The organism is Streptomyces spinosisporus (genome assembly GCF_022698145.1).
Classification (GTDB): Bacteria; Actinomycetota; Actinomycetes; order Streptomycetales; family Streptomycetaceae; genus Streptomyces; species Streptomyces spinosisporus.
In genome coordinates this window covers 171,627-228,399 of record NZ_JALDAX010000005.1, presented here as the reverse complement: position 1 = coordinate 228,399, position 56,773 = coordinate 171,627, and the positions used below count along the sequence as shown (strand labels likewise).

Genomic DNA, 56,773 nt, shown 5'->3' with positions numbered 1-56,773 from the left:
CTGCCCGTCCACCTGGTGGAGGAGCTGGGCCGGATCCGCCGTGTGCAGCGCGAGTTCAACCGCGAGCACGGCCGCGACCCGGAGCCCGCGGAGATCGCGGCGGAGCTCGGTTCGAACGCGGACCGGGTGACGGACGTCCTGGACTGGGCCCGCGACCCGGTCTCGCTGAACATGTCGGTGGACGACGAGGGCGAGACCCAGTTCGGCGACCTGCTCGAGGACACCTCGGCGGTCTCGCCGGAGCAGTCCGTCCTGACACTGCTGCGCAGCGAGGAGCTCGACCACCTCATCGGCCGCCTCGACCCGCGCACGGCCTCCATCATCAAGATGCGCTACGGCATCGACGACGGCCGCGAGCGCACGCTGACGGAGGTCGGCAAGGAGCACGGCCTGACCCGCGAGCGCATCCGCCAGATCGAGAAGCACGCTCTGCTGGAGCTGAAGAAGCTGGCGCGCGACACCGGCTTCGAAGCGGCGGCGTAAGGCCGTGGAAGAGCGCGTGCGGCCTTGGGAGCGCCGGGCGGCGTGCACCGCCCGGCGCCGCGCACGCCGGGTGGCGGAAGACCGCGCAAACATGGCGCTGTAACGCCGCTTCAAGTGCAGGAACCAAGGGAAAAAGACTTCAGGGCACAGGAGTTCGGCCCTGTCCCACCCCTCGAACCACGTCCCGACGCACCACCCCCCCCGGCGCCGGGACCTTCCCAGAGTCGGGCTCCGGCGCCATCCCCCCGAGCGCCGGGGCCCGGCTCCTTTTGTGCGTACGGGCTCCGGGTCCGGCTCCTTTTGGTGCCCGCGGTTCCGGGCGGGCATGCTGGTGGGCGGGGCACCCCGGACCTGAACCCCGGGGTGGCCCGCCGGATGGCAGATTGTGCCACATGGGCATAGCCTGCCGAAGTGAGCAGCTCCACCCCCGCACCAAAACCCCGCCTCTCCTCGGCCGAGCAGCCCTCTCTCGTCGAGCGACGCAAGGCCGCGACCCGTATGGAGATCGCCCGGGCTGCCGCGGGACTGTTCGTCAGACAGGGACTTCGCGCCACGCGCGCCGAGGACATCGCGCAGGCCGCGGGGGTCGCCCCGCGCACCTTCTACCGCTACTTCGCGTCCAAGGAGGAGGCCGTCGCCCCGCTCTACGCGGCCGGCGCCGAGCGGTGGACGGAGGCGGTCGCCGCCGCCCCCGCCGATCTGCCCCTCCCGCAGGCCCTGGAACACGCGGTCCGCCACACCCTGACCCCGGGCGCCGGAGTCTCCGCGGCCTCCTGGGAACTGGTCCGCACCCTGATCCGCCTGACCGACACCAGCCCCGCCCTGGGCAAGGTGTGGGCGGAGGTGTGTCATGCCTCGGAGACGAGACTGGCAAAGGTGCTGGAGGGGCGGGCCGCCGGCGGATCGCGCGACGCCGACAACGTTGGCACGGAGGACGGCGCCGCTCCCGCGAACTCCTCCGCACTGCGGTTCGCCGCCGCCGTCGCCGGTGCCGCGGTACGCGTGGCCGTCGAAAGCTGGGCGACCGGCACGGCTCCGGCGAGCGGCCCCACGGGCCCGGCGGCCCTGGCCCTGCGGAACCTGGAGGCGCTGCGGGGGTTTCCCTGGGCGGAGCTGGTGGAGGGGCAGCCCGGGGTGCCGCGGCGGGCGCCCTAGGCGTGCGTCGCCGCTCGGGTCAGACGGCCGCCCAACTCCCGTACCCACTCCACCAGTTCGGTCGGCTCCTGCACCGTGAAGTCGAAGCCGAGCAGGGCGAGGCGGGCCGCCAGCCAGTCCGGCCCGTCGGCCGTGCGGCCGCGCAGGCGGCAGGAGCCGGTGTTCAGGGGTTCCGGTACGCCCAGCCAGGACGGGATGCGGGCCGCGACGGTCTGCGCGCTCGCGGCGAACGTGACCTCGAAGTCGTAGGACTCCTGGTGGCGTTGCATCGAGCGCCGCAGGTACTCCGCCGCGTCCCCCGTCGGCAGCTCCCGCGGGGCGAACCGCGCGCCGGTCGCGAAGGGCTCGCTCACCCGGTCCACGCGGAAGGTCCGCCAGTCGGCGCGATCGAGGTCGTAGGCGACGAGGTACCAGCGGCGTCCGGTGGAGACGAGCCGGTGGGGCTCCGTCACGCGTCGTGACTCGGTGCCGTCCCCTGCGCGGTAGGCGAACCGCAGCCGCTCCCGGCCGGCCACCGTGGACGCCATCACGGTCAGCGTCTCCGGCGCGATGCTCGCCCCGTCCCCGCTGGTCAGCGGGGTGGTGGCGGCCTGCAGGGTGGAGACGCGGTGACGCAGGCGCGAGGGCAGCACCTGCTCCAGCTTGGCGAGCGCCCGTACGGACGCCTCGTCCACGCCCTCCAGGGCGTGCCCGGCGCCGGCCCGCAGCCCGATCGCGATCGCCACCGCCTCCTCGTCGTCCAGTACGAGCGGCGGCATGGCCTTGCCCGCGACCAGCCGGTAGCCGCCGTCGGCGCCCATCGTCGCCTGCACCGGATAGCCCAGTTCGCGCAGCCGGTCGATGTCACGGCGCACGGTGCGCCGTGACACCCCGAGCCGGTCGGCGAGTTCGCCGCCGGGCCATTCGCGCGGGGTCTGGAGCAGGGAGAGGAGCTGAAGGAGCCGGGCCGGGGTGTCGGTCGTCATGGGAACTCCTCCGTCGTCGGGGCCGGCAGCCCCGGGGTTTCTGCCGTCTGTTCCGAGGCCTTTCCAGGATGCCTGCCAACTAGGACATGACCTGTCCTACTGGGGCCGTAGCTTCACAGCATGACCTCCACCGAAACCCTCGGGGAAACCCCCGCCGGCCCGGCCGACCGCCGCCGTTGGTTCGCTCTCGCCATCGTGATGACCGCGGCCTTCATGGACCTCGTCGACGTCACGATCGTCAACATCGCGATCCCGTCCATCCAGCGCGACGCCGGGGCGTCCGTAAGCCAGATCCAGTGGATCACCGCCGGTTACGCCCTCGCGTTCGCCGCCGGCCTGATCACCGGCGGACGGCTCGGCGACATCCACGGCCGCAAGCGGATGTTCCTCATGGGCATCGGCGGCTTCACACTCGCCTCGGCCCTGTGCGGCTTCGCCGCCAACCCGGAGATGCTGGTCGCCTCCCGCATCCTCCAAGGCGCGATGGCGGCGATGATGGTGCCGCAGGTCCTGTCGATCGTGCACGCCACCTTCCCGGCGCACGAGCGCGGCAAGGTGTTCGGCCTGTTCGGCGCGATCGTGGGCCTCGGAGCCGTCTCCGGACCGCTGCTCGGCGCGCTGCTGACGGAGTGGAACCTGTTCGGCTTGGAGTGGCGGCCGATCTTCCTCATCAACCTTCCGGTCGGCGTCGCCGCCCTGATCCTCGGCAGCCGCTTCATCACGGAGTCGAAGGCCCCGCGGGCGCTGAAGCTGGACCTGGTCGGCGTCGCCCTGGTCACCCTCGGCCTGACGATGCTGCTCTACCCGCTGACCCGGGGCCGTGAGCTCGGCTGGCCGCTGTGGGGGTATCTGTCGATGGCCGGCGCGCTCGTCGTCTTCGGCGCCCTGGTCGCGTACGAGAGGCGCAAGACCGTGCGGGACGGCTCACCGCTGGTCGAGCTCTCCCTGTTCCGGGTGAAGAGCTTCGCCGCCGGTATCGCCGTACAGACCGTCTTCGGTGTGGCGCTCGGGGTGTTCTTCCTGGTGTGGACGCTGTACATGCAGATCGGCCTGGGCTGGAGCCCGCTGCGGGCCGGGCTGACCGGGGTGCCGTTCTCGATCGCCGTCTCCACGGCCGCGGGCCTGTCCGTGCAGAAGCTGGTGCCGCGCCACGGCCGCCGGGTCCTGCAGGCGGGTGCGCTGCTGATGGCCGCGGGCGTCCTGCTCTACATCTGGGAGTCCGGCCGCTACGGCATGGCGATCGCCTCGTGGCAGATGGCACTGCCGCTGATCGTGATGGGCGTCGGCATGGGCCTGATCGTCGCCCCGCTGACGGACGCGGTGCTCTCGGAGGTGCCGCGCGAGCACGCCGGGTCGGCGTCCGGACTCATCAACACCGTGCAGCAGATGGGCAATGCGCTGGGGCTCGGGCTGGTGTCGGTGGTGTTCTTCGGCGAGATCGGCGACCGGCTGACGGCCGCGCAGGTGGGTCCGGCCTTCGTGAACGCCTTCCAGCACGCGCTGGGCTGGGTCGCCGCCGTCATGGCCGTGATCTTCCTGCTGATGTTCGCTCTGCCGCGGCGGTCGGCGCAGCATACGGAGGGCGGCGCAGCGTCGCAGGACGCGCTCGCCGCGGACGCGCCGGCACGGTCGGACGAGCCCGCACGGTCGGACGAGCCCGAGCTGGTCGGCTGATCCAACGGCCTCGGCCCGCCTCCCGCGGTATGGGGAGGCGGGCCTTCGCGTGTCCGCGCCGGGAGACCTGGTTGGATGCCCGTTTGTGTCTGCTCCATGTCCGAACCCGTTTACTTCTCGGAAATGCGGGCGTAGTCTCCGACTGAAACCACAGGTTCGGGCACAGGTCGGAGGCGAACGGACATGTACGCTCCGGAGCGGCAGCAGGAGATCCTCCGGCTCGCCCGTGACGGCGGGCGGGTGGATGTGATCTCGCTGGCCGAGGAGTTCCAGGTGACGGCGGAGACCATCCGCCGGGACCTGAAGGCCCTCGACCGCGCGGGACTCGTCCGCCGGGTGCACGGTGGTGCCATCCCGGTCGGACGCCTCGACTTCGAGCCGGACCTCGCCGAGCGCGAGGGCACCGCGGCGGACGAGAAGGACCACATCGCCAAGGCGGCCGTCGCGGAACTGCCCGGCGAGGGCACGCTGATCCTCGACGCCGGCACGACGGTGGCGCGCCTGGCGGCCGCCATCCCGCTGGAGTCCTCGCTCACCGTCGTCACCCACAGCCTGCCGATCGCGGCCCGTCTCGCCGACCACCCCGGCATCCAGCTCCACCTCGTCGGCGGCCGGGTACGGCACCGCACGCGCGCCGCCGTGGACGCCTGGGCGCTGCGGGCGTACGGCGAGATCCGGGCGGACGTGCTGTTCGTGGCGGCCAACGGCTACTCCGCCGAGCACGGCCTGACCACCCCCGACCTCGCCGAGGCCGCGGTCAAGCGCGCGGCGGTCGCCGCGGCCCGCCGCGTCGTGCTCCTCGCCGACTCCTCCAAGCACGGCCAGGAGCACTTCGCCCGCTTCGGCGACCTGAGCGATGTGGACCTGCTGATCACCGACAGCGGGCTGAGCCCGGAAGACGCCACCGCCATCGAGCGCGGCGGCACGGAAGTAGTGCGCGCATGATCCTCACCGTCACGCCCAATCCCTCCCTGGACCGCACCTACGAGGTCCCCTCGCTGGAGCGCGGCGAGGTCGTCCGCGCCACCGGCGAGCGGGTGGACCCGGGCGGCAAGGGCGTCAACGTCTCGCGTGCCGTCACCGCCGCGGGCCGGCGCACGGTCGCGGTGCTGCCGCTGGGCGGTGCGCCGGGAGCGCTCGTGGCGGATCTGCTCGACGCGCAGGGCATCGAGGTCGCGCCGGTGCCGATCGCCGGGCCCACCCGCTCCAACATCGCGCTCGCGGAGGCGGACGGAGTACTGACGAAGATCAACGCGCCGGGTCCTCAACTGTCCGCCGAGGAGCAGGAGTTGCTGCTGGAGACGGTGCGCGCGCAGTCGCCGTACGCCTCCTGGATCGCCTGCTGCGGCAGCCTGCCGCGCGGCCTTGCGCCCGCCTGGTACGCCGACCTCGTCGCGCGGGCGCACGCCGCGGGCGCCCGGATCGCGCTGGACACCTCCGGGCCCGCTCTCCTTCAGGCGCTGCGCGAGCGGCCCGACGTGGTGAAGCCGAACGCCGAGGAGCTCGCGGAGGCCGTCGGGCGCCCCCTGTCCACCGTCGGTGACGCGGTGAAGGCCGCCGAGGAACTGCGCGGGATGGGCGCGCGCGCCGTGCTCGCCAGCCTGGGGGCCGACGGGCAGCTGCTGGTGGACGAGGCGGGCGCCTGGTTCGGCAGCGCGCGGGTGGATGCCGTACGCAGCAACGTCGGCGCCGGCGACTCCTCGCTGGCCGGCTTCCTGATCGCGGGCGGCAGCGGCCCGGAGGCCCTGGGCCTCGCGGTCGCCCATGGCGCGGCGGCCGTCCGGCTGCCGGGCAGCGTGATGCCGACCCCGGCCGACCTGGACCCCGCAACGGTGACGGTCACGGCGGACGTGCCCACCGACCGCGTACTGAAGGAACCGGCGTCATGAACCTCCGTACCTTGCATGGCACTTGGGTCGGTCCTTTCGGCTTCTGCGGTGTCTCCGGTCCTTCCGGCGCTTCCGGTGTCTCCGGCCTTTCCGCCCCTTCCAGCCCTTCCGGCCGCTGCGCCCCTTCCAGCCCTTCCGGCCGCTGCGGCCCTTCCAGCCTTTCCGACCCTTCCGGCCGCTGCGACCCTTCCGGCCGCTGCGGCCCTTCCGGCCGATCCGGCCCTTCCGGCCCCTCCGGCCGTTCCAGCCGTTCCGGCCGTTCCGGCCGCTGCGGCCCTTCCAGCCCTTCCGACCCTTCCGCCCCTTTCGGCCCTTCCGGCCGCTGCGGCCCTTCCGGCCGCTCCGGCCGCTCCGGCCGCTCCGGCCCTTCCGGTCCCTCCGGCCCTTCCGGTCCCTCCGGCCCTTCCAGCCCCGATGCGACGACTCCCCGAATTCCCCGCAGCACCCCCGTCCCCGTCCCCGCCCACCCCACCCACCGGGCGATACGCGTGCTAAGGAGCCCGCGATGAGCGAGATGATCACCGCGGACCTGGTCGACCTCGACCTGTCCGCCGACACCAAGGAAGCGGCGGCGCGCGCCCTCGCCGAACGGATGGTCTCCGCCGGCCGGGTGACCGACCTGGAGGGCTTCCTCGCCGACGTGGCCGCGCGCGAGGCCCAGATGCCGACCGGCCTGGACGGCGGCATCGGCATCCCGCACTGCCGCAGCGAGCACGTCACCGAGCCGACGCTCGCCTTCGGGCGCAGCGCCGCCGGTGTCGACTTCGGTGCCGCGGACGGCCCCGCCGACCTGATCTTCCTGATCGCTGCGCCCGCGGGCGCCGACGACGCCCACCTGACGATTCTGTCGTCGCTGGCCCGGCAGTTGATGAACACCGAGTTCACCGACGCTCTGCGCGCGGCGGGCGACCCGGCCGCCGCGGCCGCGCTGATCCGCGGGGACCGGACGCCCGCCGCGGCCGGTTCCGAGAACTCCGCCGCGGCTTCGGAGGCGGCCTCCTCCGAAGCCGCGGCGGGCAGCACGGCCCCGGCGCCGGACACGAAAGCCGGGGACGTGAAAGCCGGGGGCGCGGGCGCTGGGGACGCGAGTGCCGAGGACGCGTCCGCTCCGGCGCCGGGCGCCCCGGACGCGCGCCCCTTCCGCGTCGTCGCCGTCACCTCCTGCCCGACCGGTATCGCCCACACGTACATGGCGGCCGAGTCGCTGGAGAACGCCGGCCGCGAGGCGGGTGTCGAGGTCACCGTCGAGACCCAGGGCTCGGCGGGCTTCACCCGGCTCGACCCGGCCGTCATCGCGGCGGCGGACGGCGTGATCTTCGCCCACGACGTCCCCGTACGCGAGAAGGACCGCTTCGCCGGCAAGCCGACCGTCGACGTCGGCGTGAAGGCCGGCATCAACCGCCCCGCCGAGCTGATCTCGGAGGTCCGCGAGAAGGCGGCACGCGGCGAGGTCACCTCCGGCTCCGCGCCGTCCACGCCGGTCGAGCGGGGTGGTGAGGCGAGCGAGGGCTACGGCACCAAGCTGCGCAAGTGGCTGATGTCCGGCGTGAGTTACATGGTCCCGTTCGTCGCGGCCGGCGGTCTGCTGATCGCCCTCGGCTTCGCGATCGGCGGCTACAAGATCAACAAGGCCCCGTCGGTCATGGACCACTTCATCTGGACGCAGGGCGACAGCTGGGCCGCGCTGCTCTTCCAGATCGGCGGCGTCGCCTTCGCCTTCCTGGTCCCGGTGCTGGCCGGCTACATCGCCTACGGCATGGCCGACCGCCCCGGCCTGGTCCCCGGCTTCGTCGGCGGCTCGATCGCCCTCACCATCAACGCCGGTTTCCTCGGCGGACTCGCCGCCGGACTGATCGCCGGTGGCGTGGTGATGGCCATCCAGAAGGTGCGGATCCCGGCGGCGGTGCGCGGCATCATGCCGGTGGTGGTGATCCCGCTGATCTCCTCGGCGATCGTCGGATTCCTGATGTTCGTCGTGATCGGCAAGCCCATCGCCTCCGCCCAGAAGAACATGACGGACTGGCTGAACGGCCTCTCCGGCGCCAACGCCGTGCTGCTCGGCGCCCTGCTCGGCCTGATGATGTGCTTCGACCTGGGCGGTCCCGTCAACAAGGTCGCCTACACCTTCGCCACCGCCGGTATCGCGGTCTCCGACCCGAGCGACTCCGCGATGAAGATCATGGCCGCGGTGATGGCCGCCGGTATGGTCCCGCCGCTCGCGATGGCGCTGGCCACCACGGTCCGCGGCAGGCTCTTCACACCGACCGAACGCGAGAACGGCAAGGCCGCCTGGGTGCTGGGCGCCTCCTTCATCTCCGAGGGCGCGATCCCCTTCGCCGCGGCCGACCCGCTGCGCGTCATCCCCTCCTCGATGGTGGGCGGCGCGATCACCGGCGCCCTGTCGATGGCCTTCGGCGCCACCCTGCGCGCCCCGCACGGCGGCATCTTCGTGGTCCCGCTGATCGGCAATCCCTTCCTCTATCTGATCGCCATCGCGGTCGGCACCTGTGCCACCACGGCGTTGGTGGTGGTCCTCAAGGGCCTGCGCAAGCCGGCACCGGGGGCCACGACCACCGGCCCGGCGGACGGTAAGGCCGCCACGACGGCCGAGGCGAAGCAGCCCGTGGCCGCGTAACCGGCGCGATCCCGCATGTCCCTTTGTGGCGCTGTGAGTTGATCACGGCGGCAAAAGGGCAACTGCGGCACCTGTACCACCTGCGAGATTCATCACGGTCCGGGGCCAAAGTCCCGGACCGTGGTGTCTACTGGACCGCATGCCTGATGAGCACGTCTCCGTCTTCCAGTCGCTGGGCGTGGTGATCCTCGCCCTCGCCGTCGCCGTCTGGATCTTCGGTCTGATCAGCCTCGCGCGCCGCGGCCACTTCGGTCCGGTGCCCCGGGCCCTCGGCGGCAGCCCGCGCGCCCTCGCGCATCAGCGCCGCTCGGCTCCGTACGTCGAGTACGTCGAGCTGACCCCGGCGGAGCAGGCCGCGTTCGCCCGTCTCGTACGACAGCTCAAACGCCGCTGACCAGAGCAGTACCGGCGTGCGCGGCGAGAGGGTTGCCCGCTCTCAGGAGACCTGCTCCGCCCGTCGCTCCATCGCGTCCCGGGCCGCGTCCTCGCTGACGTAGACCTCGCACATGTGCCGTCCGTCGGGCGTCACCGTGTGCTCGACCTCCCACAGGGAGACCTCCTCGCCGTCCTGCAGCAGGAAGGCGTGCTCGTAGAGCGAGAAGCACAGTCCCGTGCGTCCGGCGCGGCACGGGCGGCCGAACGCCTGGGTGATCTGGTGCGCGAACGCCGTGGCGAGCAGCTCGGCCGTCCGCGCGTCCGGCCGGTCCGTGTTCTCCGCGCGGCGCAGCAGCCGGCGGGCGTGATCCGCCGAGTCGTCCGGCGCATACGCGTGCCGGGGGGCCGGGATCGGCGACAGCTGCACCGTCACCGGCAGTTCGAAGTCCGGAGTCTCCTGCGGCAGGGGCAGCCGCACGGTCGCGGTGCGCAGCTCCTCCTCGCCGGCATACACCTCGTGCTGCGCGGCGTCGCCCGGCGTGGTGTTGTGCACCAGCTCCCACAGCGTGAGCGCCGAGCCGTCGGCGAGCAGCCAGGTGTGCCGGTAGGTCTCGCGGTGCAGACCCGCGCTGTGGTGCGCGGAGTACAGCGAACCGTCGTACGCCAGCGCGCGGTCGAGCCGTCGTATGGTCTCGTCCGGCAGTTCGAAGCTGTTCAGGGCACGGCCGAGGAGTCGCGCGAGATGCTCCTCCGGAGACTCGGGCGACTCGGGTGGCTCGTACGCTGCCGTCTCGTACGGAACGCTCAAGGCTTCTCCCGGCGTTGCTGCATGTCACCTTGTGGGTGCATACCGTAGCCCCTCGGTCGGACATCATGTCCGGGAACCGAAAAAACCTACGTACGCAAAACGCGCGGGCCGCGCGAGAAGTTCCCGCACGGCCCGGTGAGTTCAGAAGAAACCGCAGCTCAGGCGCTGCTGCCCGCGATCCACTCGCTCCACGGCAGGTTCCAGCCGTTGAGTCCGTTGTCGGGCGAGACGGTCTTGTCGGGGGAGTTCTTGACGATCACCACGTCCCCGATCAGCGAGTTGTCGTAGAACCACTTGGCGGGCGTGGCGCTCTGCGCGCCCTGCACGTCCGCGAGCCCGACGCAGCCGTGGCTGGTGCCCTCGCGGCCGAAGGGCGGATTGCCCTTGTTGTACCAGTAGTTTCCGTGGATGAACGTCCCCGACGTCGTCAGCCGCATCGCGTCCGGCACGTCCGCGATGTCGTACTCGCCGCCGAGACCCACGGTCCGGCTGTTCATCCGGGTCTGCCGGAACTTCTCGGAGATCACCATCTGCCCGTTGTACGTGGTGTGCTCCGGGCTGCCCGAGGAGATCGGCACCTTCCTGAGCACCTTGCCGTCCCGCACGACCGTCATCGTCTGGGTGTTCACGTCGACCGTGGAGACCTGCGAACGCCCGACGGTGAAGGTGACCGTCTTCTTCTGCACACCGAAGACGCCGTTCGCGCCCTCGACGCCGTCCAGGTCGATCCTCATCGTGACCTTGGAGCCGGCCTTCCAGTACTCCTCGGGCCGGAAGTCGAGCCGCTGCGTCCCGAACCAGTGCCCCACCACCTTCTGGCCGCTGCTGGAGGAGACCGCGATGTGCGACTGCACGGCCTTCCGGTCGGTGATCGCCTTGTCGAAGGTGAACGACACCGGCATGCCGACCCCGACCGTGGTGCCGTTGTCCGGCGTGTACGTCCCGATGAAGCTGTTCGCCGAACTGACGGTCGTGAAGATGGAGTTGGCGGCTGCGGTCCGGCCGTCGGCGTCCTTGGCGGTCGCCGAGATCCGGTACTTCGTCCCGCGCTCCAGCTGCTCCTTCGGCTTCCAGACGGCGCCGTTCGCCGAGAGCGTGCCCGGCACGGCCTGCCCGGACCCCGCCAGCGTCATCTTCACCTCGGTCAGCCTGCCGTCGCTGACCTTCACACCGGTGGTGTTGATCGAGGCGTCGGTCGCGCCGTCCTTGGCCGAGATGACGATCTTCGCCGTCGACGTCTTCGCCGAGTCCTTGCCCTTGCCGTCGCCCGACTCGGCGTTGGCGTTGCCGCCGCAGGCGGTGAGGGTGAGGGCGCCGACCATCAGGGCGGCACAGGCCCCCAGTGCGCGCCGCGCTGCTATGTCCGGCGTTTTCACGTTCTGCTCCAGGTTCGTGTGGTGTGCGTGTTCCGTTCCAGTGCGTGGAGAAAGAGGGAACGGGACGGCCCGGAGGTTCCCTTCGTGGGTCATGAACGCCATCACGTGACAGAACCAGGACAATCGCAGGCCGGCGCACACCGCCCCCGGCTCAACCGCTGCCGTACAACTCCTCGTACGACGGCCACACTCCGCCCGCCCCGTCCACCGAACCGGCGGCCCGCACGGCGCGGACGATCGCCCGGGTCACCACATCCGCGCCCGCCGCGAGAACCTCGTTCAGGGCCAGGGGATTCACGGCGTCGAGCGGCCGCGCGCCGGTCGCCAGCGTGAACACCGTGTCCCCGTCGTTGAGCAGATGCACCGGACGCACGGCGCGCGCGATGCCGTCATGGGCCGTGCCGGCCAGCTTCTGCGCCTGCGCCTTGGACAGATCCGCGTCGGTGGCGACGACGGCGAGCGTGGTGTTCATCGGAGGGCGGCCGTTCCGCACCGCGCTCTCGGCGAGGCGCTCGCGCGCGGCCTCGTGGACCTTCGCCTCCGGGTGGTCCACCCGGCCCTGGAACAACTCCCCGTACAACACCCCCGTTTCCGGATCCATCGCCGAACCGGCCGCGTTGGCCACCACCAGCGCGGCCACCGTGATCCCCGAGCCGAGCACGACGCTCGCACTCCCGACACCGCCCTTGAGCGGCCCCACCGCCGCGCCCGTGCCGGCGCCCACGCAGCCCTCCTGCACCGGCGCCCCGGCCGCGCTCGCCGCCGCCGCCTCGACCGCGGCCCGCCCGGTGGCCGCGTCGGGCCGGGCGGAGAAGGCGCCGCCGCGTCCCAGGTCGAAGACGCACGCCGCCGGCACCACCGGCACGACGTGCGCCGGGTCCGCCCCGACGCGCACGCCCCGCCGCTGCTCCTCCAGCCAGGCCATCACCCCGGACGCCGCGTCGAGCCCGTAGGCGCTGCCGCCGGTCAGCACGATCGCCTCGACCTTGCTGACAAGGTTGCGCGGGTCGAGGGCGTCGGTCTCCTTGGTGCCGGGTCCACCGCCCCGCACATCCACGGCGGCGACCGCCCCGCCCTCCGGGGCCAGTACGACCGTGGTGCCGGTGAGCCAACCGTCGCCGGTACGCGTCGCGTGCCCCACCCGCAGCCCGGCGACATCCGTCAGAGCGTCAACTGTCATGCACCCAGTCTCGCCCGGCCCCCTGACCCGCAGGGCGTCATCAAGCCGTCGTGGAGCCGATGTCGCGTCACCGTCTCGCCGGGGCCGGTACGACCGTGACGCCGGAGCCGGGGCGCCGCCCGGCCGTGACCGCGACACCGTGACGTCAGAGCCAGGCCGGTATCACCCCACGGGTGCCGTGGTGCGCTCGCCGCTCGAACCGCTCGCCCCGCGCTCCCGCGCGGCCATGCGTGCCGTCAGGGTCACCCCGGCCGCCACCGCCAGTGCGCACACCAGGCCCGTCGCGAGCACCGCCCAGGAGCCCAGGAAGGTGCAGACGATCACCAGCAGCGACGCGGTCGGCAGCACCAGCTGCTGGGCGATGCCCACCTTGTAGAAGCGGGAGTGCAGCGCCCAGACGGTGAGCAGGAACAGGGCCGTCGGCAGGGTCACCGATGCCGACGCGGACAGGGTCGAGATGTGCGCCTCGCCGACCGCCTGCTCCACCGCCACCTCCAGGCCCGCGCCGATCGCGGCCCCCGACGCGAAGATCAGGTAGTGGCCGTAACCCCACAGGAACGACTCCCGGTTGGAGCGCAGATGCCCGTGGATGGGCACCACGAAGTAGATCCACCAGGCGGCGAAGATGATCAGCAGCCCGCCGGCGGCGATCGGGAGCAGCTCGCCCAGGGCGTCGTTCTCGTCGAGGCTCGACTTCACGGCGACGGTGGCCGCCGCGATGGTCTCGCCGAGCACGATGATCGTGAACAGGCCGTACCGCTCGGCGATGTGGTGCGGGTGCCAGGACGTGGCGTGGGCCTTCTCCGCGTACAGCGGCACCAGCATCTCCAGCGGTGCGATCACCAGGAAGACCCACGGCCGGGCGTGCTCCGGCAGGACCAGCAGTCCCAGCCAGCCGATCTGGCACAGCAGCACGCCGACCGCGTACCGCAGCGCCATGGTCCGCTCGGCGCCCCCGCTCGCGCGGGCCACCCGCAGCCACTGCGCCGTCATGGCGAGGCGCATGATCGCGTAGCCCAGCCAGACGAGCAGGAATTCGTGCTCGTCGAACGCCCGCGAGACCCCTGCGGCCAGGACGAGGACTCCGGCGATCTGGATCAGCGTGACGACGCGGTAGAGCACGTCGTCGTTGTCGTACGCCGAGGCGAACCACGTGAAGTTCATCCACGCCCACCAGATGGCGAAGAAGATCATCGCGTAGTTGAGGATCCCTTCGCCGGCGTGCCCCTCGGCCAGGGCGTGCACCAGCTGGACCCCGGCCTGGGCGATGGCCACGACGAAGCACAGGTCGAAGAAGAGCTCGAGTGACGAGGCGACACGGTGTGCCTCGTCGCGGCCGCGTGCCGTGAGTCTGCGCAGCGGTCTGTGTTCGGCCGGCGGGCCGGAGGGCGCCGGCGGTGGGGTGGGGCTGCTCGTCATGCGTTCCAGCACACCAGATGGCCGGCGGAAAGTCCTGTGAAGGGATCACGAGCGTCTGGTGCCCGGATTGCACGGACGGTCCGGACTGGACGGACGGCCTGGGGAGCCCTGAGGGCTCGGGGGCCGGCCGGGGGCGGAGGGAGCGCCCCGCGGTGCCCGGCAGCGGTCGCTCCTGCGCGCCGTACCCTGGAGGCATGACCTCCGCCCCCGACCCCGAGCCGCGCGCCCCGAAGCCCGCGCTGATCTTCGACGACCCGCTGGACCAGCAGTCCTCGGACGACACGGACCACGGCTGGGGTGAGCGCCCCGCCTCGACCGGCGACGCCGCGGCCGACCTGAAGCGCTTCCTCGACGAGAAGCCGCCCCACCACCTCTGAACCGCGGAGGCGGCACGGGCCGCACACCTCAGCGGTCGTCGTGGCCGTGGCCGCGCTGGGCGACCAGGGTGTCGCGGATCTCCTTGAGGACCTCCAGCTCGGTCACCTCGATGACCTCCTGGGTGCTCTCCTTGGCCTTCCTGCGGGCCTCCTGGCGGGCCAGGTACTTCGACATCGGCAGCACCATCAGGAAGTAGACGACGGCCGCCGTGATCACGAACGTGAGCGTGGCTCCGAGCACCGAGCCCCACAGGATCCGGATGCCCTCGTCGCCCTGGCACGACCCGCTCAGGCACGAGCTGTAGTTGTCCAGGTTCTTGGTGCCGATCGCGCCCACCAGCGGGTTGATGATCCCCTTCACCACCGCGTTCACGATGTTGGTGAAGGCGGCCCCGATGACCACCGCGACCGCCAGGTCGACGACGTTGCCGCGCATCAGGAAGGCCTTGAAGCCCTGCAGAATGCTCGGTTCCTTCTTCTCGCTCACCGCGGGGCCTCTCATCGCTTGCGCAGGTTGGGGGACAAACAGTTCCGCAACTTACGTCAACGAACGGTCGCGCTGTCCAATTGGGTACCTGGAACGAGGGACTTGACAGGATCAACACACGATCACCGCCAAACGTGCCGTAGTGGACGCCGCGGCGAGATGCGCCGCGGTGGAGCGCGGCACCGAGAGCACGACCAGCGCCCCGCTGCCGGACGCGTCCTCCAGGGGCTCCGGCACCTTCGTCACCCGCGCCCCGCGCGCGACCACCCGGGCATCCCCTCCTGCCGCCGTCTCCTGCGCGGCGACGACGTCCACCCGGTCACCGGGCCGCAGCAGCCGTACCGTCTCCGCGTCGGAGATGCGCACGGGCGCGGCCACCATCCGCACGGCCCGGTGTCCTCGCACCGGGTCCGCCGCCGGATGGCCGCGCGCCGCCGGGCCGGCGTCCCGCGGCCCCGCCGCCACCAGCGCGGCCGCGGTCACGGCGAGCGCTGCGGCCACCGCCCGCCTCCGGTGCCGTACGAGCCGCTGCAGCCGGAACCGCCCGCCGCGCACCCGCACGGGAGCGAAGTGCGGGATCTCGCACGGGGCGGGGGCGTCGACGGCCGGCGGGTGCGGCACTGCGGGGGAGGAGGAGAGGAGCGGGGGAGGAAGGGACATGCGGGGTCACCACCTGCGTCGGGAGTCGGCTTGCAGACCCACGATGAGGTGTTTCTCCGATCTCTGCCGAGGCCGGTGGATCACCGACGGCTTGTGGACAACTCCCTCACCCGAACGGGAAGTTCCGGAGCCCCGCTCACTCCCCGACCTGCTCGCTCGCTCCCCGCCCCGCTCACTCCCGGGGCTCCCGCATCACGGCAGCTCGAACCCCGGATCCATCCCGCCCAGCGCCGTCGTGCACAGGCAGTCCCGTTCCTCGTTGGACGGCAGGGCGGCCACCGCGTCGAACAGCACGCCCCGCAGCCGGTCCACGTTGGCCGCGAACACGCGCAGCACCTCGTCGTGCGAGACGCCCTCGCCGGTCTCGGCGCCCGCGTCGAGGTCGGTGACCAGGGTCATCGACGTGTAGCAGAGCTCCAGTTCGCGGGCGAGCGCCGCCTCGGGGTGGCCGGTCATGCCCACCACCGACCAGCCCTGCGCCTGGTGCCACAGGGACTCCGCACGGGTCGAGAAGCGCGGCCCCTCGACCACGACCAGCGTGCCCCCGTCCACCGGCTCCCAGTCGCGCCCGCGGGCGGCCTTGAGGGCGGCGGCCCGGCCGACGGGGCAGTACGGGTCGGCCAGGGACACGTGCACCACGTTCGGCACCTTGCCGTCGGGCAGCGGGAACCCGTCGAAGTACGAGCCCGCCCGGGACTTCGTACGGTCGACCAGCTGGTCCGGCACGAGGAGCGTGCCCGGTCCGTACTCGGGGCGCAGACCGCCCACCGCGCACGGGCCGAGCACCTGGCGCACGCCGACCGACCGCAACGCCCACAGGTTGGCGCGGTAGTTGATGCGGTGCGGAGGCAGATGGTGGCCGCGGCCGTGGCGGGGCAGGAAGGCGACCCGCCGTCCGGCCACCTCGCCGAGGAAGAGGGAGTCGCTGGGCGGTCCGTAGGGGGTCTCGACCTGCACCTCGGTCACGTCGTCGAGGAAGGAGTAGAAGCCCGAGCCGCCGATTACACCGATGTCTGCGTTCGCCATGGCCAGCACAGTATCCGGCCCCCGACGGCGGGCGGAGAGGGGTGCCTGGTGCTGCAAGCCCAACCGCCGCAGACACCGAAGACCCCACCGTCCTACGACGGCAGGGTCCCGTGAGGCGAGTGCGGCAGGTCCTAGGCGGCGCTGCTGCCGGACGAGGCGCCGGTGCTCGACGGCTTGGAGTCCGAGGAGGACGAGGAGGAGCCCGACGAAGAGCTGGACGAGGACGCGGACGACGACTCGGTGGACGTCGACGGCTTGGACGACGCCGGCGAGCTGCTCGACGAGGAGCCGCGGCTGTCGTTGCGGTAGAAGCCGGAGCCCTTGAAGACGATGCCGACGGCCGAGAACACCTTCTTCAGGCGGCCACCGCAGTTGGGGCACTCGGTGAGGGCGTCGTCGGTGAACTTCTGCACCGCCTCGAGGCCCTCGCCGCACTCGGTGCACTGGTACTGGTAGGTCGGCACTGTCTTCCTCCTGGCACTCTCACTCAATGAGTGCTAACGACGGTCCATAGTGACGTATTCCTGAGGATCAGTCCACTGCCACCGGCGAGCGGTGACCGACGCCACGTGCCACGGTCAGGCTGCGCGGCCGGGTGGCCAGCCGGGACCGCAGGGCCAACAGGGTCACCAGGGCGAGCACCGTACCGCCCGCGGGCGCCAGGAATCCGGCGCCCGCCCAGAAGCGGTCCTCCAGCTGTCCTGCGACCGTGACGGCCACGGCCTGCCCGAGTGCCACCGCGCCGGTCAGCCAGGTGAAGGCCTCGGTGCGGGCGCCGGCCGGGACCAGGCCCTCGACCAGCGTGTAGCCGGTGATCAGGGCGGGCGCGATGCACATGCCGACGAGCAGGCCGAGGCCGGCCAGTACGACCACCGAGTGCGCGGCCCACAGGCCGCACGCCGTCAGCGCGAGGGCGCCGTAGCCCACGGCGAGGCGCCGCTGCGGGGCCATCCTCCAGGCGACGGCGCCGCAGACGATGCCGGAGAGCATGTTGCCCGCGGCGAAGACGCCGTACAGGACGCCGTTCAGACCGGGCTCGCCGATCGACTCGGTGAACGCGGCCAGCGAGACCTGCATGCCGCCGAAGACGGACCCGATCCCGAGGAAGGCGACGGCCAGAACGCGCACCCCGGGGACGCGCAGTGCGGACGTGTGCTCCACGCGCGCGTGCCCGGTGGCGGCGACTGCGGGCTGCGTGCCCTTCTGTGCCGCGAACAGCAGACCGCCGAGCAGGGTCAGGGACGCCTCCGTCACGAGGCCCGCGGCCGGGGCGACGGTGGTGCACAGGGCGGTGGCCAGCAGCGGTCCGACAACGAACGTCAGCTCGTCCGTGACCGATTCGAAGGCGGCCGCGGTGGTCATCAGCGGCGACCCCTGGAGCTTCACGCCCCAGCGGGCGCGCACCATGGGCCCCACCTGCGGCACCGAGGCGCCGGTCGGCACGGCGGCCGCGAACAGCGCCCACAGGGGCGCGTGGGCCAGGGCGAGCGCCGTCAGGGTGAGGCCGGACAGGGCGTGCAGCAGGACGCCGGGCACCAGCACGGCGCGCTGTCCGTAGCGGTCGGCGAGACGGCCGCCGTAGGGAGCGAAGAAGGCCATCGAGACACCGGTGACGGCGGCCGCGGCGCCCGCGGCCCCGTACGAGCCGGTGGTGTGCTGCACGAGCAGCACGATCGAGATCGTGAGCATCGCGAACGGCTGGCGCGCCGCGAAGCCGGGGACCAGGAACGTCCAGGCGCCGCGGGTGCGCAGCAGCTGTCCGTAGCCGGGTCGCTGGGTGACCGTGGATGCCACGGCCCGTGCCTTTCTGCCGCCTGGTGGCGCGCCCGTGCGGGGGCGCCGAGAGCTGTCCTCTGGTGCGGACTGCGGTAGATACCTGAGGCCGCCCGGAGTGCTGGGCGCCACGGCCGCCATACGGTCGCGTCAGCTCTGCGTCAGGCAGAGGTGGTTCGATCAGGGATATGCCTTCATCGTACAGGGATCAAGGCCCGGTACGCCTGTGAAAACGAGCACCACGCGCGCGTGCGCCTGCGATTCCCGTGGGCTCAAAGGGGAGAAAACGGGACACTCAGTGTTCCGCTCCCGCCCCGTCCGTCCCGAGCCACCCGGCCAGCTTGCCGCCGTGGCCCACCGCGCGCAGCCGCCGCTCGGCCGCGTCGCGCACCGGATCGGTGGCCACGACCAGCAGTTCGTCGCCGCGTCGCAGCACCGTCGTGGGCAGCGGGACAAACGATTTTCCCTCGCGTACGACGAGAGTGACGGCGGCCCCGGCCGGCATCCGCAGCTCGGCCACCTCGACGCCGTGCATCTTCGAGCCCTCCGGGATCGCGACGGACAGCAGATGCCCGCGCAGCCGCTCCAGCGGGGCGGACTCGATGCCGAGGTCGGCCGCCTCGCCGCTTCCGCCCAGGTGCAGCGTGCGGCCGAGCCACGGCAGTGTCGGCCCCTGGATCAGGGTGTAGACGACGACCAGGACGAAGACGATGTTGAAGATGCGGCGGCTGCCCTCGACGCCCTGCACCATCGGGATCGTCGCCAGGATGATGGGGACCGCGCCGCGCAGCCCGGCCCAGGACATCAGGATCTGCTCCGCCCGGGGCACCCGGAAGGGCGTCAGGCACACCAGCACGCTCAGCGGGCGCGCCACCATGGTCAGCACCAGGCCGATGACGAGCGCCGGCACGATGTCATCGCCGAGTTCGTGCGGGGTGACCAGCAGGCCGAGCAGGACGAACATGCCGATCTGCGCGATCCAGCCGAGCCCGTCGGCGAACCCGCGGGTGGCGGGCCAGTGCGGGAGTTTCGCGTTGCCCAGCACCATCGAGGCGAGGTAGACGCCGAGGAAGCCGCTGCCGTGCGCCAGCGCGCCCCCCGCGTACGCCGTGACGGCGATCGCCATGACGGCGATGGGGTAGAGGCCGGAGGCGGGCAGCGCCACGTGTCTGAGGCCCCAGGCGCCGAGCCAGCCCACCGCGAGCCCGATGGCTGCGCCGATGGCCAGCTCCAGCGCGATCTCCCCCACCAGCACGTACCAGTGCTCGACCGGGCCCGCCGTGGAGAAGGCCACGACCAGGATGACGACCGGGGCGTCGTTGAAGCCGGACTCCGCCTCCAAAATGCCCGTCACGCGCGCGGGGAGGGGAATTTTCCGCAGCACCGAGAAGACCGCCGCCGCGTCCGTGGAGGAGACGACCGCCCCGATGATGAGCGCCTGCCGCCATTCCAGCCCGACCAGATAGTGCGCGCCCGTCGCGGTCACCCCGACGCTCACCGCGACGCCCGCCAGCGCCAGCGTGGAGGCGGCCGGCAGGGCCGGCCTGATCTCCCGCCACTTCGTGCCCAGACCGCCCTCGGCGAGGATCACGACGAGGGCCGCGTAGCCGATGACCTGGGTGAGTTCGGCGTTGTCGAAGCGGATGTCGCCGATGCCGTCCTGGCCCATGGCGATGCCGATCCCCAGGTACACGAGCAGGCTGGGGAGCCCGCTGCGCGAGGAGATCCGGACCGCTGCCACGGCGACGAGCAGAACGAGAGAGCAGACGAGCAGGAGCTGGTTGAGATGGTGGACTGTCAGCGGCCGTTCCCTTCCCTGGCTCGTACGCATCGCGCGCGTGAGCTCACGTACAGATGACGCGGAGCCGGGAGGCCCCGCATCCAAGTACTTCGTTACCTTACCTAACTCTTGACGATTTCTTGACGTTCGGGCGGCGGGAACGCATGCGTGCCCGCGCTCGTTCCCCACTCCGCGTCAAGGGCTGTCAGGCCCTGCGCCTATGGTTGCTCCAGCGCTCATTCAAAAGGACAGCCCGCCTCGCCGCTCGCGTTAGGACAGCAAGGACAGCGATGCCCCCGAACACCACCGCCACAACGGGTGACAAGCCCGCCAAGTCCGGCAGGAAGAAGGGGCGCAAAGCCCGATTGGTCGTGCTGGTCCTGGTCCTGGCCATCATCGCAGGCGTCGCCTACGGGGCCTACTGGTCGATCAGCACCGTCCGTGCGTCGTTCCCGCAGACGAAGGGCTCGATCACGCTGCAGGGCCTGTCGGGACCCGTAGACGTCAAGCGCGACGGCAACGGCATCCCGCAGATCTACGCCTCCTCCGACGCGGACCTGTTCATGGCGCAGGGCTATGTCCAGGCGCAGGACCGGTTCTACGAGATGGACGTGCGCCGGCACATGACCTCGGGCCGGCTGTCGGAGATGTTCGGCAAGAGCCAGGTCGACAACGACGAGTTCCTGCGCACGCTGGGCTGGGACCGGGTGGCCAAGGAGGAGTACGACACCAAGCTGTCGGCGTCCACCAAGAAGTACCTCCAGGCCTATGCCAAGGGCGTCAACGCCTATCTGAAGGGCAAGGACGGCAAGGACATCTCCCTGGAGTACGCGGCGCTCGGCTTCGACAACAACTACAAGCCCGGGCCGTGGACTCCGGTCGACTCGGTCTCCTGGCTCAAGGCGATGGCCTGGGACCTGCGCGGCAACATGCAGGACGAGATCGACCGCGCTTTGATGACCAGCCGCCTCGACGCCAAGCAGATCGCGCAGCTGTACCCGGACTACCCGTACGACCGCCACAAGGCGATCGTGCAGGAGGGGCAGTACGACGAGGTCACCAAGACCTTCGAGCAGAGCGGCTCGTCGTCCGGCAGCGGCACGTCCACGGGCGGCACGACGGGCACAGGCACAGGCACAGGCACGGGCGTCGGTGCGGGCACCGGCACAGGCACGGGCACCGGTACCGGCACCTCGTCGGGCGGCACTGCCCTGGAGAGCCAGCTGGCGGGCCTCTACGACGTCCTGGACGACGTCCCCACCGCTGTCGGCGTGAACGGCCAGGGCATCGGCTCCAACTCCTGGGTGGTGGCCGGGAGTCACACCATCACCGGCCACCCGCTGCTCGCCAACGACCCGCATCTGTCGGCCTCGTTGCCGTCCGTCTGGTACCAGATGGGCCTGCACTGCCGCACCGTCTCCAGCAAGTGCCAGTACGACGTGACCGGTTACACCTTCGCGGGCATGCCCGGCGTGGTCATCGGCCACAACCAGGACATCGCCTGGGGCATGACCAACTCCGGCGTCGACGTCACCGACCTCTACCTGGAGAAGCTCAGCGGCGACGGCTATCTCTACGACGGCGACACGAAGGCCTTCAAGAGCCGCGAGGAGACCATCAAGGTCGCCGGCGGCAAGTCCAAGACGATCGTCGTGCGCCAGACCCGGGACGGCATGCCCCTGCTCTCCGACCGCGACGACGAGTTGGTGAAGGTCGGCAAGAAGGCCACCGTCGACACCGCGGCGCCCGACCGCGGCGACGGCTACGGAGTCGCGCTGCGCTGGACCGCGCTCGACCCGGGCACCACCATGGACGCCGTCTTCGCCATGGACAAGGCGTCGAACTGGAGCGAATTCCGTTCCGCCTCCGCCCTGTTCGACGTGCCCTCGCAGAACCTGATCTACGCCGACAAGAACAACATCGGCTACACGCTGCCCGGAAAGATCCCCACGCGCGCGGAGAAGGACGACGGCTCGATCCCCGCCCCGGGCTGGGACTCCAGCTACAAGTGGACCGGCTACATCCCCGAGGACGCGCTGCCGTACGAGTACAACCCGAAGCGCGGCTACATCGTCACCGCCAACCAGGCCGTGATCGACCCGGACAAGTACCCGTACACGCTGACCACGGACTGGGGCTACGGCACCCGCAGCCAGCGCATCACCGACCTGATCGAGTCGAAGATCAAGGGCGGCGGCAAGGTCTCCACCGACGACATGCGCCAGATGCAGCTGGACAACAGCAGCGAGATCGCCAAGCTGCTCGTGCCCGCCCTGCTGAAGATCGACGTCGGCGACAAGGAGGTCCGCAAGGCACAGGAGCTGCTGGAGGGCTGGGACTACACCCAGGACGCCGACTCGGCCGCGGCCGCGTACTTCAACGCGGTCTGGCGCAACATCCTCAAGCTCGCCTTCGGCAACAAGCTGCCCAAGGAGCTGCGGGTGGAGGGCCAGTGCCTGTGGGTCGACCCGGTCAACACCACCGGGCCCGCGGACAACACGCAGAAGGTGCGCGAGTGCGGCCAGCGCGCCGCCGACCAGGCGCAGCCTGACGGCGGCGACCGCTGGTTCGAGGTCGTGCGCAAGCTCATGAACGACCCGAAGAGCGCCTGGTGGACCACGCCCAAGGCGGGCACCCGGCCCCCCGCGACGCACAACCGCGACGACCTGTTCAAGCGCGCGATGATCGACGCCCGCTGGGAGCTGACCGCCAAGCTCGGCAAGGACATCGACACCTGGAGCTGGGGCCGGCTGCACCGGCTGTTCCTGAAGAACCAGACCCTCGGCACCGACGGCCCCGGCTTCCTGAAGTACATCCTCAACCGCGGCCCCTGGAAGCTCAGCGGCGGCGAGGCGACGGTCAACGCCAGCGGCTGGAACGCGGCCGGCGGCTACGGCGTCGTATGGGTCCCGTCGATGCGCATGGTGGTCAACCTCGGCGACCTCGACAAGTCGAAGTGGATCAACCTCACCGGCGCCTCGGGGCACGCCTACAGCGCCCACTACGTCGACCAGACCAGCAAGTGGGCCAAGGGCGAACTGCTCGACTGGAACTTCTCGGCCAAGGCCGTCGACAAGAACACCAGCGACACCCTGGTCCTGAAGCCGTGAGCAGTCCGAAGCCGTGAGCTTCTGAGCGAGAAGGCCCTCCACACGCGCGTGGAGGGCCTTCTCGCGTCAGCGGGCCGGTCAGTGGCCGGTCAACGGCCGCTGCCGAAGCGGCGCGCGCCCGACGGCGTCACCACCGCGTGCACCGGCCGGTCGTGCGCCTCCTCGGGCACCCGCGCGACGACCTCCGCGTCGTAGAGCAGCACCACCAGCGAGGGCTGCGCGCCCGTGCGCTCCAGACGCGCGAGGACGCGGTCGTACGACCCTCCGCCGCGCCCCAGCCGCATCCCGCGCGCGTCCACCGCCAGTCCGGGCAGCAGCACGACGTCCGCGCGCGTCACGGCGTCCGGGCCGAGGCGTTCGCCGGAGGGCTCGAAAAGCGCCATTTTTCCGCCGTGTTGGACCCGCGCGAGGGAGCCCCGGCCGGCGTACGCGCCCCAGTCGAGGTCGTTGTCCGCGAGCAGCACGGGCAGCAGAACCCGCGTCCCGCGCGCGTGGAGCGCGTCCAGCAGCGCGAGCGTTCCCGGCTCGGCGCCCACGGAGACGTAGGCGGCCACCGTGCGGGCCTCGGCCAGCTCCGGCAGCCGCAAGGCGCACTCGGCGAGCGCGTCCGCGGCCTCCTGCACGTCATCCGCCGTCAACCTGCTTCTCACCGCGAGGAGCTCTCGCCGCAACGTTCGCTTGTCAGGCTCGGTCGTACGTCCGAGGTGACTCATGGGTCGCACCTGTACCCTTCCCAATGCGCTCATATGAGAGCCAAATAACCGGAGCCACAGATTCCCATCCAAGGCAACGGATAGGGTGCCGCCATGACCCAGTCGCACCCACGGATCAGCAAGGCTGTCATTCCCGCAGCAGGCCTCGGCACCCGGTTCCTGCCGGCCACCAAAGCCACTCCCAAGGAGATGCTGCCGGTCGTCGACAAGCCGGCGATCCAATACGTGGTCGAAGAGGCCGTGTCCGCGGGCCTCGACGACGTCCTCATGATCACGGGCCGCAACAAGCGCCCCCTCGAGGACCACTTCGACCGCAACTACGAGCTCGAGTCCGCCCTCCAGAAGAAGGGCGACGCGGGCCGGCTCGCCAAGGTCCAGGAGTCCAGCGACCTCGCGACCATGCACTACGTGCGCCAGGGTGACCCCAGAGGACTCGGCCACGCGGTGCTGTGCGCGGCCCCGCACGTCGGCCACGAGCCGTTCGCCGTCCTCCTCGGCGACGACCTGATCGACCCGCGCGACCCGCTGCTCAAGCGGATGGTCGAGGTGCAGGAGCAGCGCGGCGGCAGCGTCATCGCGCTCATGGAGGTCGCGCCCGAGCAGATCCACCTCTACGGATGCGCGGCCGTCGACCCCACCGAGGACGGCGACGTCGTCAAGGTCCACGACCTGGTCGAGAAGCCGGCCGCCGCGGACGCCCCGTCCAACTACGCGATCATCGGCCGCTATGTCCTCGACCCGGCCGTCTTCGACATACTGCGCAAGACCGAGCCGGGCCGCGGCGGCGAGATTCAGCTCACCGACGCCCTCCAGCAGCTCTCCCAGGACGAGAAGGCCGGCGGACCGGTCCACGGCGTCGTGTTCAAGGGCCGCCGCTATGACACCGGCGACCGCGGTGACTACCTGCGTGCCATTGTCAGACTCGCATGCGAACGTGAAGACCTGGGCCCGGACTTCAGGGCCTGGCTTCGCAGTTACGTAGCCGAGGAGATGTAGCACGTTGAGCAGTTCGCCCCGCACCACCGGCCAGGACCGCCTCTGGTCGGTGGACGAACACCTGGAGGACATCCTCACGGCCGTCCGCCCCCTGGAACCCATCGAGCTGCAACTCCTCGACGCCCAGGGCTGCGTCCTGGTCGACGACGTCACGGTGCCGGTGTCGCTGCCGCCGTTCGACAACAGCTCCATGGACGGGTACGCGGTACGGGTCGCGGATGTCGCGGGCGCGAGCGAGGAGTTCCCCGCCGTCCTGGACGTCGTCGGGGACGTCGCGGCGGGCCAGGCCGACCTCGTCCAGGTGGGACCCGGCCAGGCCGCCCGCATCATGACCGGAGCCCCCCTGCCGCCGGGCGCGGAGACCGTCGTCCCCGTGGAGTGGACCGACGGAGGCCTCGGTGAGGGCCCGGTGACCGGGATGCGGGCCCGGGCCCAGGCACCCGAGGGCGCCGAAGGGCAGGTGCACGTCCACCGCCCGGCCGAGGCACGCGCGCATGTGCGCGCCAAGGGCAGCGACGTACGGGCGGGCGACCTCGCCCTCGAAGCCGGCACGGTCCTCGGGCCGCCGCAGATCGCCCTGCTCGCCGCGATCGGCCGCGGCACGGTCCGCGTGCGCCCGCGCCCGCGCGTGGTGGTCGTCTCCACCGGCAGCGAACTCGTCCAGCCCGACGAGCAGCTGGCCGACGGCCAGATCTACGACTCCAACAGCTTCGCCCTCACCGCGGCCGCCCGCGACGCCGGCGCCATCGCCTACCGCGTGGGCGCCGTCGCCGACGACGCGGACACCCTGCGCGCCACCATCGAGGACCAGTTGGTGCGCGCCGACATCCTGGTCACCACGGGCGGCGTGAGCGTCGGGGCGTACGACGTCGTCAAGGAGGCCCTGTCGCACGTCGGCGACGAGGACGAGGCGGGCAGCGGCATCGAGTTCCGCAAGCTCGCCATGCAGCCCGGCAAGCCGCAAGGCTTCGGCTCCATCGGCCCCGACCACACCCCGCTGCTCGCCCTGCCCGGCAACCCCGTCTCGTCGTACGTCTCCTTCGAGCTGTTCGTCCGCCCGGCGATCCGCACCCTCATGGGCCTGGCGGACGTCCACCGGCCGCGGACGACCGCCACACTGATCTCCGGCAAGGCGCTGACCTCGCCGAAGGGCCGCAGACAGTTCCTCAGGGGCACGTACGCCGACGGCTCGGTCAGCCCGGTCGGCGGCGCCGGATCCCATCTGGTCGCGGCCCTCGCGCACGCCGACGCGCTCATCGTCGTCCCCGAGGGCACGGAGTCCGTCGAGCCCGGCACCGAGGTCGAGGTGGTCCTGCTCGGCTGAGCGCACCAGGTTGGCGGTACCGTGTCGCGCACAACAGGTCCGTGCGCCGTACCGCGCCGGGCCCGGACCGGGAGCGCCCACAGCATGACTGAGCCTTCCCGGGGGGAGACCCCCGGACCCCCTGCGCAGGACCGACTGACGCACATCGACGAGGCGGGCGCCGCCCGCATGGTCGACGTGTCCGGGAAGGACGTGACCGCGCGCACCGCCCGTGCCGCCGGCCGGGTCCTGGTCTCGCCCCGCGTGATCGAGCTGCTGCGCGGCGAGGGCGTCCCCAAGGGCGACGCCCTCGCCACCGCGCGCATCGCGGGCATCATGGGCGCCAAGCGCACCCCGGACCTCATCCCGCTGTGCCACCCCTTGGCGCTGTCCGGTGTGAAACTGGATCTGTCGGTCGCGGACGACGCCGTGGAGATCCGGGCCACGGTGAGGACCACGGACCGTACGGGCGTCGAGATGGAGGCGCTCACCGCGGTCTCCGTCGCCGCGCTCACCGTGATCGACATGGTCAAGGCGGTCGACAAGGGAGCGGTCATCACGGACGTACGGGTGGAGGAGAAGACGGGCGGCAAGTCGGGCGACTGGAGCCGGGCATGACTGTCGACCCATCGACCGGCGGTGCTCTCCGCGCGCCGTACAGCGCTCTGGTGATCACCGCCTCCAACAGGGCTGCCGCAGGCGTCTACGAGGACAAGGGCGGCCCCGCGATCGCCGCCGGCCTGGAAAGCTTCGGCTTCGTCGTCGACGGCCCGCGGGTCGTCCCGGACGGCGACCCCGTGGAGGCCGCGCTGCGGGCCGGAGCCGAGGCGGGCTACGACGTCATCGTGACCACCGGCGGCACCGGCATCTCGCCCACCGACCGCACACCCGAGGCGACCCGCAGGGTGATCGACTACGAGGTGCCGGGCATCGCGGAGGCCATCCGGGCGTTCGGACGACAGAAGGTACCGACCGCCGCGCTCTCGCGGGGCCTGGCGGGAGTGGCGAAGGGGACACTGATCGTCAATCTGCCGGGCTCCACCGGCGGGGTCAAGGACGGACTGGCCGTCCTGGAACCCCTGCTGACGCATGCCGTCGACCAGATCCGCGGCGGCGACCACCCCAGACCCGGGGCCGTCAGTGGGGGTGCGAGCTGAACAGCCCATCCTGGCCCGCCGTGCTGGCGGACGGCGACATCGTCCTCCGGCCGATAAAGCTGCGCGACCAGCGCGCCTGGCGCGACGTCAACCGGCGCAACCGGGACTGGCTGCGCCCCTGGGAGGCGACGATTCCGCCGCCCACGCCGAGCGGGCCGATAGCGCACCGGCCGACCTACCGTCAGATGGTCCGGCACCTGCGCTCCGAGGCGAACTCCGGCCGGATGCTTCCGTTCGTCATCGAGTACCAGGGCCGTCTGGTCGGGCAGTTGACGGTTGCCGGAATCACTTGGGGCTCCATGTGTTCGGGGCATATCGGCTACTGGGTGGACGAGGCGGTGGCCGGACGGGGTGTGATGCCGACCTCCGTGGCACTGGTCGTGGACCACTGTTTCCGCACCGTCGGTCTGCACCGCATCGAGGTCTGCATTCGCCCCGAGAACGGGCCCAGTCGCCGGGTGGTGGAGAAACTCGGATTCCGCGAGGAGGGTCTGAGGCCGCGTTATCTCCACATCGACGGCGCCTGGCGCGACCACCTCGTCTTCGCGCTCACCGCGGAAGAGGTGCCCGACGGGTTGCTCAACCGCTGGCGCCGGGCACGTACTCAGGGGAATCCCGCATAGGCCGGTAAATTGAATAGATGTTCGAAATTGATCGAGCGGCGACCACCTCAAGGCATTAAATTCACAGCCTCAGTGGGGTGCTGATCGCATCGGTCACAAAAAAAGTTCGAAATATCAGCCAGATCGTGCGACACACCGGCGCAATTGGCAGATGGCCTCACGCAAACCCCTCTACCGTGTGAGGCGTGAGCAGCAGCGGCCTCATCTACGCAGTCATTGTCGGGGCCTGGGCCGCCTACTTGGTGCCTATGTGGCTCCGTAGGCAGGACGAGCTGAACGAAGCCCGTCCGACGGAACGCTTCAGCACCGCCATCCGGCTGCTGTCCGGACGGGCGGGAATGGAGCGCCGGTACGCCAAGGACCTGCGGGGGCGCTCCACCGAAGCGGGGGAGCCCAGCGCCGACGACCCGGGCACGGTCACCGGTTCGGTGGACGTCCGGGCCTTCGCCATGCCCCCGAACCGTCCGAAGACCCGCGCCGAGGCGCCGGACCCCGCGCCGGCGCAGGCGTCCCCGTCGCCCTCCGCGCAGTCCCCGGTCCCTGCCCCGGCCCGCAAGCGCGTGCCCGCGCCCCGCCGCACGCCCGCGCAGGAAGCGGCCGCGGCGCGCGCCCGGCGCTCGAAGGTGCTCGCGCGCAGACGCCGCACCACCGTGACGCTCTTCGTCGCGTTCACACTCGGCGCCGTCGTCGCCGCCGTCGGCGGACTCGCCTTCCTCTGGGCGCCCGGCGTGCCCGCCGTGCTGCTGAGCGGATACATCGCGTATCTGCGCACCCAGGAACGGCGGCGCTTCGCCTACCAGATGGACCGCCGCCGCGCCGAGGCCGCGGCCCAGCGGCTCCACGAGCGCGCACGCCAGCCGCGCCGGCGTACCGCCACCGCCGAGGCGGACGCCGACGAACCCGACGAGGGACCCGCCCAGGGCACCGACCCCGGGCTGTCCGCACTCGCCGCCGACCGGCGGGCCCTGGTCGAGCAGACCGACCACGCCGAATGGGTGGACCAGCAGCGCGAGCGGCAGCGGCGGCCCGGGCACGGGGACAGCTGGGACCCGGTGCCGGTGCCCCTGCCGACGTACGTGACCGCGCCGGTCGCCCCGCGGGCCACCTCCGACGTGGACCTCGGGGCGCCGGACACCTGGAGCTCGGCCCGCTCGGGCCCGGTCGCTCGCGACCAGGAGACGCCGGCCGAGCAGAGCGCCGAGCACGACGCCGCGGCACCGGACGCGGCCGAGGAGGCGAAGGCGGACGACGACGGGCGCTGTGACGCCCGCCGCGCGGCTTCCGCACGGCGGGCGCGCGAGCGGGGCCGTACCCCGTTGTTCGACCAGTACGAGGACGGCGACCGGCCGAGGGCCGCCAACGAGTAGACCGGCCGCCCGACCTGTGGCGCCGCCCCCGGGCGGGCCGGATACGGATTTCCGGGCACCCGGATCGGGGTGCTAGAGTTTCACTCGTTGCAAGGGCCTGTGGCGCAGTCCGGTAGCGCACCTCGTTCGCATCGAGGGGGCCAGGGGTTCAAATCCCCTCAGGTCCACGCAGCTCAAAGCCCCTGCTGGGGATCACCAGCAGGGGCTTTGGCATGCCGTACTGCAGTGACGTACAGCAACTACGTTGTAGCGGACCGGTCCACCAACTCCCCTTCCTTCAGTTGGAGTTGCACCGCGGCGAGGCAGATTTGCGGCGGCGGAAGCGTGACCGAGGTCACCGCGTCGACCTCGCGCCGAGCCGACCATAGACTCCGGCCATGGTCATCCTCGGTGACAGGTTCAAGCGTGCCTTCTGGCGTGTGGATCGGGCGCTCGGTGGTCTGCGGCCGCCAACTCGATCCCAGCGCTTCTCCGCTCGCCATCCGCTCGCCATCGGCGTTTGCACCGGTGTGCCGTTGGCGGTGCTTGGCGCCGCAGTTGAGCTTGCACGTCACCAATCGTTGGGCGACGTGTTGATCACGGCAGGCGTGGGCGCGTATCTGGGGACGGTCTGCGGATTGACGGCCCTGGCGGAGCGATACAGGCAGCGCCGTTTCCGACGTCTGGGTCTTTGGAGCGCTTCCTCCAGCGATCGTCCAGGCGGCGCCTAGAAGACCCGGGTTGAGTGCGGCGTGAGCAACGGCCCCCGCCCTCAGGAGCCCAGCCGCTTCGCGAAGCAGCGGCTGTCCTCGTGGAAGCGGTAGTAGCCGAACTTCTCGCAGGGCTCGTAGCCGCTGGAGGTGTACAGGGCGATGGCCTCCGGCTGCTTGGTGCCCGTCTCCAGGACCATGCGGATGCGGCCCGCCCTGCGGGCGTCCTCCTCCAGGGCGGCCAGGATGCGCCGGGCGAGGCCGCGGCCGCGGGCCGTCTGCGTCACGTACATCCGCTTGAGCTCGGCGTCGCCGTCGGTGTTGCCCTCGCCGTTGGTGTCCTGGGCGCGCCAGCCGCCCGTGGCGACGGGGCTGTCGTGCTCGTCGTAGACGATGAAGTACACGCCGTTGGGCGGCTCGAAGTCCGCCGGGTCCAGGGGGGTGGCGTCGCCTCCGTCGCCGTAACGGACGTGGTACTCGGCCTGGACCTCGTCGTTCAGCTTCACAGCGTCGGGGTGGTCGAAGGAGACCCGGCGTATGTTCATTCTGTTAACCGTACACCTATGCAAGATCGCGATTATCGAATTCTGGACCACGTCCAGTGTGCCGGTATCGTGCCCGCGTGTTCACTGTGACCTCCGTCAACGTCAACGGCCTGCGCGCTGCCACGAAGAAGGGCTTCGTGGAGTGGCTCGCCGGCACCTCCGCCGATGTGCTCTGTCTGCAGGAGGTCCGCGCCGAGCCGCACCAGCTGCCCGAGCACGTGCGCACGCCCGACGGCTGGCACGTGGTGCACGCGCCCGCCGCCGCCAAGGGGCGGGCCGGTGTCTCCCTCTACACCCGCCGGGAACCCGACCGCATCCAAGTCGGCTTCGGCTCCGCGGAGTTCGACACCAGCGGCCGCTACGTCGAGGTCGATCTGCCGGGCGTCACGGTCGCCTCCCTCTACCTGCCCTCCGGCGAGGTCGGTACCGAGCGCCAGGACGAGAAGGTCCGCTTCATGACCGAGTTCCTCGCCCACCTCAAGGCGCTGCGGCAGCGGGCCGCCGCCGACGGCCGCGAGGTCGTCGTCTGCGGCGACTGGAACATCGCCCACCAGCAGGCCGACCTCAAGAACTGGCGCGGCAACACCAAGAACTCCGGCTTCCTCCCGGAGGAACGCGAGTGGCTGAGCCTGGTCCTCGACCCACAGCACGGCGGCTACGTCGACGTCGTCCGCGCCCTGCATCCGGGGGTCGAGGGGCCGTACACGTGGTGGTCGTACCGGGGGAGGGCTTTCGACCGAGACACAGGATGGCGCATCGATTACCACGTCTGTACGCCCGGACTGGCCGCCAAGGCCGTCAAGGCTCTGGTCGAGCGGGCGGCCACGCATGACGAGCGGTGGTCCGACCACGCGCCGGTCACCGTGGTGTACGACCTCTAGAGCCGGTCCTCGGCGCCGCTCTTCTCCCGCTTCTGCAGCTGGCGGTCCATCGCCAGCGACATCTCCGCCTCCACCACGCTCCGCGCCAGGGGGCGTAGGCGTTGGAGGTCTTTTTCCTCGGCGTGGCGGAGGACCAACTCGGCGAACATTTCTGCCAGTTGGTCTACGTGTTCGCGGACGCGGGCGCCGGCTGCGAGGACTTCTGCGAGGGGGATGCCCTCGCGGACCAGGGCCGAGGAGACGTCGAGGAGGCGGCGGCTGATGTGGACGATCTCGTCGCCGTCGGTGCCCAGGTAGCCGAGGTCCAGGGCGGCTGCGAGGTTCTCGGGGGTGACCTCGCCCTCGAAGCGGGCGGCGAGTTCCTCGGGGGTGAGGCGGACCGGCTCCTCCTCGGTGGGGTTGATGCCCAGCAGGTCGGCGACGTCGCGGCCGTGGTCCAGGGCTTCCGCCAGTTCCGCGATGCCGGTCAGGGTGTGGCCGCGCTCCAGGAGCGCCGCGATGGTGCGCAGGCGGGCCAGGTGGTGGTCGTCGTACCAGGCGATACGGCCCTCGCGGCGGGGCGGCGGTATCAGCTTGCGCTCCCGGTAGAAGCGCAGGGTGCGCACTGTGATGCCGGCTTCCCTGGCCAGTTCCTCCATGCGGTACTCACGCTTCTCGGTCACGTCCGCACCCTATGGCGTACCGCCGGTAACTTTCCTGGGCGCACCCCCTACCCATGAGTACGTCGCTGCTCTACTCTCCCATTGCGCCAGTATTCACTGGCGGAGTCGCGTGGGAAAGGGCATCGGCATGACCGAACACGAACATGTGCGGGTGGCGGTGATCGGGTCCGGGTTCGGCGGGCTGGGAGCCGCGGTGCGGCTGCGGCGCGAGGGGATCACCGACTTCGTCGTGCTGGAGCGGGCCGGCAGCGTCGGCGGCACCTGGCGCGACAACAGCTACCCCGGGTGCGCCTGCGACGTGCCCTCCCACCTCTACTCCTTCTCCTTCGCACCCAACCCCGACTGGCCGCGCACCTTCTCCGGACAGGAGCACATCCGTGCCTACCTGGAGCACGTCACGGACACCTTCCGGCTGCGCCCGCACATCCGCTTCGACTGCGAAGTGAAGATGATGACCTGGGACGCCGAGCAGCTGCACTGGGACATCGAGACCAGCAGCGGGCGGCTGACCGCGGACGTCGTCGTCTCCGCCGCGGGTCCCCTGTCCGACCCGAAGATCCCCGAGATCCCGGGCCTCGACTCCTTCCCCGGCAAGGTCTTCCACTCCGCCCGCTGGGACCACGACTACGATCTGCGCGGCAAGCGCGTGGCGATGGTGGGCACCGGCGCGTCGGCGATCCAGATCGTGCCCGCGATCCAGCCGCAGGTCGGCAGCCTCACCCTCTTCCAGCGCACCCCGCCCTGGGTCATGCCCCGCGTCGACCGTGCCATCACCGGCGCCGAGCGGGCCCTGCACCGCACGCTGCCCTTCACCGCGCAGGCCCGCCGCGGACTGCTGTGGGGGATCCGGGAGCTGCAGGTCCAGGCGTTCACCAAGCACCCCAACGAACTCGGCTTCGTCGAGCAGCTGGCCAAGCGGAACATGGCGCGGGCCATCAAGGACCCGGCCCTGCGCGCCAAGCTCACCCCCGACTACCGCATCGGCTGCAAGCGGATCCTGCTGAGCAGCACCTACTACCCGGCGCTCGCCCAGCCCAATGTCGACGTCGTGGCCAGTGGTCTGAGCGAGATCCGCGGTTCGACCGTCGTCGCCGCCGACGGCAGCGAGGCCGAGGTCGACGTGATCATCTTCGGTACGGGCTTCCATGTCACCGACATGCCGATCGCCGAGCGGATCGTGGGCGCCGAGGGCAGGACGCTCGCCGAGTCCTGGAAGGACGGGATGGCGGCCCTGCGCGGCGCCACCGCGGCCGGGTTCCCCAACTGGATGACCATCATCGGCCCCAACACCGGCCTCGGGAACTCCTCGATGATCCTGATGATCGAGTCCCACCTCAACTACATGGCGGACTTCGTCAAGCAGCTGGGCGTCCTCGGCGGCCGTGCGGCCCTCAACCCCCGGCCGAGCGCGGTCGCCGGCTGGAACCAGCGGGTGCAGGAGCGCATGAAGCGCACCGTGTGGAACACCGGCGGCTGCACCAGCTGGTACCTCGACGCGAACGGCCGCAACACCACCATCTGGCCCGGTACGACCACCGAGTTCAGGCGGGCCACGCGCCAGGTGAACCTCGCGGAGTACGAGGTGCTGCGCGCGCCCGCCCGGCCCGCCGAGGACGCACCCGTGAACGGGAAGAAGACGGCGGAGGTGGAGGCGTGAGCCGGCTGATGCACGTCACGACCGGGCCGTACGCCCCGCCCGCCGCCTCCCGCGAGCTCGTCGCCGTCTCCGCCGACGGGTCCCGCATCCATGTCGAGGTGCACGGCCCCGAGGGCGCGCCCGCCGTCGTCCTCGCCCACGGCTGGACCTGCTCGACCGCCTTCTGGGCGGCGCAGATCAGGGACCTCGCCGTCGACCACCGGGTCATCGCCTACGACCAGCGCGGCCACGGACGCAGCCCGGCGAGCCGGGTGTGCAGCACGGAGGCCCTCGCGGACGACCTCGAAGCCGTACTGAAGGAGACGCTGGCGCCCGGGGAGAAGGCCGTGATCGCCGGTCACTCCATGGGCGGCATGACGGTGATGGCGGCGTCGGGCCGGGCCGTCTTCCGGGAACACGCGGTCGCGGTCCTGCTGTGCAGCACGGGTTCCTCGCGGCTGGTCGCCGAGTCGACCGTCGTACCCATGCGTCCGGGCCGGCTGCGGACCTGGCTGACCAAGCACATCCTCGGGGCGCGGGCGCCGCTCGGGCCGGTCACACCCCTCGCGCGCCGCATCCTCAAGTACGGGACGATGGGACCGGGTTCGGCTCCGCACATGGTGGAGGCGTGTGCGCGGATCGTGCACGCGTGCCCGACCAAGGTGCGGCACGCCTGGTCGCAGGTGCTGGACCTGCTCGATCTCGACCACGGGGTACGGGAGTTGAAGGTGCCGACGGTCGTGGTGGTCGGGACCGCCGACCGGCTCACCCCGCCCGTGCAGGCGCGGGCGCTGGTGGCCGCGCTGCCCCACTGTGTGGACAGCGCCGAGCTGCCGGGGCTCGGCCATATGACGCCCGTCGAGGCACCGGAGCTGATCAGCGGCAGAATCCGGGAACTCGTGGCGACGTACGCAACGATCAAGGAGGGCGCATGAGCAGGGCAAGCCTCGAAGGACAGGTCGCCGTGGTCACGGGGGCGGCGCGCGGGGTCGGGGAGCTGCTCGCGCGCAAGCTGTCCGCGCGCGGTGCGAAGGTGGCGCTGGTCGGGCTGGAGCCGGACGCCCTCAAGCAGGTCTCCGAGCGGCTGCACAGCGACAGCGACCACTGGCATGCCGACGTCACGGACCATGTGGCGATGGCCCGGGTGGCGCAGGAGGTCAAGGAGCGGTTCGGGAAGGTCGACATCGTCGTCGCCAACGCCGGTGTCGCGACCGGCGGGCCGTTCGTGGACTCCGACCCGGAGTCCTGGCGGCGGGTGATCGAGGTGAACCTCGTCGGCTCGGCGGTGACGGCCCGCGCCTTCCTGCCGGCTCTGATCGAGAGCCGGGGGTATCTGCTGCAGATCGCGTCGCTCGCGGCCATCACGCCCGCTCCGATGATGACCGCGTACTGCGCCTCCAAGTCCGGTGTGGAGGCGTACGCGCACAGCCTGCGCGCCGAGGTCGGCTACCGGGGCGTGCGGGTCGGCGTCGGCTATCTGTCGTGGACCGACACCGACATGGTGCGCGGCGCCGACCAGGACGAGGTCATGCGCGAGCTGAGGCAGCGGCTGCCGTGGCCGTCGAACAAGACGTATCCGCTGAGCCCGGCCGTCGACCGGCTGGTGGCCGGCATCGAGCGGCGCTCCAGTCATGTGTACGGGCAGTGGTGGCTGCGCGGGATGCAGGGGGTGCGCGGCTATCTGCCGGGGGTCATCGGGACCGTCGGTCAGCGTGAGATGAAGCGGTTCGCGACCCGGTTGACGGGGATGCGCACCGGGCTCGTCGGCGCAGGTGGGGCGGCGGACGAGGAGTCGCGCGCTACGCACCGTAGTTGATCGACATGCGGAGTGTGTCCGCCCGTGTGAATCTGGTCGAGGCCCGATCAAGGGCCTTTCCCCTCACCCTCCGGGAGTGAACCCACATGGGTATGAAGGACCAGTTCCAGGACAAGGCCGAGCAGATGCAGCAGCGGGCCAAGGAGCGCATGCAGCAGGGCCGTGAGCAGGGCCGTGAGCGTGGCCAGCAGGGCCAGGAGCGCGGCGAGCAGGGCCAGGAGCGCGGCCGGCAGGGCCAGGAGCGCATGCGCGACGAGGAGTCCGAGCGCCGCGAAGGACAGGACCCGCTCGACCAGGACTACGACATCTGACGTCGGCCTCCTGAAGCGATCGGAAAGGGTGCCCCCGCCGGGGCACCCTTTCTCGTGTGCTGTCTCTCGTGTGCTGCTCTCATGTGCTGCGCGGCGGCAGCTTCGGGCGGGAGCGGTCGGGGACGTCGCTGTAGTCCGGCGGGGTGGCCGGCGGGTTGGTCTCCAGCAGTTCCACGGCCAGCTGCACCGCGTCGTCGAGCTGGGCGTGGCGGCCCTCGGCCCAGTCCAGCGGGGTGCGCAGGATTTCCAGGTCCGGGGTGACGCCCTGGTTCTCGATGCCCCAGCCGTACGCGTCGAACCAGGCGGCGTTCATCGGCACCGTGATCACCGTGCCGTCGCCGAGCCGGTGCCGGCCGGTCATGCCGACGACACCGCCCCAGGTGCGCTGGCCGATGACCGGGCCGAGGCCGAGGAGTTTGAAGGCGGCCGTGATCATGTCGCCGTCGGAGGACGTGGCCTCGTCCGCCAGCGCGACCACCGGGCCGCGCGGGGCGTTGGAGGCGTACGACACCGGCTGGGCGTTCCGGGTCAGGTCCCAGCCGAGGATCGTGCGGGTCAGCTTCTCCACGACCAGCTCGCTGATGTGGCCGCCCGCGTTGCCGCGCACGTCGACGATGAGCGCGGGCCGTGACATCTCCATCCGCAGATCCCGGTTGAACTGGGCCCAGCCGGAGCCGCCCATGTCCGGGATGTGCAGATAGCCGCAGCGGCCGCCGCTCAACTCCCGTACGACCGCACGGCGTTTGGCCACCCAGTCCTGGTAGCGCAGCGGCCGTTCGTCGATGAGCGGGACGACGGCGACGCGGCGGGCGCGGCCCGGCTCGCCCTTCGCGGGCAGGAACGTCAGCTCCACGGTCGTACCGCCCGAACCGGCCAGCAGCGGGTACGGGCCCTGCACCGGGTCCACCGGGCGGCCGTCGACATGGGTCAGTACGGCGCCCTCCCTGATGCCGGTGCCCGCCAGCGGGGAGCGGGCCTTGGAGTCCGAGGAGTCGCCGGGCAGGATCCGCTTGACCATCCAACCCTCCTGTCTGCGCACGAAGTTGGCGCCGAGGAGGCCCTGTCTGCGCTGGTAGTGCGGTGGCCCCTCGTTGCGGCGGGCGGAGGTGACGTAGGCGTGGGAGGTGCCCAGTTCGCCGAGGACCTCGCGCAGCAGGTCGGCGAAGTCGTCGGGGGATGCGACCCGTTCGACCAGCGGGCGGTACTGGTCGAGGATCGCGTCCCAGTCGACGCCGCCCATCCCCGGCTCCCAGAAGTACGCGCGGATGAGGCGGCCGGCCTCCTCGTAGGACTGGCGCCACTCCGCTGCGGGGTCGACCTGGTGCAGGATGCGGCGCAGGTCGATCCAGACCGTGGTGTCGCCGTCGCCGGGCTCGGAGGAGGGGACCGCCCGCAGGTCGTCGTCGTCGACCACGACCAGCCGGCTTCCGTCACCGCTGAGGGCGAACCAGTCGAGGTGGTCGACGAGTTCGGACTTCTTCGCCTTGCTGATGTTGAAGTACTCCAGTGTGGGGCGGCCGGTCGTGTCGTCCGGGTTGGCGAAGGTCTCGCCGAGCGCGCCCGAGATCGGCCAGCGCAGCCAGACCAGGCCGCCGCCCGCGACCGGATACAGCGCCGAGTACTTGGAGGCGGTGACCGGGAAGGGGGTGACGCGGCTCTCCAGCCCCTCGACCTCGACGGTCACCGCGCCGTCGCCGCTCTCCTCGTCGGCCAGTGGGTCCAGGCCGCCGGCGGCCGGGCGGCCCTCCGGGCTCAGGGCGAAGGGGGAGGGGGTGGCGGAACTGAGCGGCACCAGATAGGGGCGGCAGCCGAGCGGGAAGGAGAGGTCGCCGGTGTGGACGTCGTAGACCGGGTCGAAGCCGCGCCAGGACAGGAACGCCAGATAGCGGCCGTCGCGCGTGAACACCGGGTTCTCGTCCTCGAAGCGGCCGTCGGTCACGTCCACGATCAGCCGCTCGCCGCTCGCGGCCCCGGAGATCCGGGCCATCTTGATCTGCCGCAGCGACCTGCCGATCCCCGGATGCGACCACGTCAGCCAGGCCCCGTCCGGCGAGAAGGCGAGGTCCCGCACGGGGCCGTTGATCGACCGGATCAGCTCGGTCACCTCACAGTCCCGGTCGGGTTCGCCGGCGGTCACGGCGGCCGCCGCGCCGTCCGCTTCCTCGGCCGCCCCACCCTCCGTGACACCTGCCTCCTCGGACACCGTGATCAGCAGCAGTCGGCCGTCGTGCGAGGCGATGGCGAGGCGTTGGCCCTGGGGGTCGGAGACGAGTTCGAGGACGCGGCCCAGCCGGCCCGAGGCGAGTCGGCGCGGGGCCCGGTGGCCGGACGCTCGCGGGAGATGGGCGATCTCGATCGCGTCCTCACCCTCCGCGTCCGTGACGTACGCGACCTGGCCGGCCGAGCCGAGCATCTCCGGCAGCCGGACCCGTACGCCCGGGGTGTCGGCGATGGTGCGGGCTGGGCCGTCGCGATGGGTGAGCCAGTACAGGCTGCCGCGGACGACGACGGCGCTCGCGCGGCCCGTCTCGTCCACCGAGATGCCGTCCACGTGCTGGGTGGCCGGGACCTGGTAGGTGCGCCGGCCCGCGCGCGGACCGCTCAGCCGTACGTCGAGGCGGCGCGGTTCGGAGTCGGCGGCGAGGTCGTCGACGATCCACAGGTCCCCGGCGCACTGGTACACCACGCGCGTGCCGTCGCTCGCCGCGTGCCGTGCGTAGAACGCGTCGTGGTCGGTGTGCCGGCGCAGATCGGTGCCGTCGTGGGCGCAGGAGTAGAGGTTGCCGATGCCTTCGTGGTCGGAGAGGAAGGCGATCCGGTCGCCGACGAACATGGGGGAGTGCAGATGCCCCCGCAGATCGGGCAGCAGCCGCTTGCCGTGGAACCAGAGGCGGCCCATGGCGCCGCCGCGGTAGCGCTTCCAGGAGGCGGGCTCGTGCGGCGGGGTGCCGGTGAGCAGGAGCGTCTTGCGCTCCCCGTCGAGGTCGGCGACCTGGATGTCGGAGACCGGGCCCCAGGGCAGCTTGCGGCCGGGGTCGCCGTCGAGGGAGACCTTGTAGGCCCAGGTGAAGTAGGAGAACGGCTCGCCGTGCGAGGCGACGGCAAGAATGGTGCCCCCCGCGCCTCCCGTACGTTCCCCGCCCCCCTTGTCCCCGGCGTCTCCCGCGTACGGCGTCCATCCGCACACCTGTGTGTCCGGCGACCCCCAGTGCGTGAGCTGCCGCCCGGGCCCGCCGTCCACGGGCACGACGTGAATTTCCGGTACCAGGCTCCACCAGCTCGTGTAGGCGATGTGGCGACCGTCCGGCGAGAACCGGGGGTGGCCGGTCTTCGTGCGGTCGACGGTCAGGCGCCAGGCCCGGCCCGGTCCGTCGAGGGGAGCCAGCCAGAGATCGTCCTCGGCCACGAAGCACAACAGGTCACCGCTCAGATGCGGCAGGCGCAGATAGCTCACCTCCCCATGCTTTTCCGCCGAATGGGGGCGGGCAACTCGTACGCCCGGACTTACGTCTCCTTCACATACGTGACCCACCACACGTACGAAACGGTTTCGTTTCGCTAGCTTTCAGGGTATCTTCATGGGTGTACGAACAGGAGCACCCCGAGCCGGAAGGTGAGTGGCATGACTGAGGCCGCAACGACGCGTCGCAGTCGGATCACGCCCGAGCGAGAGGCCGAGCTGTACGCGGCCGTGCTCGACCTGCTCAGGGAAGTCGGCTACGACGCCCTCACCATGGACGCCGTGGCGGCCCGCACCCGCTCCAGCAAGGCGACGCTCTACCGCCAGTGGGGCGGCAAGGCCGAGCTGGTCGCGAAGGCGGTGCGGCACGACAAGCCGGGCTCCTCGGCCGGCGAGATCGACACCGGCTCGCTCCGCGGCGACCTGCACGCCCTCACGATGCGCTCGGACGACTGCCAGATGGAGCAGAACTCCGCGCTGATGCGAGGGCTGGCCATGGCGGTGCACGGCAATCCGGATCTGCTGAAGGCGTTCAAGGAACACCTGATCGAGCCGGAGCTGGCGGAGTTCCGCCGCATGCTGCAGCGGGCGATCGACCGGGGCGAGATCCGTGCCGACAACCCGGCCCTGGACTACGTGATGCACATGATGATCGGCGGGTTCGCCGCCCGCAGCCTGATCGACGAACAGCCGCCGACCCAGGCCTTCCTCCTGTCGTACATCGACGCAGTGGTTCTCCCCGCCCTCGTCGCCCGATAGATCCCCCGGATAAATCCCGTCCGGACAGATCCCCGCATCTCCCCGAGAGCCTGACGTCACCGCTCACGTCGTCGGGACGGTCACCCCTGCCTCCCCGCCGGGCTGATCACCCCTGCCCTGATCGACCACACGACCTGACCGGGAGTACGCCCTCGTGGCCACGTTCCTCTACAAAGTCGGCCGGTTCGCCTTCAGGCGACGGCACTTCGTCGCCCTGTTGTGGGTGGCCCTGCTGACGCTCGCGGGCGTCGGCGCGGCCAGCGCCCCCGCCGCGGGCTCCTCCTCCTTCTCCATTCCCGGCACGGAGGCCCAGAAGGCCTTCGACCTGCTGGAACAGCGCTTCCCCGGAATGAGCGCCGACGGCGCCACCGGACGCGTCGTCTTCAAGGCGCCCGCGGGCGAGAAGATGACCGACGCCGGCAACAAGGCCACCGTCGAGAAGACGGTCAGGGAGCTGTCCGACGTCTCCGAGGTGGTCTCCGTATCCGACCCCTACAAGGCGAACGCCGTCAGCAAGGACGGCACGATCGCCTATACGTCGGTGAAGTACAAGGTCTCCGGCATGGAGCTGAAGGACGCCTCCCGCGACGCCCTGGAGGACGCCGGGAAGGATGCACGCGCCGGCGGGCTGACCGTCGAGATCGGCGGTGACGCGCTGCAGACGACACCCGAGACCGGCGCCACCGAGGTCATCGGCATCGCGGTCGCGGCCGTCGTCCTCGTCGTCACCTTCGGCTCGCTGATCGCGGCCGGGCTGCCGCTGCTGACGGCGCTCATCGGCGTGGGCATCGGCGTCTCGGCCATCACGGCGCTGGCGAAGGCGCTGGACCTCGGCTCGACCACCTCCACCCTGGCCATGATGATCGGCCTCGCGGTCGGCATCGACTACGCCCTGTTCATCGTCTCCCGCTACCGCGCCGAGCTCGCCGAGGGCCGCGAACGGGAGGAGGCGGCCGGGCGGGCCGTCGGCACGGCGGGCTCCGCGGTGGTCTTCGCGGGCCTGACGGTCGTGATCGCCCTGGTCGGCCTGTCCGTCGTCAACATCCCGATGCTGACGAAGATGGGCGTGGCGGCCGCCGGCACGGTCGCGATCGCGGTGCTGATCGCGCTGACCATGATCCCGGCGCTGCTCGGGTACGCCGGGCGCAAGGTGATGCCGGCGGGCCGCAAGAGCAGGCTGCTCGGCGGCCGGCGGGCGGCCAGGAAGGCGTCCGCGGGCAGGCCCAACATGGGCACGCGCTGGGCGAGCTTCGTCGTACGCCGTCCCGTCGCCGTCCTGCTGCTCGGCGTGATCGGGCTGGGTGCCGCGGCCGTACCGGCCACCTCCCTGGAGCTGGGCCTGGGCGACGACGGCTCGCAGCCGACGTCGACGACGCAGCGCCGCGCCTACGACCTGCTGTCCGAGGGCTTCGGCCCCGGCTTCAACGGCCCCCTGATGCTCGTGGTCGACGCCAAGGACAGCGACAGCCCCAAGGCCGCCGTCAACAAGGTCACCCATGAGATCAAGGGCCTCAAGGACGTCGTGACGGTCACGCCGGCGACGTACAACAAGGCCGGTGACACGGCGACGATCACGGTCATCCCGGACTCCAAGCCGTCGTCGGTCACCACCGAGGACCTGGTCCACTCCATCCGTGACGCAGGCGCGGACATCAAGGCCGACACGGACGCGAAGGTGCTGGTCACCGGCTCGACGGCGATGAACATCGACGTCTCGCAGAAGCTGAACGACGCGCTGATCCCGTATCTGGTGCTGGTCGTCGGTCTCGCGTTCCTCCTGCTGATCGTCGTCTTCCGCTCGATCCTGGTCCCGCTGAAGGCGGCCCTCGGCTTCCTGCTGTCGGTGATGGCGGCCCTCGGCGCGGTCGTGGCGGTCTTCCAGTGGGGCTGGCTGTCCGGTCTGCTGGGCGTGGAGGAGACCGGGCCGGTCATGTCGATGATGCCGATCTTCATGGTCGGTGTGGTCTTCGGTCTCGCGATGGACTACGAGGTGTTCCTCGTGACCCGGATGCGGGAGGCCCACGTCCACGGGGAGAAGCCGGCGCAGGCCGTCGTCACCGGCTTCAAGCACGGGGCGCGGGTGGTCACGGCCGCCGCGGTGATCATGATGGCGGTCTTCTCCGGGTTCATCGGCTCCAGCGAGTCCATGATCAAGATGATCGGCTTCGGCCTCGCGATCGCGGTCTTCTTCGACGCGTTCATCGTGCGCATGGCGATCGTGCCGGCGGTGCTGGCGCTGCTCGGCAAGCGGGCCTGGTGGCTGCCGAAGTGGCTGGACCGGGCGCTGCCCAACGTCGACGTGGAGGGCGAGGGGCTGAAGAACCTCGACCGCGACACGAGGGACGACGACGAGGACCGGGAGCTGGTACGGGCCTGACGGCCCCGGCGACTGACAGCGACTGTCAGTGGCGGGGGCTAGCGTGAGCGCATGACCACGCTTCAGCAACGCCCCCGCACCGCCCTGCTGGTGATCGACGTCCAGCAGGGCGTCGTCGTGTCCGCGTACCGGCGCGACGAGGTCGTCGCCAACATCGCCTCCCTCGTCGAGCGGGCCCGCGCCCAGGACGTCCCGGTCGTCTGGGTCCAGCACTCCGACGAGGGCCTGGAGAAGGGCAGCGAGGCCTGGCAGTACGTGGGTGAACTGCCGGGCCGCGCATCGGAACCGGTGGTGCACAAGCACTACGGCGACGCGTTCGAGGACACCGATCTGGAGGAGGTCCTCGCCGCGGCCGGGATCGGTCACCTCGTCGTCGCCGGCGCGGAGACCGACGCCTGCATACGCTCCACGATCCACGGCGCCTTCACGCGCGGATACGACGTGACGCTCGTCGCCGACGCCCACACCACGAACGACAACAGCGAGTGGGGCGCCCCGCCCCCGGAGCAGGTCATCGCCCACACCAACATGTACTGGCAGTACCACTCGGCACCGGGGCGCACGGCGGGGGTGTCCACGACCGCGGACGTGACGTTCGGCTGATGTCGCGCTGACGTCCGGCTGACGTCCGCCTGAACGGGCAGCCCCGAATTCGTTCGTGATGTCTGTACGGGGCAGCTAGCCTGCCGGGCATGACGCCTTCCGACTCGCCGGCCCACCCCCGTTTCGCCGAGGCCCTGCGTGAGCTGGGTCTCGACGACGTGAACGACCGCATCCGCCGCTTCCCGGACGCGACCCGCACCGCCGCCGAGGCGGCCGCAGCGATCGGCTGCGAGCTGAGCCAGATCTGCAAGTCGCTGATCTTCGCGGCGGACGGGATCCCGGTGCTGGTGCTGATGGACGGCGCCTCGCGGGTCGACGTCGAGCGGGTCCGCGAGGAGCTCGGCGCAGAGAAGGTGACCCGGGCCCGGGCGGACGTCGTGCGCGAGAGCACCGGGTACGCCATCGGCGGCGTACCGCCCTTCGGACACCGCACGAAGACACGCGTGCTGGCCGACCGCTCGCTGCTGGAGCACGACGTCGTGTGGGCCGCGGCCGGCAACCCGCACGCCGTGTTCCCCATGGAGCCCAAGGACCTGGTCGCCCATGCCGGTGCCACCCTCGTGGACGTGCGTGAGCGCACCTCGTGACACCGCTGGTCGCCGCCGCGGTCCTGTGCGCAGCCGTCACGCACGCCGGGTGGAACGCGATCGCCCACCAGATCACGGACAAGCTGGTCGGCTTCACCCTGATCGCCGGCGGCGGCATGCTCATCGGGCTGGCGATGGCGCCCTTCGTGGCCTTCCCGGCGGCCGGCGCATGGCCCTACCTCGCCGCCTCCGCCGTCATCCACGTCGCCTACTACGCCTTGCTCATGCGGTCCTTCCGGCTCGGCGACTTCGGCCAGGCGTACCCGATCGCCCGCGGCACGGCACCCCTGGTCGTCACGCTCCTCGCCGCCCTCTTCGCGCACGAGGTGCCGGACGGCTGGGCGGCCGCGGGGATCACCCTGTCCTGCGCGGGGCTGACCGGCGTGGCCCTGTGGGGGCTGCGCGGCGGCCGCCCGAACTGGCCGGCGATCGGCGCCGCCCTCGCCACCGGCCTGACCATCGCCGCGTACACGGTCGTGGACGGTCTGGGCGTACGGGCGTCCGGCTCCTCCCTCGGCTACATCGCCTGGCTGATGGCGGTGGAGGGGATCGCGGTCCCGGCGTACGCGCTGTACCGGTGGCGCGGTCAATTCACCGCTGTCCTGCGCCCGTTCGCCGGACGGGGTCTGCTGGGCGCCGCCCTGTCGGTACTCGCGTACGGCCTGGTCCTGTGGGCCCAGACGAGGGCCGAACTCGCCCCGATCGCAGCTTTGCGCGAGTCCTCGATCATCGTCGGCGCCGCCATCGGTGCTGTGTTCTTCAAGGAGCGGTTCGGGGCGCCCAGGATCGCGGCGGCCGGGCTGCTGGTGGTCGGCATCGGGCTGATGCTGCACGCCGGGTAGGCGTCGCGGCCCGGCGAGGAGCACTCTGGAAGCAGGTCTTCCGGAGGTGATCGTCATGATGCACACCGCAGTGGGATGGCATGTCGAGCTGGAGTTCCAGGAGGACGAGACACACACGCGGGCCGCTGCGATGGTGCGGCTGTCCGACGGGAGCGAGCTACGCGCCCACGGTCACGCGAGCCGGCACGGCTCCGACGCCAATCAGCCGCGGGTGGGCGAGGAGATCGCGGGCGCGCGGGCGCTCAACGAACTCGCCATGCAACTGCTGGCCAAGGCGCACGGAGAGATCGACTCGGCGTCGGGGCGCACCTCGCACTCCATCAACATCTGAGCCCTCGACTCACGTCGGCAGGACGCCGCGCAGCGCCCGCAGCAGGGCCTGCGCCCGCGGGTCCGCCGTCACGCTCTTGCGGAAGCCGTTGGTCACATAGCCGAAGGAGACGCCCGAGACGGGGTCGGCGAAGCCGAGGGAGCCGCCGCGGCCGGGGTGGCCGAAGGAGGCGGGGGAGAGCATCGGCGACGCCGATCCGTGCAGCATGTAGCCGAGGCCGAACCGGGTGCCGATGACGAGCACGCGGTCCGGCCCGGCGCTGCGCTCACCGCGGGCCAGCTCCGCCGTCTCCGGCGTGAACAGCCGCCTGCCGCCGTCCACTTCGCCGATCAGGGAGCCGTAGAAGCGCGCCAGGGCCTCTGCCGTGGCGATGCCGTTGGAGGCGGGCAGGACGGCCTTGCGGTAGTCGGGGTCGTTCTCGTCGGGGAACGGGGTGATGGCCGCGAAGGCCCGGCAGGTGAGGGAGTCCGGGTCGGCGTAGGCCTCGACGACCGCGCGCTTGGGGCGCGTCCTGAGACCGTGCGGGTCCTCGGGGGCTTCGATCCTGCCGGTCAGGCCCACCCGTGCCGTCTCGGCTGCCGGCAGTCCCAGCCACAGGTCGGCGCCGAGCGGCCCGGCGATCTCGTCGGCGATCCACGCGCCCATGTCGCGGCCGGTGACCCGGCGCACCAGCTCGCCCGTCAGCCAGCTGTACGTCTGCGCGTGGTACCCGTGATCGGTGCCCGGCTCCCACACCGGTGCCTGCGCGGCGACCGCCTCGGCGCCGAGGTCGGGGTCGGCGGCCTGGGCGGGGGTCAGCGGACGGTCCAGGACGGGGACTCCGGCGCGGTGCGCGAGGAGATGCCACACCCGGGTCCGCTCCTTGCCGGCCGCCTTGAACTCCGGCCAGTACTCGCCCACCGGCGCGCCCAGGTCCAGCTGCCCGCGCTGGGACAGCAGCAGGAGTACGGCGGCGGCGACGCCCTTGGTGGCCGAGCGCACGACCTGGGCGGTGCCCTGCTCCCAGGGCTCGTCCCCGTCGACGTCCTTGGTGCCGCCCCACAGGTCGACGACCTTGTGCCCGTCGCGGTAGACGGCGACGGCGGCGCCCCGCTCGCCCAGCGTCTCGAAGTTCCGCGCGAACGCCTCCCTGACCGGCTCGAAGCCCTCGGCCACCGCACCGTTCACGTCCACGCCCGCACTTCCTTCCGGTTCACCTGCGACTGTGGGGGAAACAGCCCCGCACAGCCTGCGATTCCCCGGTGCCGCCACCCTGACGGGATCGTTACCGCGTGCTGTCCGTCACGCGTCCGGGGTGACGGACCGCGGGTCGAAGCCGAACGGCAGCTCCAGGCGGTGCGCGCGCATCAGCTCCTGGTCCGAGAGCAGTTCCCCGGTCTTGCCGTCCGCCGCGATCACGCCCTCGCTCAGGATCAGGGCACGGGGGCACAGTTCGAGGGCGTACGGCAGGTCGTGCGTGACCATGAGGACGGTGACGTCCAACGAGCGCAGGATGTCGGCCAGTTCACGGCGGGAGGCCGGGTCGAGGTTGGAGGAGGGCTCGTCCAGCACGAGGATCTCCGGCTCCATCGCGAGGACGGTCGCGACGGCCACCCGGCGCCGCTGCCCGAAGGAGAGGTGGTGCGGGGGCCGGTCCTTGAACTGACCCATGCCGACCTGCGCGAGCGCCCGGTCGACCCGCTCCTCCAGCTCGGGTCCCTTCAGCCCGGCCGCCGCGGGCCCGAAGGCCACGTCCTCGCGGACCGTCGGCATGAACAGCTGATCGTCCGGGTCCTGGAAGACGATGCCGACCCGGCGCCGGATCTCCGCCATGTGCCGCTTGCCGACGGGCAGTCCGGCCACCTGTACCGTGCCCGCGCCGCCGGTCAGGATGCCGTTGAGGTGCAGCACGAGGGTCGTCTTGCCGGCGCCGTTCGGGCCGAGCAGCGCGACCCGTTCGCCGCGTCCGATGCTGAAGTCCACGCCGAACAGCGCCTGATGGCCGTCGGGGTAGGCGAAGGCGAGGCCGGAGACCTCGAGCGAAGGAGTACTCACAGGGTCCATCCCAGCAGGCAGACGACGAGGGCGGCGACGGGGAGGGCGAGGGCGTACGACCACTGCGCCCGGGACGCGGTCACCTCGTCGATCACCGGCATCGAACCGGCGTAACCGCGGCTGACCATGGCGAGGTGCACCCGCTCCCCGCGCTCGTAGGAGCGGATGAACAGGGCACCGGCCGACTTCGCCAGCACGCCCCAGTGCCGCACGCCGCGCGCCTCGAAGCCGCGTGACTCACGGGCGATGCGCATCCGCCGCATCTCGTCGGTGATGACGTCGCCGTAGCGGATCATGAAGGACGCGATCTGGACGAGCAGCGGCGGGAGCTTCAACCGCTGCAGTCCCAGGAGGAGTTCGCGCAGTTCGGTGGTGGAGGCGAGCAGCACCGACGCGGCGACGCCGAGCGTGCCCTTCGCGAGCACGTTCCACGCGCCCCACAGGCCGTTCACGCTCAGGGACAGGCCGAGGACGTCCACCTGCTCGCCCTCCGCCACGAACGGCATCAGCACGGCGAACGCGACGAACGGCACCTCGATCAGCAGCCGCTTGAGCAGGAAGGCGGCGGGCACGCGCGCGAGGTGGGCGACGACGCCCAGGAGGACGGCGTACAGACCGAACGCCCAGATCGCCTCGCGCGGGGTCGACACCACGACCACCACGAAGGCGAAGGCCGCGGCCAGCTTGGTGTGCGGCGGCAGGGCGTGCACGGGCGAGTGCCCGTGCCGGTAGAGCCGGTGCGCGTGGCCCGCGCCCATCTCAGACGTTCTCCACGGCCGTGGGCGAGGTGTCCGTGCTCCGGCGCCTGCGCACCGCCCAGAACACGCCGCTGCCCGCGACGACGGTGACGCCGACACCGATCACGCCCGCCAGCCCCCCGGACAGGCGGGCGTTCGCGATGTCCTTGACGCCGTAGTCGGCCAGCGGGGAGTCGGAGGAGGCGTGCTTCTCCTCCTTCTTGTCGATCCCCTTGTCGTGCGCGACCTTCTCCAGCCCGTCGGGGTTGGCGGAGGCGTAGAAGCTGACGAAGCCGGCGAGCACGAGCGAGGTCACCAGGCCGGTGATCCACAGCTTGCGGCGGGAGGTGCGGGCCGCGGCGGGCACGGGCGTGGCGTCGGGCGCGTCGACGAGTTCGCCGTTCACGCGCAGCTTGAGCCGCTGCTGCAGTCCGCGGGCGCCGTACACCAGGTCGGGGCGTACGGCGACGACGGCGCCGACGGTGAGGGCCGTGATGACCGCCTCGCCGATGCCGATCAGGACGTGCACGCCGATCATCGCGGTGGCGACCTTGCCGATGGCGATGTCGGTGGTGCCGCCGATCGCGTAGATCAGCGTGAACGCCACGGCGGCGGCCGGGACGGACAGCAGCGCGGCGGCGAAGGAGGCGACCGTGATCGAGCGCCGGCTGCGCGGCAGCACCTTCACCAGGCCGCGGAAGACGGCGTATCCGACGACGGTCGTGACGATCGCCATGTCGGTGATGTTCACGCCGAGCGCGGTCAGGCCGCCGTCCGCGAAGAGGATGCCCTGCATCAGCAGGACCACGGAGACGCACAGCACCCCGGTGAAGGGGCCGACGAGGATCGCCGCGAGTGCGCCTCCGAGCAGATGGCCGCTGGTCCCTGCCGCGACGGGGAAGTTCAGCATCTGCACGGCGAAGATGAACGCCGCCACGAGTCCGGCCAGCGGCGCCGTGCGCTCGTCGAGCTCACGGCGGGCGCCGCGCAGGCTCACGGCGACGGCGCCGGCGGCGACGACACCGGTCGCGGCGGATATGGGCGCGTTGATGAATCCGTCAGGCACATGCACCGTTCGATGATAGAGGCTTGTTGCGAACTCCTTGCAAGAGCGAGGACCTCGTGGATTGTGCACCGGCGCATGTTCCGGTGAGATGTCCCGCCGTCAGGGGGCGTGATCCGGAAAATATGGGACATTAGGAAGGGGTGGGCGGACAGCTTCCACACAGATCACGCAGCGTGAGAGGGCCGTCACGATGTCTGTAGTCGAACAGTACGCACGAGCCCACATCGTCTCCGACGCGGTCATCCCCGAGGACGCCGCCGTCCCCGTCATGCTGCGCTACGACCCCGACGCCGACCCGCGCTCGGTACGGGTCGCGCTGCCCGGACCGCACGAGTGGACCGTCGCGCGGTCACTGCTGGAACAGGGGCTGCGCGCCCCGACGGCCGGCGGCGACGTCCGCGTCTGGCCGTGCGGGCGGGTGCAGGCCGTGGTCGAGTTCCACTCGGCCCAGGGCGTCTCGGTGGTGCAGTTCGAGAGCAAGGCGCTGCTGCGCTTCCTGCGCCGCACCTACATGGCGACGGCGCCCGTCAGCCACTGACCGGGCGCCGCGCTCGCCGTGCTCCAGGGAGCGGCCGGTCAGCCGCCCAGCTTCAGCAGGGCAGCGACGATCGGGCCCGCCGTGTCCCCGCCGTGGCCGCCCGCCTGCACCACGCCCGCCGCCGCGAGGTCACCCTTGTAGGCGGTGAACCATCCGTTGGGCTTCTTCTGGCCGTCGACCTCCGCCGAGCCCGTCTTGGCGCCGTACTCCCCGCTCATGCCGGCCATCGCCTCGGCCGCGGTGCCGTACATCGCCGTGTAGTGCATGACGTCCTTCAGCTCGGCCTGCGTCGTCGACGACATCGTGCGCGCGGCCTTCGCCAGCGTGCGGTGGTCCACCGACGGTGAGACCAGGTACGGCTGGTGGAAGGTGCCGGATGCCACCGTGGCCGACACCGAGGCCATGTTCAGCGGGTTCATGCGCACCCCGCCCTGCCCGATCAGCGAGGCGCCCATCTGCGCGCCGCTCTGCACCGGGACGGAGCCGTCGAAGGACGGGACGCCGATGGCCCAGTTGTTCAGCCCGAGACCGTAGACCTGCTGGGCCTCCTTGGTCAGGTCGTCGTTGGAGAGCTTCGGCGAGAAGTTGATGAAGGCGTTGTTGCAGGAGGCCCCGAAGGCCAGCTTGAACGTGCCCTTCTTGATCTCCGAGTCGTCGTCGTTGTGGAACGTCCAGCCCGCCATCTTGTACGTCTTGGGGCAGGGGTGCGAGTCGTTCGGGTGGACCAGGTCCTTCTCGAACAGCATCGTCGACGTCACGACCTTCATCGTGGAGCCCGGGGCCAGGGAGCCCTGGAAGGCCACGTTGAAGGTGTGGCTGTTGTTCGCCACGGCCAGGATCTCGCCGGTGGACGGGCGCATGACGACGACCGACGACTTCGCCTTCTTGGCGACCTGCTGCTCGGCCGCCGCCTGGAGGGTCGGGTTCAGCGTCGTGGTGACCTTGCCCGGCGTGCCCTTGCTCAGCTCCAGCAGCGTCTTGTCGGAGAGCTTCGCCTTCTTGGACTCCTTGCCGCGCACCACGCGCAGCTCGACGCCCGCCTTGCCGCCGGCGATCTTGCCGTACTTCTCGCGCAGTCCGTCCAGGACCGGCCCCAGCGACGGGTACTTGGCCGTCGTCAGCTCGCCGCCGTCACGGTCGTACGCCTTGACCGGGGGCGTCCCCGACTCACCGGTGACCAGGGTGTCCCCGTCCTTGAGGTCGGGGTGGACGATCGAGGGCCGCCAGTCGACCAGCGGCTTGCCGTCCGCCTTGTTGCGCACGACGGTGAGTGAACTGTCGTACGCCACCGGCTTGCTGGTGCCCTTGTACGACACCGTGCCCTTGACGGAGAAGGGGACCGTGTCGCCGGTGCGGGTGCCCTCGGTGAGGGTGACGCCCGTGATGTGGGCGTCCTTGGTGTAGCCGGTCAGCAGGGTGGTGGCGGCCGTCGCGTCGTTGGTGGTGGCGGCGGCCTTCGTCACCTCGCCGTGCTGCCAGGACGTGAGGAAGCCCTGGGCGGCCGTCCTGACCTCCGTCGCGGACAGCGGGCCGGTCTTGATGTGCTTCTCGGCCGCCGCCGACGTCGTCGCCGTCCGGTCGTCGGCCGACGCGCCGCCACCGAACAGCGCATAGGCGCCGAAGCCCGCGCCGACCACGACCACGGCGATCGTCCCGCCGACCACGGCGGGTTTGGTTCTCCGTCGCTCGGCGACGCGCCTTCTGTTGCCCACTGCCTCAGATCCTCCGCCAGTCCCCGGTGCCCCCGTCAGCCCGTGCTGCCCCAGGTGTCCTTCTCGTCCCCGTCCAACACAACGACGCCCACCACCCTAGAGTCCCGTCCCGGGCGGGTGACCTCAGCCGCCACTCCGTAGCACAGCTGCGACAATCGGGCCCGCCGCGTCGATGCCGTGGCCGCCGTCCTGGGTCATGGCCGCGGCCGCGATGTCGTCGCGGTAGCCGGTGAACCAGCTGTTGGACTTCGACTGCCCGTCGACCTCGGCCGAACCGGTCTTCGCGCCGATGCTGCCGCTCAGGCCGGCCATGATGCCGGACGCGGTGCCGCTGGTGGCGGTGCGGTTCATCATCGCGCGCAGCTGGGCGACCGTACTCGCGGACAGGCCCTGGGCGGTGGCGATCTCGCGGTCGTCGAGCTTCGGGGAGACGATGACCGGCTGCCGGAAGCGGCCCGTCATCGCGGTCGCGGTGACCGACGCCATGTCGAGCGGGCTCATCTGCACCTGGCCCTGGCCGATCATGTTGGCTGCCGTGTCCGGGCCGCCGGAGGCCGGGACCGAGCCGTCGAAGGACGGGATGCCGGTCTTCCAGTTGTCCCGGCCGAGGCCGAAGCGGTTCTCGGCCTCGTTGGTGAGGGAGTCGACCTTGACCTCGTCCGCGTACTTCACGAAGGCCGTGTTGCAGGAGCGGGCGAAGCTCTCGGAGAGCGTGGCCTTCTCGTTCGGGGGCATGTTCTTGATGTTGTGGAAGGTCTGGCTCTGCCACACCGCCTCGTTCGGGCAGGGGGCCGGGCCGTTCATGCTGGTGATGCCGTTGTCGATGAGCGTGGCCGCGCTGATGATCTTCATCGTGGAGCCGGGGGCCAGCCGGCCCAGGAACGCCGCGTTGAAGGCGTCCTCGCGGTGGTTGGCGACCGCCAGCACCTCACCCGTGGACGGCTTGACGGCCACCACCGACGACTCGGCGTACTTCTTCACCGCCTGCTCGGCCGCCGCCTGCGCGCTCGCGCTGAGCGTGGTCCGCAGCTTGCCCGGCCGGCCCTTGGCCAGGGTGAGCAGCGTGGTGTCGGCGGAGTCCTCGGCCTCGTGATGGATCGACAGCTCGATGCCGGGCGTGCCGCCGGCCGAGTCGCCGTACTTGGCGCGCAGCTCGTCCAGGATCGGGCCGAGCGAGGGGTACTTCTCCTTGGTCAGGACGGCGCCGCCCCGGTCCACGGCCTCGATCTCGGGGCTCGCGGACTCGCCGGTGACGAGGGTGTCGCCCTTCTGCAGCTGCGGATGGACGACGGACGGCTGCCAGTCGACCAGCGCCCGCCCGGTGGTCTTCCCGCGCACCACCGTCAGCTCGCTCTTGTACGTGAGCGGCTTGGACTTGCCGTCGTACGACACCTTCGCCCGGACCGTGAAGGGGATCGTCGCGCCGTTCGCCGCACCCGGCGTGATCTTCACGCCGGTGATGTGAGCGCTCTCGCCGAAGGAGGTCAGCAGGGGCTCGGCGGCAGCGTCGTTGTTCGTGTACGTGGCCGCCTCGGCCGCCTGCCCCTTCTCCCAGGCCGCGAAGAACTTCCCCGAGGCCTCCTTGATCTCCTCGCGGTCGGGGGGCCCGGTCTTCACCGTGGTCCCGCCGGAGCCGGAGCCCGATCCGCCGTCGTCGTTCATCGCGGAAATGATGTTGAAGGCGCCGTACCCGGCACCACCCACCATCACCGCGAACACGCCGCCGATGACGGCGGTCTTGACTCCCCTGCCCATGAAATGGGCCCCCTCCCCGTTCCCCGAAGCCATGTGCGGGCTCTTCTTGAACACGTTCAAGAAGAACCCTGCACGCGAACATTACGCGGTGGAGGTGGCGTATGGGACGGGTGTTCCCTGATTGTTAGGGCGGGTCAGGCGCCCTTCTCGCGTACAGGGGTGACGATCTCGTCGACGAGCCAGCGTGCCGCTCTGGCCGGGTAGGGGCGCGGCAGGGCGAGTACGACGTGCCGGATGCCGGCAGCGGCGAGGGCGTGGACGTGGGCGCGGGTGGTGGCGGGGTCGGCGTAGTCGACGATGATCTGCGCGGAGCGGGTGATCTCCGCGGGGTCGCGTCCGATCGCCGCGCAGTGTGCGTCCAGGACGCGGGCGCGCTCGGCGATCCAGTCGGTGCCGTTGTGGGGCGGGCCGGGGACGTTCCAGATGTCGGCGTGCTCGGCGACGATGCGCAGCGTGCGGTCGCCCCAGCCGCCCAGCAGCAGCGGCGGGCCGCCGGGCCGGACCGGGCCGGGGCCGTTGCGGGTGCCGTGCAGGGTGGTGAAGGGGCCGTCGTGGTCGAAGACCTCCTCCGTCCACATGCGGCGCAGGATGGTGATCGTCTCGGTGAGGCGGGCCAGGCCCTCGCCGGGGCTCGGTAGCGGGAGGCCGTAGGCGGCGTACTCGGCGACCGCCGGGTTGTGGCCGTCGGGCCGGCGGGTGCCGCCGACGCCCAGGCCCATGATCAGGCGCCCGTCGGAGATGACGTCCACGGTGGTGGCGATCTTTCCGAGGTGGGCGGGGGCGCGCAGCGCGTTGCTGGTGACGAGCAGGCCGAGGCGCAGTCGGACGGTGCGGGCGGCCAGCGCAGCCAGCAGCGTCCAGCCCTCCAGGACGGCGCCTCCGGGCGGTCCGGCGAGCGGCATCAGGTGGTCCCACAGCCAGGCGTCGTCGAGTTCGGGCAACTCGTCGGCCTCCTCCCAGACCCGCAGGATGTCGTCGTAGGCCAGGTGCATGGGCGTCGTCTTGACACCGAAGCGGAGCGCGCGATGGGGTGCGTCGATGGACATGACCGTCACGATAGTTGATCGTCAGTGATGCTGACTATCACCCTGCTGACTATCAGCCGCTGGCTATGATTCCGGGATGGCGGAGGCTGACGACGACGGGACCGCGGTCGAGGAGCTGCTCGGCGCGCGGCTGGGCTACCTGCTCAAGCACGCGCAGCTGCGGTTGAACGGGCATGCCGGGCCCGCACTGGCCCCGTTCGGGCTGGACGCCCGGGAGTTGGCCGTGCTCGCGGTGCTGGCGGCGGGCCGCCCGCTGTCGCAGCTGGAGGCCGCGCGGCGGCTGGGGGTGGACCGCACGACGATGGTCGCGCTCGTCGACACGCTCGAGGGCAAGGGGCTGGTGGAGCGGCGCCGCAGTGAGCAGGACCGCCGCCGCAACGTCGTGGAGCTGACGGAACGGGGCAGACGGGTCCGGGCCGACGCGGAAAACGCCCGCGAGGCAGCGGAACGCGAATTCCTCGCCCCGCTCGGCGAGAAGGACGCGACACGTCTGGTGAAGGCGCTGCAGGTGCTGATCAGGACCCCGGACGAGCCCTGAGAGCCCTCACCTACACCCAGGTGTCCAGCCACATCCGCGACCGCCAGTCGTCGATGGGGATCGCGGTGCCGGTGTACAGGGGCCAGAAGAAGATGAAGTTCCAGGCGATCAGCAGGACCAGGACGCCCGCGCTCGTCGCCCCCGCCACGCGGCGGCTGTCGCTGGAGCCGGGTGGGCCGATGATCGCGCCCAGGAGCATGGCGACCGCCAGGCACAGGAACGGTACGAAGACGACGGCGTAGAAGAAGAAGATCGTCCGCTCCTGGTACATGAACCAGGGGAGGTAACCGGCTGCGATGCCGCAGGCGATCGCGCCCGCGCGCCAGTCGCGGCGGAAGAACCAGCGCCACAGGATGTACAGGACGGCGAAGCAGGCCACCCACCACAGCAGCGGGGTGCCGATCGCCAGGACCTCGCGGGCGCACTTGCCGCCCGCGTCGGCCGGGCAGCCGTCCTTGCCGGGCGAGGGGGACTCGTAGAAGTACGAGACCGGGCGGCCGTCGACGAGCCAGCTCCACGGGTTGGACATGTAGGTGTGCGGCGAGGACAGGCCCACGTGGAACTTGTAGACCTCGTGCTCGTAGTGCCACAGGCTGCGCCACCAGTCCGGGAACAGCCAGGTCCAGCTGCCGCCCTTGCCGTCGGTGGCGGCCCAGTTGCGGAAGTAGCCACCGGAGCCGTTCGTGGGGGACAGGATCCAGCCGATCCACGACAGCAGGTAGGTGGCGATCGCGACCGGCACCGTCGCCAGGAAGGTGAGGCCCGTGTCGCGCTTGAGGACCGCGCTGTACGGGTGCCGGGCGCCGGCGACCTTGCGGGAGCCGACGTCCCACAGGACCGCCATCACACAGAAGGCGACGAGGATGTAGAGGCCGTTCCACTTGGTGCCGATGGCGAGACCGAGCATCAGCCCGGCCAGCCAGCGCCAGGGCCGCCATCCGAAGCGGGTGTGTTCCGCGGTGTACGCGTCCGGGCGGACACGCCCGTCCGGATCGGCGGGCAGTGCCGCGGCGAGTTTCGCTCGGGTCCTGTCGCGGTCGATGACCAGGCAGCCGAACGCGGCCAGCACGAAGAACATCAGCACGCCGTCGAGCAGCGAGGTGCGGGCCATCACGAAGGCGAGCCCGTCGACCGCCATCAGTGCGCCCGCGAGGCACCCGAGGAAGGTCGAGCGGAAGATCCGGCGCCCGATGCGGCACAGCATCAGCACCGACAGCGTGCCGAGCAGCGCGGTCATGAACCGCCAGCCGAAGGGGTTGAAGCCGAACATCAGCTCGCCCAGCCCGATGACGTACTTGCCCACCGGCGGATGCACGACGTACGCCGCGTCCGTCGGGATCGGGACATGTCCGTTCGTCTGCAGGATGAGGTCGTTGGCGTTCTTGTCCCAGTTGACCTCGAAGCCGCGGTGCACGAGCGCCCAGGCGTCCTTGGCGTAGTACGTCTCGTCGAATATCACCGCCTTCGGGCTGCCCAGGTGCCAGAAGCGCATCACGCCCGCCATCAGCGTGACCAGCAGCGGGCCGCCCCAGCCGGACCAGCGCGCGATCCGGTCCGCGAGCGCCGGCGGAATCCCCAGCACCTGCCACACCCGCGGGCCCGGCCGGACGTACGGCGGCACGAGGCGCTCCCGTACGTCGTCTCCGGGTCCCGCCGTGTATCCGAAGCGGCGCAGCCGCTGCTGCCACGACGGCCGCTGGTCGTGCGGGGCCTGGCCTTGCCGGGTGTCCGGGGAGGACGCGGTACTGGTCACCGCGCCATCGTAGGGAACCGTGCTGTGTGAGTCCCGTGCATGTGCGGTAACGGGGCGGTCTGCGTGCGCCGCGCAGCGCCCCTGGGAGGATGAGGGGGTGACTGGAACCCTTGTTTTGGCGGGCACCCCCATCGGCGACACCGCGGACGCGCCGCCCCGGCTGGCCGAGGAGCTGGCCGGGGCCGACGTGGTCGCGGCCGAGGACACCCGGCGGCTGCGGCGCCTCACGCAGGCCCTGGGGGTCACGCCCAAGGGGCGGATCGTGTCGTACTTCGAGGGCAACGAGTCGGCCCGTACCCCCGAGCTGGTCGAGGAACTGGTGAACGGCGCGCGCGTCCTGCTGGTGACGGACGCCGGGATGCCGTCGGTGTCCGACCCCGGCTACCGGCTGGTCGCCGCCGCCGTCGAGAAGGACATCCGGGTCACCGCCGTCCCCGGCCCGTCCGCCGTGCTCACCGCGCTCGCCCTGTCCGGGCTGCCCGTGGACCGGTTCTGCTTCGAGGGGTTCCTGCCGCGCAAGGCGGGCGAGCGGCTGACCCGGCTGCGGGACGTGGCCGCCGAGCGGCGCACCCTCGTCTACTTCGAGGCCCCGCACCGGCTCGACGACACCCTCGCCGCCATGGCCGAGGCCTTCGGCGCCGAGCGGCGGGCCGCCGTCTGCCGGGAGCTGACCAAGACGTACGAGGAGGTCAGGCGCGGCGGCCTCGGCGAGCTGGCGCAGTGGGCGGCGCAGGGCGTGCGCGGCGAGATCACCGTCGTCGTCG

52 protein-coding genes and 1 tRNA gene (2 of these 53 only partly in view) are annotated in these 56,773 nt (G+C 71.2%); 30 read left to right on the top strand and 23 right to left on the bottom strand.

The genetic code is table 11. The annotated features are described in order from the left end of the window. On the top strand, window positions 1–483 hold the final stretch of the coding sequence (locus tag MQN93_RS15560; protein WP_016436496.1) for a sigma-70 family RNA polymerase sigma factor. 516 nt of this gene lie to the left of the window's left edge; 483 of the gene's 999 nt are visible here — the last part of the coding sequence; the start codon falls outside the window, past its left edge; it ends in the stop codon at window positions 481–483. A gap of 411 nt (window positions 484–894) precedes the next feature. Then, complete coding sequence (locus tag MQN93_RS15555; protein WP_372504365.1) at window positions 895–1,638, top strand: TetR/AcrR family transcriptional regulator; 744 nt, start codon at window positions 895–897, stop codon at window positions 1,636–1,638. Here MQN93_RS15555 and MQN93_RS15550 read toward each other — a convergent pair. Further along, the gene (locus MQN93_RS15550; protein ID WP_242709924.1) at window positions 1,635–2,603 is read right to left on the bottom strand and encodes a helix-turn-helix transcriptional regulator; all 969 of its coding nucleotides are present in this window, start codon (window positions 2,601–2,603) and stop codon (window positions 1,635–1,637) included. The genes MQN93_RS15555 and MQN93_RS15550 overlap by 4 nt on opposite strands. Window positions 2,604–2,723: 120 nt before the next feature. Here MQN93_RS15550 and MQN93_RS15545 point away from each other — a divergent pair, with 120 nt between their 5' ends. The 5 genes from MQN93_RS15545 (at window position 2,724) to MQN93_RS15525 (ending at window position 9,195) form a co-directional block, all read left to right on the top strand. Further along, complete coding sequence (locus MQN93_RS15545; protein WP_242709923.1) at window positions 2,724–4,277, top strand: MFS transporter; 1,554 nt, start codon at window positions 2,724–2,726, stop codon at window positions 4,275–4,277. Between the two features lie 183 nt (window positions 4,278–4,460). Beyond that, on the top strand, window positions 4,461–5,222 hold the full coding sequence (locus MQN93_RS15540; RefSeq protein ID WP_016436492.1) for a DeoR/GlpR family DNA-binding transcription regulator: 762 nt from the start codon (window positions 4,461–4,463) through the stop codon (window positions 5,220–5,222). Then, window positions 5,219–6,166, top strand: coding sequence for a 1-phosphofructokinase (gene pfkB, locus MQN93_RS15535; RefSeq protein ID WP_242709922.1), 948 nt, complete (start codon window positions 5,219–5,221; stop codon window positions 6,164–6,166). The genes MQN93_RS15540 and pfkB overlap by 4 nt, the downstream gene beginning before the upstream one ends. 505 nt (window positions 6,167–6,671) lie before the next feature. Beyond that, window positions 6,672–8,801: a PTS fructose transporter subunit IIABC gene (locus MQN93_RS15530; protein ID WP_242709921.1), complete on the top strand. Its 2,130-nt coding sequence runs from the start codon at window positions 6,672–6,674 to the stop codon at window positions 8,799–8,801. A gap of 139 nt (window positions 8,802–8,940) precedes the next feature. Next, the gene (locus tag MQN93_RS15525; protein WP_016436489.1) at window positions 8,941–9,195 is read left to right on the top strand and encodes a hypothetical protein; all 255 of its coding nucleotides are present in this window, start codon (window positions 8,941–8,943) and stop codon (window positions 9,193–9,195) included. A gap of 42 nt (window positions 9,196–9,237) precedes the next feature. Here MQN93_RS15525 and MQN93_RS15520 read toward each other — a convergent pair whose 3' ends face one another. The 4 genes from MQN93_RS15520 to MQN93_RS15505 all read right to left on the bottom strand — a co-directional run bounded on the left by MQN93_RS15520 (window position 9,238) and on the right by MQN93_RS15505 (window position 13,959). Then, complete coding sequence (locus MQN93_RS15520; protein WP_016436488.1) at window positions 9,238–9,984, bottom strand: DUF6227 family protein; 747 nt, start codon at window positions 9,982–9,984, stop codon at window positions 9,238–9,240. 158 nt (window positions 9,985–10,142) lie between these two features. Beyond that, complete coding sequence (locus tag MQN93_RS15515) at window positions 10,143–11,360, bottom strand: L,D-transpeptidase (protein WP_242709920.1); 1,218 nt, start codon at window positions 11,358–11,360, stop codon at window positions 10,143–10,145. 151 nt (window positions 11,361–11,511) lie between these two features. Further along, entirely contained in the window at window positions 11,512–12,540 is a 1,029-nt protein-coding gene (locus tag MQN93_RS15510; RefSeq protein ID WP_016436486.1) for a P1 family peptidase, read from the bottom strand. A gap of 162 nt (window positions 12,541–12,702) precedes the next feature. After that, complete coding sequence (locus MQN93_RS15505; protein WP_016436485.1) at window positions 12,703–13,959, bottom strand: low temperature requirement protein A; 1,257 nt, start codon at window positions 13,957–13,959, stop codon at window positions 12,703–12,705. 194 nt (window positions 13,960–14,153) lie between these two features. Here MQN93_RS15505 and MQN93_RS15500 point away from each other — a divergent pair, with 194 nt between their 5' ends. Continuing rightward, the gene (locus MQN93_RS15500) at window positions 14,154–14,336 is read left to right on the top strand and encodes a hypothetical protein (protein ID WP_037783123.1); all 183 of its coding nucleotides are present in this window, start codon (window positions 14,154–14,156) and stop codon (window positions 14,334–14,336) included. Between the two features lie 28 nt (window positions 14,337–14,364). On the opposite strand, the gene mscL is transcribed toward MQN93_RS15500, so the two are convergent. The 6 genes from mscL to MQN93_RS15470 form a co-directional block, all read right to left on the bottom strand. Beyond that, a complete protein-coding gene (gene mscL / locus MQN93_RS15495; RefSeq protein ID WP_016436483.1) occupies window positions 14,365–14,823 on the bottom strand; it encodes a large conductance mechanosensitive channel protein MscL in 459 nt (152 codons plus the stop codon). 111 nt (window positions 14,824–14,934) lie between these two features. Beyond that, window positions 14,935–15,483, bottom strand: a complete 549-nt coding sequence (locus MQN93_RS15490; protein WP_016436482.1) for a CpaB family protein — start codon at window positions 15,481–15,483, stop codon at window positions 14,935–14,937. Window positions 15,484–15,675: 192 nt separating this feature from the next. Next, window positions 15,676–16,509 (bottom strand): S-methyl-5'-thioadenosine phosphorylase, encoded by an 834-nt coding sequence (locus tag MQN93_RS15485; RefSeq protein ID WP_016436481.1) that lies wholly within the window; start codon window positions 16,507–16,509, stop codon window positions 15,676–15,678. Window positions 16,510–16,640: 131 nt separating this feature from the next. After that, a complete protein-coding gene (locus tag MQN93_RS15480; protein WP_016436480.1) occupies window positions 16,641–16,973 on the bottom strand; it encodes an FmdB family zinc ribbon protein in 333 nt (110 codons plus the stop codon). Window positions 16,974–17,040: 67 nt separating this feature from the next. After that, entirely contained in the window at window positions 17,041–18,303 is a 1,263-nt protein-coding gene (locus tag MQN93_RS15475) for an MFS transporter (protein WP_242709919.1), read from the bottom strand. 274 nt (window positions 18,304–18,577) lie between these two features. Continuing rightward, window positions 18,578–20,113: a potassium/proton antiporter gene (locus MQN93_RS15470; RefSeq protein WP_016436478.1), complete on the bottom strand. Its 1,536-nt coding sequence runs from the start codon at window positions 20,111–20,113 to the stop codon at window positions 18,578–18,580. A gap of 239 nt (window positions 20,114–20,352) precedes the next feature. On the opposite strand from MQN93_RS15470, the gene MQN93_RS15465 reads away from it, so the two are divergent. Beyond that, window positions 20,353–23,172, top strand: coding sequence for a penicillin acylase family protein (locus tag MQN93_RS15465; protein WP_242709918.1), 2,820 nt, complete (start codon window positions 20,353–20,355; stop codon window positions 23,170–23,172). An 89-nt stretch (window positions 23,173–23,261) separates the two neighbouring features. On the opposite strand, the gene MQN93_RS15460 is transcribed toward MQN93_RS15465, so the two are convergent. Continuing rightward, window positions 23,262–23,885, bottom strand: a complete 624-nt coding sequence (locus MQN93_RS15460; RefSeq protein ID WP_242709917.1) for a 5-formyltetrahydrofolate cyclo-ligase — start codon at window positions 23,883–23,885, stop codon at window positions 23,262–23,264. A gap of 93 nt (window positions 23,886–23,978) precedes the next feature. Between MQN93_RS15460 and galU the strand changes: the two genes are divergently transcribed. From galU to MQN93_RS15425, 7 genes are all read left to right on the top strand, one after another. Continuing rightward, window positions 23,979–24,881, top strand: coding sequence for a UTP--glucose-1-phosphate uridylyltransferase GalU (galU, locus tag MQN93_RS15455; protein ID WP_016436475.1), 903 nt, complete (start codon window positions 23,979–23,981; stop codon window positions 24,879–24,881). Window positions 24,882–24,885: 4 nt separating this feature from the next. Beyond that, window positions 24,886–26,205, top strand: a complete 1,320-nt coding sequence (glp, locus tag MQN93_RS15450) for a molybdotransferase-like divisome protein Glp (RefSeq protein WP_016436474.1) — start codon at window positions 24,886–24,888, stop codon at window positions 26,203–26,205. A gap of 84 nt (window positions 26,206–26,289) precedes the next feature. After that, window positions 26,290–26,802 (top strand): cyclic pyranopterin monophosphate synthase MoaC, encoded by a 513-nt coding sequence (moaC, locus tag MQN93_RS15445; protein ID WP_016436473.1) that lies wholly within the window; start codon window positions 26,290–26,292, stop codon window positions 26,800–26,802. Further along, a complete protein-coding gene (locus MQN93_RS15440) occupies window positions 26,799–27,341 on the top strand; it encodes a MogA/MoaB family molybdenum cofactor biosynthesis protein (RefSeq protein ID WP_242709916.1) in 543 nt (180 codons plus the stop codon). Before moaC ends, MQN93_RS15440 begins: the two co-directional genes overlap by 4 nt. A gap of 20 nt (window positions 27,342–27,361) precedes the next feature. Next, window positions 27,362–27,964 (top strand): GNAT family N-acetyltransferase, encoded by a 603-nt coding sequence (locus MQN93_RS15435; protein WP_242709915.1) that lies wholly within the window; start codon window positions 27,362–27,364, stop codon window positions 27,962–27,964. Between the two features lie 185 nt (window positions 27,965–28,149). Further along, on the top strand, window positions 28,150–29,331 hold the full coding sequence (sepX, locus tag MQN93_RS15430; protein WP_242709914.1) for a divisome protein SepX/GlpR: 1,182 nt from the start codon (window positions 28,150–28,152) through the stop codon (window positions 29,329–29,331). Window positions 29,332–29,424: 93 nt separating this feature from the next. Further along, window positions 29,425–29,498, top strand: a tRNA-Ala gene (locus MQN93_RS15425). 584 nt (window positions 29,499–30,082) lie between these two features. On the opposite strand, the gene MQN93_RS15420 is transcribed toward MQN93_RS15425, so the two are convergent. Further along, the gene (locus tag MQN93_RS15420; protein WP_242709913.1) at window positions 30,083–30,565 is read right to left on the bottom strand and encodes a GNAT family N-acetyltransferase; all 483 of its coding nucleotides are present in this window, start codon (window positions 30,563–30,565) and stop codon (window positions 30,083–30,085) included. A gap of 77 nt (window positions 30,566–30,642) precedes the next feature. Here MQN93_RS15420 and MQN93_RS15415 point away from each other — a divergent pair, with 77 nt between their 5' ends. After that, window positions 30,643–31,446 (top strand): exodeoxyribonuclease III, encoded by an 804-nt coding sequence (locus MQN93_RS15415; protein WP_037783121.1) that lies wholly within the window; start codon window positions 30,643–30,645, stop codon window positions 31,444–31,446. Here the strand turns inward: MQN93_RS15415 and MQN93_RS15410 are convergent. Next, window positions 31,443–32,084 carry a MerR family transcriptional regulator gene (locus MQN93_RS15410; protein ID WP_037783253.1) on the bottom strand — a complete coding sequence of 214 codons (642 nt, stop codon included), beginning with the start codon at window positions 32,082–32,084 and terminating at the stop codon, window positions 31,443–31,445. The genes MQN93_RS15415 and MQN93_RS15410 overlap by 4 nt on opposite strands. 151 nt (window positions 32,085–32,235) lie before the next feature. Here MQN93_RS15410 and MQN93_RS15405 point away from each other — a divergent pair, with 151 nt between their 5' ends. The 4 genes from MQN93_RS15405 (at window position 32,236) to MQN93_RS15390 (ending at window position 35,871) form a co-directional block, all read left to right on the top strand. After that, on the top strand, window positions 32,236–33,765 hold the full coding sequence (locus MQN93_RS15405; protein WP_242709912.1) for a flavin-containing monooxygenase: 1,530 nt from the start codon (window positions 32,236–32,238) through the stop codon (window positions 33,763–33,765). After that, window positions 33,762–34,679, top strand: a complete 918-nt coding sequence (locus tag MQN93_RS15400; protein ID WP_242709911.1) for an alpha/beta fold hydrolase — start codon at window positions 33,762–33,764, stop codon at window positions 34,677–34,679. Before MQN93_RS15405 ends, MQN93_RS15400 begins: the two co-directional genes overlap by 4 nt. Further along, window positions 34,676–35,560, top strand: coding sequence for an SDR family oxidoreductase (locus tag MQN93_RS15395; RefSeq protein ID WP_242709910.1), 885 nt, complete (start codon window positions 34,676–34,678; stop codon window positions 35,558–35,560). Before MQN93_RS15400 ends, MQN93_RS15395 begins: the two co-directional genes overlap by 4 nt. Before the next feature lie 86 nt (window positions 35,561–35,646). Next, window positions 35,647–35,871, top strand: coding sequence for a hypothetical protein (locus MQN93_RS15390; RefSeq protein WP_242709909.1), 225 nt, complete (start codon window positions 35,647–35,649; stop codon window positions 35,869–35,871). Window positions 35,872–35,950: 79 nt separating this feature from the next. On the opposite strand, the gene MQN93_RS15385 is transcribed toward MQN93_RS15390, so the two are convergent. Further along, window positions 35,951–39,325: a S41 family peptidase gene (locus MQN93_RS15385; protein ID WP_242709908.1), complete on the bottom strand. Its 3,375-nt coding sequence runs from the start codon at window positions 39,323–39,325 to the stop codon at window positions 35,951–35,953. A 168-nt stretch (window positions 39,326–39,493) separates the two neighbouring features. Here MQN93_RS15385 and MQN93_RS15380 point away from each other — a divergent pair, with 168 nt between their 5' ends. The 6 genes from MQN93_RS15380 (at window position 39,494) to MQN93_RS15355 (ending at window position 44,830) form a co-directional block, all read left to right on the top strand. Continuing rightward, window positions 39,494–40,090, top strand: coding sequence for a TetR/AcrR family transcriptional regulator (locus MQN93_RS15380; protein WP_242709907.1), 597 nt, complete (start codon window positions 39,494–39,496; stop codon window positions 40,088–40,090). A gap of 154 nt (window positions 40,091–40,244) precedes the next feature. Further along, window positions 40,245–42,467 (top strand): MMPL family transporter, encoded by a 2,223-nt coding sequence (locus MQN93_RS15375; protein WP_242709906.1) that lies wholly within the window; start codon window positions 40,245–40,247, stop codon window positions 42,465–42,467. Window positions 42,468–42,518: 51 nt separating this feature from the next. Continuing rightward, window positions 42,519–43,070 carry a cysteine hydrolase family protein gene (locus MQN93_RS15370; protein WP_242709905.1) on the top strand — a complete coding sequence of 184 codons (552 nt, stop codon included), beginning with the start codon at window positions 42,519–42,521 and terminating at the stop codon, window positions 43,068–43,070. Window positions 43,071–43,159: 89 nt separating this feature from the next. Further along, window positions 43,160–43,657 carry a YbaK/EbsC family protein gene (locus MQN93_RS15365; RefSeq protein ID WP_242709904.1) on the top strand — a complete coding sequence of 166 codons (498 nt, stop codon included), beginning with the start codon at window positions 43,160–43,162 and terminating at the stop codon, window positions 43,655–43,657. Continuing rightward, complete coding sequence (locus MQN93_RS15360) at window positions 43,654–44,499, top strand: EamA family transporter (RefSeq protein ID WP_242709903.1); 846 nt, start codon at window positions 43,654–43,656, stop codon at window positions 44,497–44,499. Before MQN93_RS15365 ends, MQN93_RS15360 begins: the two co-directional genes overlap by 4 nt. A gap of 55 nt (window positions 44,500–44,554) precedes the next feature. Continuing rightward, a complete protein-coding gene (locus tag MQN93_RS15355) occupies window positions 44,555–44,830 on the top strand; it encodes a DUF1876 domain-containing protein (protein ID WP_016436456.1) in 276 nt (91 codons plus the stop codon). A gap of 9 nt (window positions 44,831–44,839) precedes the next feature. On the opposite strand, the gene MQN93_RS15350 is transcribed toward MQN93_RS15355, so the two are convergent. The 4 genes from MQN93_RS15350 to MQN93_RS15335 all read right to left on the bottom strand — a co-directional run bounded on the left by MQN93_RS15350 (window position 44,840) and on the right by MQN93_RS15335 (window position 48,673). Then, the gene (locus MQN93_RS15350) at window positions 44,840–46,003 is read right to left on the bottom strand and encodes a serine hydrolase domain-containing protein (RefSeq protein WP_242709902.1); all 1,164 of its coding nucleotides are present in this window, start codon (window positions 46,001–46,003) and stop codon (window positions 44,840–44,842) included. Window positions 46,004–46,111: 108 nt separating this feature from the next. Further along, window positions 46,112–46,873 carry an energy-coupling factor ABC transporter ATP-binding protein gene (locus tag MQN93_RS15345; RefSeq protein ID WP_242709901.1) on the bottom strand — a complete coding sequence of 254 codons (762 nt, stop codon included), beginning with the start codon at window positions 46,871–46,873 and terminating at the stop codon, window positions 46,112–46,114. Next, window positions 46,861–47,622: a cobalt ECF transporter T component CbiQ gene (gene cbiQ / locus MQN93_RS15340; protein WP_016436453.1), complete on the bottom strand. Its 762-nt coding sequence runs from the start codon at window positions 47,620–47,622 to the stop codon at window positions 46,861–46,863. The genes MQN93_RS15345 and cbiQ overlap by 13 nt, the downstream gene beginning before the upstream one ends. Before the next feature lies 1 nt (window position 47,623). Continuing rightward, window positions 47,624–48,673: an energy-coupling factor ABC transporter permease gene (locus tag MQN93_RS15335; RefSeq protein WP_242709900.1), complete on the bottom strand. Its 1,050-nt coding sequence runs from the start codon at window positions 48,671–48,673 to the stop codon at window positions 47,624–47,626. 184 nt (window positions 48,674–48,857) lie between these two features. On the opposite strand from MQN93_RS15335, the gene MQN93_RS15330 reads away from it, so the two are divergent. Beyond that, window positions 48,858–49,205 (top strand): SsgA family sporulation/cell division regulator, encoded by a 348-nt coding sequence (locus MQN93_RS15330; RefSeq protein WP_016436451.1) that lies wholly within the window; start codon window positions 48,858–48,860, stop codon window positions 49,203–49,205. A gap of 38 nt (window positions 49,206–49,243) precedes the next feature. Here MQN93_RS15330 and MQN93_RS15325 read toward each other — a convergent pair whose 3' ends face one another. The 3 genes from MQN93_RS15325 to MQN93_RS15315 all read right to left on the bottom strand — a co-directional run bounded on the left by MQN93_RS15325 (window position 49,244) and on the right by MQN93_RS15315 (window position 53,718). After that, window positions 49,244–50,917: a penicillin-binding transpeptidase domain-containing protein gene (locus tag MQN93_RS15325; protein WP_242709899.1), complete on the bottom strand. Its 1,674-nt coding sequence runs from the start codon at window positions 50,915–50,917 to the stop codon at window positions 49,244–49,246. A 123-nt stretch (window positions 50,918–51,040) separates the two neighbouring features. Further along, a complete protein-coding gene (locus MQN93_RS15320; RefSeq protein ID WP_242709898.1) occupies window positions 51,041–52,672 on the bottom strand; it encodes a penicillin-binding transpeptidase domain-containing protein in 1,632 nt (543 codons plus the stop codon). Between the two features lie 134 nt (window positions 52,673–52,806). Next, a complete protein-coding gene (locus MQN93_RS15315) occupies window positions 52,807–53,718 on the bottom strand; it encodes an LLM class flavin-dependent oxidoreductase (RefSeq protein WP_242709897.1) in 912 nt (303 codons plus the stop codon). 76 nt (window positions 53,719–53,794) lie between these two features. Between MQN93_RS15315 and MQN93_RS15310 the strand changes: the two genes are divergently transcribed. Beyond that, window positions 53,795–54,256 carry a MarR family winged helix-turn-helix transcriptional regulator gene (locus tag MQN93_RS15310; protein ID WP_242709896.1) on the top strand — a complete coding sequence of 154 codons (462 nt, stop codon included), beginning with the start codon at window positions 53,795–53,797 and terminating at the stop codon, window positions 54,254–54,256. 10 nt (window positions 54,257–54,266) lie between these two features. On the opposite strand, the gene MQN93_RS15305 is transcribed toward MQN93_RS15310, so the two are convergent. Further along, window positions 54,267–56,009, bottom strand: a complete 1,743-nt coding sequence (locus MQN93_RS15305) for a dolichyl-phosphate-mannose--protein mannosyltransferase (RefSeq protein ID WP_016436446.1) — start codon at window positions 56,007–56,009, stop codon at window positions 54,267–54,269. A gap of 97 nt (window positions 56,010–56,106) precedes the next feature. Here MQN93_RS15305 and rsmI point away from each other — a divergent pair, with 97 nt between their 5' ends. Then, window positions 56,107–56,773: the 5' portion of a 16S rRNA (cytidine(1402)-2'-O)-methyltransferase gene (rsmI, locus tag MQN93_RS15300; RefSeq protein ID WP_242709895.1), read on the top strand. 194 nt of this gene lie beyond the right edge of the window; 667 of the gene's 861 nt are visible here — the first part of the coding sequence; its start codon is at window positions 56,107–56,109; its stop codon lies beyond the right edge, outside the window.

Bases quoted from the DNA above. Each gene is read 5' to 3' on its own strand.
- MQN93_RS15550 (WP_242709924.1), bottom strand. From the start codon at position 2,603: ATGACGACCGACACCCCGGCCCGGCTCCTTCAGCTCCTCTCCCTGCTC.
- MQN93_RS15545 (WP_242709923.1), top strand. From the start codon at position 2,724: ATGACCTCCACCGAAACCCTCGGGGAAACCCCCGCCGGCCCGGCCGAC.
- MQN93_RS15540 (WP_016436492.1), top strand. From the start codon at position 4,461: ATGTACGCTCCGGAGCGGCAGCAGGAGATCCTCCGGCTCGCCCGTGAC.
- pfkB (WP_242709922.1), top strand. From the start codon at position 5,219: ATGATCCTCACCGTCACGCCCAATCCCTCCCTGGACCGCACCTACGAG.
- MQN93_RS15530 (WP_242709921.1), top strand. From the start codon at position 6,672: ATGAGCGAGATGATCACCGCGGACCTGGTCGACCTCGACCTGTCCGCC.
- MQN93_RS15525 (WP_016436489.1), top strand. From the start codon at position 8,941: ATGCCTGATGAGCACGTCTCCGTCTTCCAGTCGCTGGGCGTGGTGATC.
- MQN93_RS15510 (WP_016436486.1), bottom strand. From the start codon at position 12,540: ATGACAGTTGACGCTCTGACGGATGTCGCCGGGCTGCGGGTGGGGCAC.
- MQN93_RS15505 (WP_016436485.1), bottom strand. From the start codon at position 13,959: ATGACGAGCAGCCCCACCCCACCGCCGGCGCCCTCCGGCCCGCCGGCC.
- MQN93_RS15500 (WP_037783123.1), top strand. From the start codon at position 14,154: ATGACCTCCGCCCCCGACCCCGAGCCGCGCGCCCCGAAGCCCGCGCTG.
- MQN93_RS15490 (WP_016436482.1), bottom strand. From the start codon at position 15,483: ATGTCCCTTCCTCCCCCGCTCCTCTCCTCCTCCCCCGCAGTGCCGCAC.
- MQN93_RS15485 (WP_016436481.1), bottom strand. From the start codon at position 16,509: ATGGCGAACGCAGACATCGGTGTAATCGGCGGCTCGGGCTTCTACTCC.
- MQN93_RS15470 (WP_016436478.1), bottom strand. From the start codon at position 20,113: ATGCGTACGAGCCAGGGAAGGGAACGGCCGCTGACAGTCCACCATCTC.
- MQN93_RS15465 (WP_242709918.1), top strand. From the start codon at position 20,353: ATGCCCCCGAACACCACCGCCACAACGGGTGACAAGCCCGCCAAGTCC.
- MQN93_RS15460 (WP_242709917.1), bottom strand. From the start codon at position 23,885: ATGAGTCACCTCGGACGTACGACCGAGCCTGACAAGCGAACGTTGCGG.
- galU (WP_016436475.1), top strand. From the start codon at position 23,979: ATGACCCAGTCGCACCCACGGATCAGCAAGGCTGTCATTCCCGCAGCA.
- moaC (WP_016436473.1), top strand. From the start codon at position 26,290: ATGACTGAGCCTTCCCGGGGGGAGACCCCCGGACCCCCTGCGCAGGAC.
- MQN93_RS15440 (WP_242709916.1), top strand. From the start codon at position 26,799: ATGACTGTCGACCCATCGACCGGCGGTGCTCTCCGCGCGCCGTACAGC.
- MQN93_RS15420 (WP_242709913.1), bottom strand. From the start codon at position 30,565: ATGAACATACGCCGGGTCTCCTTCGACCACCCCGACGCTGTGAAGCTG.
- MQN93_RS15410 (WP_037783253.1), bottom strand. From the start codon at position 32,084: ATGGAGGAACTGGCCAGGGAAGCCGGCATCACAGTGCGCACCCTGCGC.
- MQN93_RS15405 (WP_242709912.1), top strand. From the start codon at position 32,236: ATGACCGAACACGAACATGTGCGGGTGGCGGTGATCGGGTCCGGGTTC.
- MQN93_RS15395 (WP_242709910.1), top strand. From the start codon at position 34,676: ATGAGCAGGGCAAGCCTCGAAGGACAGGTCGCCGTGGTCACGGGGGCG.
- MQN93_RS15390 (WP_242709909.1), top strand. From the start codon at position 35,647: ATGGGTATGAAGGACCAGTTCCAGGACAAGGCCGAGCAGATGCAGCAG.
- MQN93_RS15380 (WP_242709907.1), top strand. From the start codon at position 39,494: ATGACTGAGGCCGCAACGACGCGTCGCAGTCGGATCACGCCCGAGCGA.
- MQN93_RS15370 (WP_242709905.1), top strand. From the start codon at position 42,519: ATGACCACGCTTCAGCAACGCCCCCGCACCGCCCTGCTGGTGATCGAC.
- MQN93_RS15365 (WP_242709904.1), top strand. From the start codon at position 43,160: ATGACGCCTTCCGACTCGCCGGCCCACCCCCGTTTCGCCGAGGCCCTG.
- MQN93_RS15355 (WP_016436456.1), top strand. From the start codon at position 44,555: ATGATGCACACCGCAGTGGGATGGCATGTCGAGCTGGAGTTCCAGGAG.
- MQN93_RS15345 (WP_242709901.1), bottom strand. From the start codon at position 46,873: ATGGACCCTGTGAGTACTCCTTCGCTCGAGGTCTCCGGCCTCGCCTTC.
- cbiQ (WP_016436453.1), bottom strand. From the start codon at position 47,622: ATGGGCGCGGGCCACGCGCACCGGCTCTACCGGCACGGGCACTCGCCC.
- MQN93_RS15330 (WP_016436451.1), top strand. From the start codon at position 48,858: ATGTCTGTAGTCGAACAGTACGCACGAGCCCACATCGTCTCCGACGCG.
- MQN93_RS15320 (WP_242709898.1), bottom strand. From the start codon at position 52,672: ATGGGCAGGGGAGTCAAGACCGCCGTCATCGGCGGCGTGTTCGCGGTG.
- MQN93_RS15315 (WP_242709897.1), bottom strand. From the start codon at position 53,718: ATGTCCATCGACGCACCCCATCGCGCGCTCCGCTTCGGTGTCAAGACG.
- MQN93_RS15310 (WP_242709896.1), top strand. From the start codon at position 53,795: ATGGCGGAGGCTGACGACGACGGGACCGCGGTCGAGGAGCTGCTCGGC.